Origin of the sequence: Dactylosporangium sp. NPDC049742 (genome assembly GCF_040674675.1) — a bacterium.
Taxonomy (GTDB): Bacteria; Actinomycetota; Actinomycetes; order Mycobacteriales; family Micromonosporaceae; genus Dactylosporangium; species Dactylosporangium maewongense.
The window spans coordinates 229,051-285,766 of record NZ_JBFANF010000002.1 but is presented as its reverse complement, the minus strand read 5'-3'; the positions used below and the strand labels follow the sequence as shown (position 1 = coordinate 285,766).

At 68.5% G+C, this 56,716-nt stretch carries 55 protein-coding genes, 1 tRNA gene and 1 pseudogene (2 of these 57 running past the window's edge); 31 read left to right on the top strand and 26 right to left on the bottom strand.

Annotated features, from left to right (window positions below; all coding sequences use genetic code 11):
• Positions 1-411, top strand: the 3' portion of a protein-coding gene (locus AB0J72_RS04800; RefSeq protein WP_363394441.1) for a hypothetical protein. Its footprint begins 21 nt before the window's first position; 411 of the gene's 432 nt are visible here — the last part of the coding sequence; its start codon lies beyond the left edge, outside the window; the stop codon is at positions 409-411.
• On the opposite strand, the gene AB0J72_RS04795 is transcribed toward AB0J72_RS04800, so the two are convergent.
• Complete coding sequence (locus AB0J72_RS04795) at positions 408-989, bottom strand: hypothetical protein (protein WP_363394439.1); 582 nt, start codon at positions 987-989, stop codon at positions 408-410. The two genes, AB0J72_RS04800 and AB0J72_RS04795, sit on opposite strands and share 4 nt — an antisense overlap.
• 540 nt (positions 990-1,529) lie before the next feature.
• Between AB0J72_RS04795 and AB0J72_RS04790 the strand changes: the two genes are divergently transcribed.
• Positions 1,530-3,806, top strand: a complete 2,277-nt coding sequence (locus AB0J72_RS04790) for a S8 family serine peptidase (protein WP_363394438.1) — start codon at positions 1,530-1,532, stop codon at positions 3,804-3,806.
• Between the two features lie 71 nt (positions 3,807-3,877).
• Here AB0J72_RS04790 and AB0J72_RS04785 read toward each other — a convergent pair whose 3' ends face one another.
• The 4 genes from AB0J72_RS04785 to AB0J72_RS04770 form a co-directional block, all read right to left on the bottom strand.
• On the bottom strand, positions 3,878-4,714 hold the full coding sequence (locus AB0J72_RS04785) for a hypothetical protein (RefSeq protein ID WP_363394436.1): 837 nt from the start codon (positions 4,712-4,714) through the stop codon (positions 3,878-3,880).
• Between the two features lie 181 nt (positions 4,715-4,895).
• On the bottom strand, positions 4,896-6,035 hold the full coding sequence (locus AB0J72_RS04780) for a DUF4365 domain-containing protein (RefSeq protein ID WP_363394434.1): 1,140 nt from the start codon (positions 6,033-6,035) through the stop codon (positions 4,896-4,898).
• Between the two features lie 981 nt (positions 6,036-7,016).
• Positions 7,017-9,098 carry a caspase family protein gene (locus AB0J72_RS04775; RefSeq protein ID WP_363394432.1) on the bottom strand — a complete coding sequence of 694 codons (2,082 nt, stop codon included), beginning with the start codon at positions 9,096-9,098 and terminating at the stop codon, positions 7,017-7,019.
• A complete protein-coding gene (locus AB0J72_RS04770) occupies positions 9,095-9,499 on the bottom strand; it encodes a hypothetical protein (RefSeq protein ID WP_363394430.1) in 405 nt (134 codons plus the stop codon). Before AB0J72_RS04770 ends, AB0J72_RS04775 begins: the two co-directional genes overlap by 4 nt.
• Positions 9,500-10,135: 636 nt before the next feature.
• Here AB0J72_RS04770 and AB0J72_RS04765 point away from each other — a divergent pair.
• Entirely contained in the window at positions 10,136-11,500 is a 1,365-nt protein-coding gene (locus AB0J72_RS04765) for an integrase (RefSeq protein ID WP_363394428.1), read from the top strand.
• A 516-nt stretch (positions 11,501-12,016) separates the two neighbouring features.
• Here the strand turns inward: AB0J72_RS04765 and AB0J72_RS04760 are convergent.
• Both AB0J72_RS04760 and AB0J72_RS04755 read right to left on the bottom strand, forming a co-directional pair.
• Positions 12,017-12,325: a hypothetical protein gene (locus AB0J72_RS04760; protein WP_363394426.1), complete on the bottom strand. Its 309-nt coding sequence runs from the start codon at positions 12,323-12,325 to the stop codon at positions 12,017-12,019.
• A 303-nt stretch (positions 12,326-12,628) separates the two neighbouring features.
• A complete protein-coding gene (locus AB0J72_RS04755) occupies positions 12,629-14,344 on the bottom strand; it encodes a tetratricopeptide repeat protein (RefSeq protein ID WP_363394425.1) in 1,716 nt (571 codons plus the stop codon).
• Positions 14,345-14,457: 113 nt separating this feature from the next.
• Between AB0J72_RS04755 and AB0J72_RS04750 the strand changes: the two are divergent.
• A pseudogene (locus AB0J72_RS04750) lies at positions 14,458-15,581 on the top strand (IS630 family transposase).
• A gap of 1 nt (position 15,582) precedes the next feature.
• On the opposite strand, the gene AB0J72_RS04745 reads toward AB0J72_RS04750, so the two are convergent.
• The 5 genes from AB0J72_RS04745 to AB0J72_RS04725 all read right to left on the bottom strand — a co-directional run bounded on the left by AB0J72_RS04745 (position 15,583) and on the right by AB0J72_RS04725 (position 18,455).
• Entirely contained in the window at positions 15,583-15,906 is a 324-nt protein-coding gene (locus AB0J72_RS04745) for a hypothetical protein (protein ID WP_363394423.1), read from the bottom strand.
• Between the two features lie 41 nt (positions 15,907-15,947).
• Positions 15,948-16,520, bottom strand: coding sequence for an NB-ARC domain-containing protein (locus AB0J72_RS04740; RefSeq protein ID WP_363394421.1), 573 nt, complete (start codon positions 16,518-16,520; stop codon positions 15,948-15,950).
• Positions 16,521-16,648: 128 nt separating this feature from the next.
• Entirely contained in the window at positions 16,649-17,092 is a 444-nt protein-coding gene (locus AB0J72_RS04735) for a hypothetical protein (protein ID WP_363394419.1), read from the bottom strand.
• A 279-nt stretch (positions 17,093-17,371) separates the two neighbouring features.
• Positions 17,372-17,815 (bottom strand): hypothetical protein, encoded by a 444-nt coding sequence (locus tag AB0J72_RS04730; RefSeq protein WP_363394417.1) that lies wholly within the window; start codon positions 17,813-17,815, stop codon positions 17,372-17,374.
• Between the two features lie 211 nt (positions 17,816-18,026).
• Positions 18,027-18,455 carry an HAD-IA family hydrolase gene (locus tag AB0J72_RS04725; RefSeq protein ID WP_363394415.1) on the bottom strand — a complete coding sequence of 143 codons (429 nt, stop codon included), beginning with the start codon at positions 18,453-18,455 and terminating at the stop codon, positions 18,027-18,029.
• 17 nt (positions 18,456-18,472) lie between these two features.
• Here AB0J72_RS04725 and AB0J72_RS04720 point away from each other — a divergent pair, with 17 nt between their 5' ends.
• The gene (locus AB0J72_RS04720; protein WP_363394414.1) at positions 18,473-18,673 is read left to right on the top strand and encodes a hypothetical protein; all 201 of its coding nucleotides are present in this window, start codon (positions 18,473-18,475) and stop codon (positions 18,671-18,673) included.
• A 156-nt stretch (positions 18,674-18,829) separates the two neighbouring features.
• Here AB0J72_RS04720 and AB0J72_RS04715 read toward each other — a convergent pair.
• The 3 genes from AB0J72_RS04715 to AB0J72_RS04705 form a co-directional block, all read right to left on the bottom strand.
• Positions 18,830-18,901, bottom strand: a tRNA-Arg gene (locus AB0J72_RS04715).
• 44 nt (positions 18,902-18,945) lie between these two features.
• The gene (locus tag AB0J72_RS04710; protein WP_363394412.1) at positions 18,946-19,539 is read right to left on the bottom strand and encodes a DUF305 domain-containing protein; all 594 of its coding nucleotides are present in this window, start codon (positions 19,537-19,539) and stop codon (positions 18,946-18,948) included.
• Between the two features lie 37 nt (positions 19,540-19,576).
• A complete protein-coding gene (locus tag AB0J72_RS04705; RefSeq protein WP_363394410.1) occupies positions 19,577-20,518 on the bottom strand; it encodes a DUF3105 domain-containing protein in 942 nt (313 codons plus the stop codon).
• Positions 20,519-20,694: 176 nt separating this feature from the next.
• Here AB0J72_RS04705 and argS point away from each other — a divergent pair, with 176 nt between their 5' ends.
• From argS to thrC, 4 genes are read left to right on the top strand one after another with little or no spacing between them, the layout of a single operon-like run.
• Complete coding sequence (argS, locus tag AB0J72_RS04700) at positions 20,695-22,353, top strand: arginine--tRNA ligase (RefSeq protein WP_363394408.1); 1,659 nt, start codon at positions 20,695-20,697, stop codon at positions 22,351-22,353.
• Between the two features lie 4 nt (positions 22,354-22,357).
• Positions 22,358-23,743, top strand: coding sequence for a diaminopimelate decarboxylase (gene lysA, locus AB0J72_RS04695; RefSeq protein WP_363394406.1), 1,386 nt, complete (start codon positions 22,358-22,360; stop codon positions 23,741-23,743).
• Positions 23,744-23,751: 8 nt separating this feature from the next.
• Positions 23,752-25,023 carry a homoserine dehydrogenase gene (locus AB0J72_RS04690; RefSeq protein ID WP_363394649.1) on the top strand — a complete coding sequence of 424 codons (1,272 nt, stop codon included), beginning with the start codon at positions 23,752-23,754 and terminating at the stop codon, positions 25,021-25,023.
• A 4-nt stretch (positions 25,024-25,027) separates the two neighbouring features.
• Entirely contained in the window at positions 25,028-26,077 is a 1,050-nt protein-coding gene (gene thrC / locus AB0J72_RS04685; RefSeq protein ID WP_363394404.1) for a threonine synthase, read from the top strand.
• 117 nt (positions 26,078-26,194) lie between these two features.
• Here the strand turns inward: thrC and AB0J72_RS04680 are convergent, their stop codons facing one another.
• From AB0J72_RS04680 to AB0J72_RS04660, 5 genes are all read right to left on the bottom strand, one after another.
• Positions 26,195-26,920 (bottom strand): hypothetical protein, encoded by a 726-nt coding sequence (locus AB0J72_RS04680; RefSeq protein ID WP_363394402.1) that lies wholly within the window; start codon positions 26,918-26,920, stop codon positions 26,195-26,197.
• A gap of 75 nt (positions 26,921-26,995) precedes the next feature.
• Positions 26,996-28,507 (bottom strand): hypothetical protein, encoded by a 1,512-nt coding sequence (locus AB0J72_RS04675; RefSeq protein WP_363394400.1) that lies wholly within the window; start codon positions 28,505-28,507, stop codon positions 26,996-26,998.
• A gap of 84 nt (positions 28,508-28,591) precedes the next feature.
• Positions 28,592-28,783 carry a hypothetical protein gene (locus AB0J72_RS04670; RefSeq protein ID WP_363394398.1) on the bottom strand — a complete coding sequence of 64 codons (192 nt, stop codon included), beginning with the start codon at positions 28,781-28,783 and terminating at the stop codon, positions 28,592-28,594.
• Positions 28,784-28,794: 11 nt separating this feature from the next.
• The gene (locus AB0J72_RS04665) at positions 28,795-29,628 is read right to left on the bottom strand and encodes an SPFH domain-containing protein (protein ID WP_363394396.1); all 834 of its coding nucleotides are present in this window, start codon (positions 29,626-29,628) and stop codon (positions 28,795-28,797) included.
• Between the two features lie 30 nt (positions 29,629-29,658).
• Positions 29,659-30,855 carry an MFS transporter gene (locus AB0J72_RS04660; protein ID WP_363394394.1) on the bottom strand — a complete coding sequence of 399 codons (1,197 nt, stop codon included), beginning with the start codon at positions 30,853-30,855 and terminating at the stop codon, positions 29,659-29,661.
• A gap of 47 nt (positions 30,856-30,902) precedes the next feature.
• Between AB0J72_RS04660 and thrB the strand changes: the two genes are divergently transcribed.
• Positions 30,903-31,844 (top strand): homoserine kinase, encoded by a 942-nt coding sequence (thrB, locus tag AB0J72_RS04655; RefSeq protein WP_363394392.1) that lies wholly within the window; start codon positions 30,903-30,905, stop codon positions 31,842-31,844.
• Positions 31,845-32,135: 291 nt separating this feature from the next.
• Positions 32,136-34,295, top strand: a complete 2,160-nt coding sequence (gene rho, locus AB0J72_RS04650) for a transcription termination factor Rho (RefSeq protein WP_363394390.1) — start codon at positions 32,136-32,138, stop codon at positions 34,293-34,295.
• Positions 34,296-34,372: 77 nt separating this feature from the next.
• Here rho and AB0J72_RS04645 read toward each other — a convergent pair whose 3' ends face one another.
• Entirely contained in the window at positions 34,373-35,275 is a 903-nt protein-coding gene (locus AB0J72_RS04645) for an AAA family ATPase (RefSeq protein ID WP_363394388.1), read from the bottom strand.
• Positions 35,275-36,333, bottom strand: coding sequence for an RNA ligase (locus AB0J72_RS04640; RefSeq protein ID WP_363394386.1), 1,059 nt, complete (start codon positions 36,331-36,333; stop codon positions 35,275-35,277). Before AB0J72_RS04640 ends, AB0J72_RS04645 begins: the two co-directional genes overlap by 1 nt.
• A gap of 269 nt (positions 36,334-36,602) precedes the next feature.
• Here AB0J72_RS04640 and rpmE point away from each other — a divergent pair, with 269 nt between their 5' ends.
• The 4 genes from rpmE (at position 36,603) to AB0J72_RS04620 (ending at position 39,245) form a co-directional block, all read left to right on the top strand.
• Positions 36,603-36,824: a 50S ribosomal protein L31 gene (gene rpmE, locus AB0J72_RS04635; protein ID WP_344510332.1), complete on the top strand. Its 222-nt coding sequence runs from the start codon at positions 36,603-36,605 to the stop codon at positions 36,822-36,824.
• A gap of 113 nt (positions 36,825-36,937) precedes the next feature.
• Entirely contained in the window at positions 36,938-38,044 is a 1,107-nt protein-coding gene (prfA, locus tag AB0J72_RS04630; RefSeq protein ID WP_344510460.1) for a peptide chain release factor 1, read from the top strand.
• A gap of 128 nt (positions 38,045-38,172) precedes the next feature.
• On the top strand, positions 38,173-38,379 hold the full coding sequence (locus AB0J72_RS04625; RefSeq protein WP_363394384.1) for a hypothetical protein: 207 nt from the start codon (positions 38,173-38,175) through the stop codon (positions 38,377-38,379).
• 542 nt (positions 38,380-38,921) lie between these two features.
• Positions 38,922-39,245 carry a hypothetical protein gene (locus AB0J72_RS04620; RefSeq protein ID WP_363394382.1) on the top strand — a complete coding sequence of 108 codons (324 nt, stop codon included), beginning with the start codon at positions 38,922-38,924 and terminating at the stop codon, positions 39,243-39,245.
• A gap of 1 nt (position 39,246) precedes the next feature.
• Here the strand turns inward: AB0J72_RS04620 and AB0J72_RS04615 are convergent, their stop codons facing one another.
• Together AB0J72_RS04615 and AB0J72_RS04610 are read right to left on the bottom strand one after the other, a co-directional pair.
• Positions 39,247-40,371: an IS630 family transposase gene (locus tag AB0J72_RS04615; protein ID WP_363394380.1), complete on the bottom strand. Its 1,125-nt coding sequence runs from the start codon at positions 40,369-40,371 to the stop codon at positions 39,247-39,249.
• A gap of 612 nt (positions 40,372-40,983) precedes the next feature.
• Entirely contained in the window at positions 40,984-42,522 is a 1,539-nt protein-coding gene (locus AB0J72_RS04610) for a GGDEF domain-containing protein (RefSeq protein WP_363394378.1), read from the bottom strand.
• 55 nt (positions 42,523-42,577) lie between these two features.
• On the opposite strand from AB0J72_RS04610, the gene prmC reads away from it, so the two are divergent.
• Genes prmC through AB0J72_RS04595 form a run of 3 tightly spaced genes read left to right on the top strand, consistent with a single transcriptional unit; the run spans position 42,578 to position 44,669 of the window.
• Entirely contained in the window at positions 42,578-43,447 is an 870-nt protein-coding gene (gene prmC / locus AB0J72_RS04605; RefSeq protein ID WP_363394647.1) for a peptide chain release factor N(5)-glutamine methyltransferase, read from the top strand.
• Between the two features lie 7 nt (positions 43,448-43,454).
• Positions 43,455-44,093, top strand: coding sequence for an L-threonylcarbamoyladenylate synthase (locus AB0J72_RS04600; RefSeq protein ID WP_344510456.1), 639 nt, complete (start codon positions 43,455-43,457; stop codon positions 44,091-44,093).
• A gap of 6 nt (positions 44,094-44,099) precedes the next feature.
• On the top strand, positions 44,100-44,669 hold the full coding sequence (locus AB0J72_RS04595) for a phosphotyrosine protein phosphatase (protein ID WP_363394376.1): 570 nt from the start codon (positions 44,100-44,102) through the stop codon (positions 44,667-44,669).
• A 62-nt stretch (positions 44,670-44,731) separates the two neighbouring features.
• Here AB0J72_RS04595 and AB0J72_RS04590 read toward each other — a convergent pair whose 3' ends face one another.
• Positions 44,732-46,225, bottom strand: coding sequence for an SDR family oxidoreductase (locus AB0J72_RS04590; protein ID WP_363394375.1), 1,494 nt, complete (start codon positions 46,223-46,225; stop codon positions 44,732-44,734).
• Between the two features lie 44 nt (positions 46,226-46,269).
• Between AB0J72_RS04590 and glyA the strand changes: the two genes are divergently transcribed.
• Entirely contained in the window at positions 46,270-47,520 is a 1,251-nt protein-coding gene (gene glyA, locus AB0J72_RS04585; protein WP_363394373.1) for a serine hydroxymethyltransferase, read from the top strand.
• Positions 47,517-47,915, top strand: coding sequence for a hypothetical protein (locus AB0J72_RS04580; RefSeq protein ID WP_344510320.1), 399 nt, complete (start codon positions 47,517-47,519; stop codon positions 47,913-47,915). The genes glyA and AB0J72_RS04580 overlap by 4 nt, the downstream gene beginning before the upstream one ends.
• A 7-nt stretch (positions 47,916-47,922) precedes the next feature.
• Here the strand turns inward: AB0J72_RS04580 and AB0J72_RS04575 are convergent, their stop codons facing one another.
• On the bottom strand, positions 47,923-48,375 hold the full coding sequence (locus AB0J72_RS04575) for a hypothetical protein (protein ID WP_363394370.1): 453 nt from the start codon (positions 48,373-48,375) through the stop codon (positions 47,923-47,925).
• A gap of 229 nt (positions 48,376-48,604) precedes the next feature.
• Here AB0J72_RS04575 and AB0J72_RS04570 point away from each other — a divergent pair, with 229 nt between their 5' ends.
• The 11 genes from AB0J72_RS04570 to AB0J72_RS04520 all read left to right on the top strand — a co-directional run.
• Complete coding sequence (locus AB0J72_RS04570; protein ID WP_360560358.1) at positions 48,605-48,820, top strand: AtpZ/AtpI family protein; 216 nt, start codon at positions 48,605-48,607, stop codon at positions 48,818-48,820.
• Positions 48,821-48,854: 34 nt separating this feature from the next.
• Entirely contained in the window at positions 48,855-49,628 is a 774-nt protein-coding gene (gene atpB, locus AB0J72_RS04565; RefSeq protein WP_363394368.1) for a F0F1 ATP synthase subunit A, read from the top strand.
• Positions 49,629-49,722: 94 nt separating this feature from the next.
• Positions 49,723-49,947, top strand: coding sequence for an ATP synthase F0 subunit C (gene atpE, locus AB0J72_RS04560; protein WP_033362324.1), 225 nt, complete (start codon positions 49,723-49,725; stop codon positions 49,945-49,947).
• A 43-nt stretch (positions 49,948-49,990) separates the two neighbouring features.
• Positions 49,991-50,539, top strand: a complete 549-nt coding sequence (locus AB0J72_RS04555) for a F0F1 ATP synthase subunit B (protein WP_360560498.1) — start codon at positions 49,991-49,993, stop codon at positions 50,537-50,539.
• Positions 50,539-51,357 carry a F0F1 ATP synthase subunit delta gene (locus AB0J72_RS04550; RefSeq protein WP_363394367.1) on the top strand — a complete coding sequence of 273 codons (819 nt, stop codon included), beginning with the start codon at positions 50,539-50,541 and terminating at the stop codon, positions 51,355-51,357. The genes AB0J72_RS04555 and AB0J72_RS04550 overlap by 1 nt, the downstream gene beginning before the upstream one ends.
• Positions 51,358-51,397: 40 nt before the next feature.
• A complete protein-coding gene (atpA, locus tag AB0J72_RS04545; protein WP_363394365.1) occupies positions 51,398-53,035 on the top strand; it encodes a F0F1 ATP synthase subunit alpha in 1,638 nt (545 codons plus the stop codon).
• Between the two features lie 3 nt (positions 53,036-53,038).
• Entirely contained in the window at positions 53,039-53,965 is a 927-nt protein-coding gene (locus tag AB0J72_RS04540) for a F0F1 ATP synthase subunit gamma (RefSeq protein WP_363394363.1), read from the top strand.
• Entirely contained in the window at positions 53,965-55,392 is a 1,428-nt protein-coding gene (gene atpD / locus AB0J72_RS04535; protein WP_344510307.1) for a F0F1 ATP synthase subunit beta, read from the top strand. The genes AB0J72_RS04540 and atpD overlap by 1 nt, the downstream gene beginning before the upstream one ends.
• 257 nt (positions 55,393-55,649) lie before the next feature.
• Complete coding sequence (locus AB0J72_RS04530; RefSeq protein ID WP_360560367.1) at positions 55,650-55,934, top strand: F0F1 ATP synthase subunit epsilon; 285 nt, start codon at positions 55,650-55,652, stop codon at positions 55,932-55,934.
• Positions 55,935-55,950: 16 nt separating this feature from the next.
• The gene (locus AB0J72_RS04525; protein WP_360560368.1) at positions 55,951-56,406 is read left to right on the top strand and encodes a DUF2550 domain-containing protein; all 456 of its coding nucleotides are present in this window, start codon (positions 55,951-55,953) and stop codon (positions 56,404-56,406) included.
• 91 nt (positions 56,407-56,497) lie between these two features.
• Positions 56,498-56,716, top strand: partial view of a PQQ-binding-like beta-propeller repeat protein gene (locus AB0J72_RS04520; protein WP_363394361.1) — the 5' portion only. It continues 1,335 nt past the right edge of the window; the window shows 219 of its 1,554 coding nt (coding positions 1-219); it begins with the start codon at positions 56,498-56,500; the stop codon falls past the right edge of the window.

Here is a 56,716-nt window from a genome sequence, read left to right as displayed (position 1 = left end):
GACTGGGCCGCCGGCTCGCGGAAGAACTTCGCCGCGATCGCCGAGCTCGTCGGTGCCCCCGCGGGCGAAGCCGAGCGCGACCCGGTCTCCGTCGTGCCGTTGCTGCAGGTGTACGTGAACCGGCTGCCCCTGGCGGAGTTCCAGACCGACGACTGGGTCACCCTGCACGCCGACCTCGTGTCGTTCGTCGCGCGCGTCATGGCGGCCCGGCTCGGCGCGGCCTGGGAGGTCCGGCCCGCCCCGAACGCGCCGCGCGGTTACCGGTACGTGCTGAGCGCCACCGACGCGCAGGGCGCCGTCCACGTCGTCGACCCGTTCCAGGTCGTGGCGATGGAGTTCCGGCAGCCGCGGATCGAGATCGCCCGCATGCTCGCCACCGCCGAGCTCAACCTCGGCGTGCCGGACCGTTAGCCGAAGGTCACCAGGCCCGACAGCATCTCCTTCACGTACCCGCCCGCGGCGTCCGGCTCGCCGCCGGTGAAGACGAACCCGACCGTCAGCTGATCCGCGAACCAGAGGCAGGCCGACGAACCGGCGCCGCTGCTCTTGATGGCCACGCAGTACGCCTGACCGCCGATCAGCCCCGGGTCGACCGGCGACGTCGTCCCGGGCGTGCCCGGGGTGATCGTCAGGGCGCCCTTGACGAACGCCGTGAACAGCTCCTGCGCCGAGTCGAACCGGATGTCCTTGCCGGTCCCGCCCCAGATCGCCGCGGTGACGCCACCGTTGTCGTACTGGGCCGCGAACGGCTCGTCGATGAGGCTGACGGTGCCGGCGGCGCTCAGCTTGTCGGCGAGCTCCTGACTGCTCGCCTTCTTCCACGACCCGACGGTCGCCGGCGCCGTCAGGCGCAGCCGCTTCTCGCCGCCGCCACCGGCCGTGCTCGCCGCGGAGGCGGTCGCGGCCGGCTCGTCGTCGCGCGTGAGCTTGTACGCGACCGTCACCGCCGCGCCGAACAGCAGGACCACGACGACTGCGACGATGCTCACAATCAGCGCCGTACGGTTCTTGGCGGGCGGCGGTGTCCACTGTGGCTGGTGGAATTGCGCCGGTCCGTATTGCGGTTGTGGCTGACCGTACTGGGCCTGCTGCGGTTGACCGTATTGCGGTTGCCCGTAAGGCGTCTGCCCGAATTGCGGCTGCTCGTACACCTGCTGCGGCGGCAACGGAGAAGGTGCGGCCGGCGGGTAGGGAGGCTGCTGGGGCAGGGACTGGGATGGATCGGACATGCTGCGCTCCTAGGCCGGACGTCGGGCGAAGCATACGGTCAGGATCAAACCGCCGTGGGCCCTCGCCGCCTCGGCTAACACGCGGCTAGTCCCTTCGTCCGATCTTCACGACATGAACACCCGAACGGGGTGGCCGAGAACGGGGTCGTCCACTTAGTCTCTCTCTATTCCGATCACCCTTCTGGCGTGAACCGTCGATGTCCGCCGGGTGATCCTCATGGGGAGGGAATAACCATCAACACAAAGGGCATGGAAAGGGCTGCGTATGGACGGCTCGTAAGCCGGCCGCGGCGCTGGGCGATGGTGGGCGTCTCGACGCTCGCCGCCGCGGGTGTCGTGCTCACCACTGGCACGCCGGCATCGGCGGCAGTGGTGAATCCACCCAGGGGTGAGGTTCTCGGAAGCGCGGACCAGAGCCTGCCGGGTGGTTACGTCGTCCTGCTGAAGAGCAAGGCCTTCAGCGGTCTGAACACGACCCAGTCGAAGGCCAACGTCTCCAGCTTGGCCAAGGCACTGTCGTCGCGCCACGGCGGCAAGGTCACCAGCGAGTACAGCCTCACGCTGAAGGGCTACGCGGTCAGCGGTCTCTCCGATGACCAGGCCCAGCGGCTGGCGGCAGACCCGTCGGTGGCGTCCGTCTCGCACGACGTGCTGCAGCACAAGATGGACACCCAGAACAACCCGGTCTGGAACCTCGACCGGATCGACAGTCGCAGCCTGGCGAGGAACTACCAGTACACCTACCCGAACACGGCGTCGTCGGTGACGGCGTACGTGCTCGACAGTGGGCTGTACAAGGAGCACGACGAGTTCGTCGGTCGCGCCTCCTGGGGCAGGAACTTCGTCGACCGGGCGGCACGGCCGATCCCGGGCACGCCGGCGAACACGCCCGAGCACAACGCGCCGGACAACGCCTCCGACTGTGACGGGCACGGCACGCACGTGGCCGGCACGCTCGGCGGCACCACGTACGGTGTGGCCAAGCAGATCAAGCTCGTCTCGGTTCGTGTGCTGGACTGCTACGGCTACGGCTACAACTCCGAGGTCCTCGCCGGCATCGAGTGGGTCACGGCGAACGCGGTCAAGCCGGCCGTGGTCAACATGAGCCTCGGCGCCTCGGTCATCGTTCCGACGGAGGACGAGGCTGTCGCCCGGTCGATCGCGTCCGGGCTGACCTACGCGGTCGCCGCCGGTAACGGCAACGACAGCGAGGATGACCCGCTGCCGCTCAACGCCTGCAACCAGTCGCCGGCTAGGGTCCCCGACGCGCTGACGGTCGGTGCCTCGTTCATCTGGTCCGGCGACGGGCGTGAGTACCCGGTCTGGTGGTCCAACTACGGGCCGTGCGTGGACATCTTCGCGCCCGGCGTCGACATCACGTCGGCGTGGATCTACACACCGAGCTCCACGTACACGCTCCCTGGCACGTCGATGGCGTCTCCGCACGTCGCCGGCGCGGCCGCGCTGATCCTGCAGGCACACCCGAACTACACCCCGTCGCAGGTGCGTCAGGCGCTCGTCCAGAGCGCCACGAACGGTGCGCTGGACATGTGGAACAACTACCCGCCCTACGCTGCGAGCAGCACGGCGAACCGGTTGCTCTACATCCGTCAGAACGACCCGCCGAGGATCGCGTCGAAGCCCGCTGGCATCAACAACCAGCGTTTCGGCACGACCGAGGTCTACGGCCGCACGACGGACAACAAGATCGTGTACGCGTACAAGGCCGGCACCGACTGGTCCGACTGGTCCGACCTGGGTGGCAACACGCAGGGCGACCCGGCCGTGCTGTACAACCCGCGCTTCGGCACCACCGAGGTCTACGCTCGCCTCTCGAACAACCACCTCGCCTACCGTTACTACCAGAACGGCTGGTCGGGCTGGATCGATCTCGAGGGCGACCTGGCGGGTAACCCGGCCATCCTGTACAACCCGCGCTTCGGTACCACCGAGGTGTACGCCCGTTTCGCTGACGGCACCCTGAACTACCGTTACTACTCCAACGGCTGGTCTCAGTGGTTCAGCCTGGGTGGCGACGTCGCCAGCGACCCGGCACTGCTCTACAACCCGAAGTTCGGCACGACTGAGGCGTACGTCCGCACCACGGACAACAAGCTGAAGTACCGGTACTACTCCGCGGGCTGGTCCGACTGGCTCGACCTGGGCGGTACCGTCGCTGGGAACCCGGGTGTCATCTTCAACCCGACGTACGGCACCACCGAGGTCTACACCCGCACGTCGACCAACACGCTCGCCTACCGGTACTACTACAACGGCTGGGCGGACTGGATCGACCTTCAGGGCAGCCTCGCCAGTGACCCGGGCGTGATCTACAACCCGCGCTACGGCACCACTGAGGCGTACGCCGCGACCACTGGCGGCCAGACCCAGTACGTGTACTACTACAAGGGCTGGTCCGGCTGGAACAACATCGGCGGCGCCGCGGTCTCCGCGCCTTCGGTGCTGTTCAACGTGTCGAACCGTTCGACGCAGGTCTACACCCGCTCCGCGGACAACCACGCGAACTTCGCGGAGTACAACAACAGCTGGGCCTCCTGGATCGACGTCTCGGCCTAGCCCACACAGCACCAAAACCGCCCGGCACCCCCGGTGGAAGGGGGGCCGGGCGGTTCCTGTTCACCGGTCACTCACTCCTGCATCGTCGCCCACCGGCAGCCGCGCGATTCCGCTTGCGCCGTCGTGGCGTACTCGACGTTGAAGCGCCGGGTCGCCGGCGCCGCATCACCGGGCCCGTCGCGGAACAGCACCACCAGCCCCCGCAGCGAACCGTCACCGCTGACCCGGATGCACCGCTCGCTGTCCTTCAGGAACTCCAGCGACAACCACCGCGAGATCGCCGAGATCCTCACGCAGCAGACCGGCGGCTCGGGATGCGGAATCGGAGTGGTGGAGTAGTCCTCGACCAGGAACACCCCACCCGGCGTGTCGGCCGAGATGATGAGGTCCTGCCCGATCTGCGTCTGCAGGTCGTAGATCGTGCCGAGCATCGCGTACCCCTTGGCATTCGTGCTCGCCGCAACGAACCGCACCGGCGAATTGAACGGATGCGGCGTGATGGTCCCCGCCGACTGCCGGAAAATGATCTGGTACGCCGGACTGCCGCTGTAGGTCGTCGTGTTGGCGGTGTACGCCCCCAGCGGCAGATAGTGGTTGTTGAGCGCGATGAAGTCCATCCGCGCGCCGGCCTGCTCACTGACCTGCGTCGACCCCGTCTGCGCCAGCCGCACCCCGGCCCGCGTGATGCTCAGGTCCTCGTCACCCCCTTGGTACGGATGCACGAAGACCACATTCCACCGCGGCACCGTCACATTGAAGCTCCACGTCCACGGGCTGAAGGTGTTGTTGGGAACATCCGGAGTCAACGCCAGCGCGGCCTGCGCAGCCGAGGGCACAGCCCCCACGACAAGCAAGGAACACAACCCGGCAAGCACCACCCGCCCCAGCCACCGAACCCTGCCAGCCATCGATCCTCCTCGAAGCCCATGAGCCTCAAGCGGACCACACGCCCCCTCGGCGAGACAGGTCACTCACCGATACAAAAACCGGTCATCCCCGAACCGACCCAAACTCCACGCTGACGCCCCCGGTGTTGGTGGCCGATGCATGTGCCGGAGTCCTCGCCCGGCTCGATGGTCCGATCGCAGATCAGCCCTGCGGTCGATGGGCTAAACGCCAGGCGATCTGAATTTGCTGGTTGATCGGGTCCGTCGGAGCGCCGATCGTGACTCGGTCGATGAGATACATGATGACCAGACGTTTCGCCTCGAGGGACATGTCCCACCAGGTCGCTTCGGATGCCGTCATCGCTTCGTCGACAATGTTCGGATCACCTTCGAGTTCATCGAACTCCTGGGCAAGGGCCGGCTCTGCGATGCGTGAGACATGTACCGCGGCTGCGGACCGGACCAGCAGATCGGGCTCTGCGGTGATGCGCCTGAGAACCTGCCGTTCGACGTAGTTGTCGGCAACCTCGGCCCGGATGCTGGCGTGCTGGCGATCTGGTGCTGGCTTTCGTGCCCAGTTCGTCGCGGCGAAACATGCCGCAATCCACATTGCCTCGGCATGATCAAGAACGGTATCGCCGAGTACAGGTACTTCACCGAGATCTGGATGCCCTTCAAAGCTTTCAAATCGCAGCATTTCGGGTCCGATGTACTCCGGTATCCAGTCGAGGTCGCTGTGCAGCAGCGTTGCGAAACCCTCACCTCGGCACTGCCAAAAGATCAGGTCTTCGCCGTGTTCGTTGACGAAGTGCAGGACGACATCCGACGCACCGAACTCCGCACCGGACATTTCGCTCAGTTGGGTGCGGACCGCGTGGTTGCCTCGGTAGCGATTTACAAACCTGCGGGTCTCGGCGATGAAATCTTCGAGCGAGTCGCCGTCGAGCACGTCGTTTTCGCTGACAAATATGGCCTTGAGCAGGACCAACTTGCGCCGCGCGTTCAGGAGCTGGTCAGTCGCGTTCGCCCAGTACAGGTTGCCCAGGTCGGGATCGTGTACGACGCAGATCACGGGGAGGTTCCCGTCGGCCCAGACTGCCGCATGATCTCCTACTGGCACGCCAAATCCGCCGGCGCGACGCCACGACGTCCCTCCCTTTACCTGGACCTTGATGACGTCACCGGTGACCTCACGATCCTGGGTGAACTGAACATACAGATCTTCGCCAAAATCATTCCGCTGGTCGATGTCTTGGACGATGAGATTCCGGCTCTCCAGCAGCGCCTTCAAGGCGTTGACGGCGGCAGTTTCCGCCCGCCGTCCGCTCGAAACCTTGGGCACGTCGACTCTCCCTGCGTCTCGGAAGTTGCAGAAACACTAGAGCACAAGCCGCCGTTCCCGTGTGCCGGCGGTCATCGCCCGAAGGCTCGGGCAAAATCAATCGGTCGACGACCAAGAAACATCGGCGAGGGCGGCCACCCGCCTACCGAGGGTTGAGAGGGACCATGCCCATCTCGTTGGACCTGTGAATGACCTGCCGGATTGAGTCCTCCTCGACCTGCACGAGGTGAGCGATCACCCTGCACGCTGTTCCCGCCAAGCCGATCCGGTTCCTTGCTGGGCTGTCCATAGCAGCTGCCGACCTTCCTGGTCAGCTTGCCGCCGCACACGCACGAGCTCTGCCACCGGCACAGCCTCAACGCAGACACGCCGCCCAGTCCGGGGCTGAGCGGCGTGTCATCCAACACCGTGAACTTTGTGGTCAGAGCACTTAGACACCTACCGTCCCGCAGACTTCGTCATCAAGGCCAGCAGCCGACAACGCCCGCGGGGAACCACTGACACGCACGGTGCCAAGCCGCCGGAATGACCGCGCACTCAACTGATCCATCGGTGAATTTGGACGGCGCCGAACGGGCTGCTGCTTCACGGAGGAGTGGAACGCGGACGAGCCGCCCTGCGGGATCCGTCAACCGGCTGTGGCATGAGGCGCGGGTTTGGGCTGGCTCCTCCGTCGAGGTCCTGTTGGAGATCTACGCCAAGTGCCTCGACGGGTAGGCGGAGCTGCGCTGGGCCACCGAGCCCCGGAAATCTTGGACGCGTATTGGACGCGACTGGCGGATCATGGCCGTGAAAGGCCCGTGACGGCCGGACATACGAACGAAGCCCTTGACTGCGGAACTGCTGGTCAAGGCTTCGTTTCGCGACCACGTTGACGAGGCGTTCGGCGCTATCAGCCCGCGTAGGGCGCTCCGACGCAAGAGTCCCGGGCGGGAGCCTCCACTCGGGATTCTTGCCTGAACGCGGGATGATGCGCCTCGGTCAGCGTGGAACGGCTGGCGGGCCGTGTTGTGGCGTCTCAGTGCCCCTCTGGCGGATCCTTTTGGACCGACGGAAGTCGAGCACCGCAGCTGCAATGAATGCAGCCAGTGGAATAGAGCACATTAAGTTACCGATTATTGTATTTGCAGCGCTGTCTTTCCAGCCGCCGGTAAAAGTTATCGACAGGCTAACAACTTCTCCAAACGTAAACAACGCAACGAGTATCCATAGCGCAATCTGCCGCGTATGCATCAATGCGACGATCGACTTTTGGCGGCGGGCGATGCGGCTCAAGTCGTTCAGGGTCAGTAATGCTCTCGGCTTCGACCCGTGCGGAACGGGTTCTTCAAGCCAAGCGAAAAGGACGCTCGGGATGCCCGGTAACAGGCCTGCCTGGACTGCGCTTAGCCAGCTGCGGCGAACCCCCTCAGTGAAGCCGGCGACGTAAGTCGGCGTAGGTATCAGTCGACCCTCTGGAAAGTGGGGAGCCACTGCGAGGGATCCGAGGCATCGCGCGACTTTCGGGAACCATTGCGTCAGATGATCGGTCGGAGGTTTCAGGCCTCGGGCGATGAGATCCCACTCTTGCCTCCAAGGCGTGATCCATTGAAAAAGATTGAACTCCGCTTCAATTATGCCCCTCAGTGCATAGAGAGGCAGGATCTTGGCAATCAAGGCGCCGTCATCGCGGCCGCTTTGCGCATCATCTGCCTGAATTGGCCGAAACTCGGTAGGAGTCGACGTCGAAGAGGGGAGAATGCTTCCGGCATCATTTCTAGGGCTACGTACGTTGCGTTCCGGGTCTAGCGCTGGCTCCGGCACCCCACGGGCCCTATTGATGAGTCTGTGGATCTTTGCAATCTCCGCATTCGAGGACCGCTTGAACGACATGGAGTACGGATGCTCTGGACCTGGTCGTCGCGGATTTTCGCGCTTGCCCAAGACTCCGTGTTCCGTGTTGCCTACTAGTGTGAACTGAATGAACCCGTGAATCAGGCCGGTGGCGGGTCGAATGATTATCTCATCGATGTGCTGCACGGGTATACGAACTGAGCCCTTCATTCGCGGCCCAATTCCTTCCTTGGTAACAGTCACCCATTCGCCGTCAAATGCCAATTTCCCGAGAAGTCCCCTGACCTTCGTAACGTCGCGAGGCGTGAGCTGTGCTGGATGTGGGGACTCGCCCGAGAGGGGTGGGTGGTTCGGGGAACTCGGCGAGCGTGTATCGGTCTCAGAATCTGCCCCGGCAGCGTGAAGTTCGTCTCGGCTTGGAGTGCGTGAAGATGTTCGGACTGTCTGCTTGACGTCCGCAACTACGACGCGACCTTCTCCGAAGCCGAGCTTGTTGGGCCGTTGAGTAGATGGTCCTGAAGCTACGCGTTGATAGACATATTCGTACAGCTCGTCGACGGTGATCTTGCCATTCCGGTCGCTGTCGGCGTCGCCGCTCTCAATGCCAGCGACAACCGCCTCCGTAAAGTACGACGGCCTGGGTGGAAGGCCAGACTCGTCGTCGATTTCCTCAAGGCTATATTCAGTCCTGCCAGAAGCGGTAAGAATAGCAATTCCGTTACCTTCGGCGACGTCGGGGACGAGGGAGGCAACGTTCGCCTCTTCGCCCGATCGCGCCCGCATCCCGTGCGGGAATGCGCCGCTGAAGCAGCAATCTAATAATACGACAGTACTTCTGGATCTGCTGGAGGTCATGCGGTCGCGAAGCCACTCGGCAGACAGTGACGTCGAACTGAGAACCTGGCGTTGCGTGTTGGAGAACGCAAAATGGAGATGGCCGCGCATGTCCAGGACGCCATGTCCGGAGAAATAGATCAGGTGAAGGTCGCGAGTATTTGCACTACCGAAGAATTTATCTATTGCGACTTGTGCCTCATATGAGGTCACATCCACATGACTTTCAACGTGATACTTCGATCCTTCAGGATCGCTCAGGGTTCGCGCGAGTGCTTCGATGTCGGCCGAAGGTGAGCGGAGTGCAGAAAGTCCGGGGTCCGCATATTTCGAGCATGCAAGCAGGAGGGCTCGGCGCTGGCGACGACCCTCTGCGTTGGCTGATGAGCCACTCAACTTTGCTCTTCGGTGACTCGTGCAAGATAGGCCGCTACGATCGCATCGCGTTGGGCGGCCGTCATTGCACCCCGCAGGCGATGACCGTCTATCTCGACTTCAATGTCGCTTCGCTGCCGACGGAGCCATGCTGTGATCGTGCCAACCACTTGCGTGAACGCTACAGGAGCGATCGAAATGGCGAGCGCGCCGAAAGTCAGTGTCTCACCTGCTTTGGCGCCAGGAGGAAGTTGAGCTTCCCTCGCCACGTCAATCTCGGCAAGATCGATTTCCAGGAGCGCATCCCTGAGCTGTTGGCCAAGGTCCGCTCGCTCGTCAGTGCTTAGATCTTCGCCATCGACTGCTACCAGTAGGTGCCTTGTTTCGGACATTTCCGCACCTCCATGGGTGATCGCGTCCATGGTCGGAGAGCTTAGCGGTGTCCGTGCAGGCCACGGCTCATCGACTCGGCTGATGACACTCTCGTCTTGGTGGACGAACGCCTCATCACTCATGCGACGTCGGTGTTCGCTTGAGCCGCAACGTGGCGTGGATGTCTGTCGTGATGTGATGGCGACGTGGTAGGCCTGCCGCCCTTCAAAGCTTGGCACTAGGCGAGGTCCACTGTGGCGGGGTGGCTCCAGCTGATCTTGCTGACTTAGTTGCATCATCTCTGCCCTGAAGATGCATCGACGGTGGTGCACTGCATCATCGTCGGGCGCACTGAATTTCCGATTGACTTGTCCTCAAGAAGAGGGCGGGTCAACGGGAGGAGGTGAGGCATCGATGGAACCGCGACGAGGACGGGACGCCTGCCAGTCCCGCACGGCGGCCGGCCGCCACGCCGGCGAGCGGCCGAACATGCGGTCGGCGGCGGGGCCTGGCCGCGTGACACGTAAGCCGCCCAGGTCGCGCAGCTGATCGGCGCGCCTGGGGATCGCAGGTACGCCAACACATTCTCCGTGGTCCACCAGTCGGAGGGTGCCGAACGGCGACCTCCGCGTCCGGCGCGCCGACCTCGACCGCTGGCTCGAATCGCTTGAGGACGTGGCCGCCTGATGAAGACCACATTCGACGTACGGATCTGGGCAATCGACGTCTACAAAGGCACGGAAACCACGACCTACAAGGTCGTCTGGGTGGTCGACGGCCGGCGTAGAAAGGAACCGTTCAAGACTGCGGCGCTCGCCGAAAGTTTCAGGTCCGCGCTCGTCACAGCGGCCCGCAAAGGCGAAGCGTTCGACATCGAGTCCGGCCGCCCGGTGTCCATGCTGAGGAACGACAACACGATGTCCTGGTACGACTTCGCCTGCAAGTTCGTCGACATGAAGTGGCCGCACGTAGCAGCCACCACCCGCCGCACGCACGCGGAGGCCATGACGGCGATCACGCCGGCCCTGTTCACCAGTACCCGTGGCAAGCCCGACGACAAGCTGATCCGGAAGGCGCTCAACCGGTGGGCGTTCAACACGCAGCAACGCGGCGCCGAGGGCAAGCCGCAGGAGGTGACCGACGCCCTGCGATGGATCAGCCGGAACACGCGGCCGGTCTCCACCCTTGCAGACCCGAAGGTGCTCCGACCGCTGCTGAACTCGCTCGCGGTCCGTCTCGACGGTCAGCCAGCCGCACCAAGCGTCGTCAGCCGGCGGAGGAAGATTCTCAACACGAGTGTCGAGTACGCCGTTGAACTCAAGCTTTTGGACGCGAACCCGATTCCTGCCCTGAAGTGGAAACCGCCGAAGGCCGTTCAGGTAGTCGACCGTCGCGCTGTACCGAATCCGGTCCAGGCGCGGACGCTGATCAACGCCGTGCGGTTCAACGTTCCGGGCGGGGCTCGATTGGCAGCGTTCTTCGGATGCCTGTACTTCGCGGGAATGCGACCGGAGGAGGCGGTTGCTCTCAAGCTCGCGAATCTCCACCTGCCGAAGGAGGGTTGGGGCGAATTCGAATTCGGCGAAGCCGAACCGCACGCCGGGAAGGAATGGACCGACAGTGGCGAAAACCGCGATCGGCGGCAACTCAAGCAACGAGAGGTGGGGGAGCGGCGTACCGCGCCGTGCCCACCAGAACTGACCGCGCTCATCCACTGGCACCTGCGGGAGTTCGGGACCGGCGCCGGCGGCCGGCTGTTCGTCGGCGAGCGTAACCGCACCGAGCTGCCGAAGCGCACCATCATCACGACCTGGCGCTTGGCTCGTGAGCACGTCTTCATCCCCGACGTCGTGGAGACGCCTCTGGCGAAGCGCCCCTACGACCTGCGACACGCGGCGGTCTCAACGTGGCTTAACGGTGGCGTCCCGCCCACCGACGTTGCCCTGTGGGCTGGTCAGTCGGTCGAGGTCCTGTTCAGGATCTATGCGGCCTGCCTCGATAAGGGCACGGAGATCCTTCGCCGACGGGTGAGCGCGGCGCTGGGGTACTGACGCCCAGGGGCGCCCCCGCTTGGGGGTGTATTGAGGTGGATCGCCGATCATGGCGGGATTTAGCCGGGGTAGCCCGCAGGGCCGTCGCTTGCGACGCGAAGCGCCCTTGACCTTGGAGGAGCGGCCCGGCGCACTGCGTGCCGCCCTCGCCCGCCGTGTCACATTCCGGCGCCGGCGGTCCCGACTCCGCACCCCGCGCCAGCCGATGGGCATCGGCCTGGTCGCTGGCGAGCGTCCACGCGAGCTGGCGGCCAGGCGCTCAAGCGGCGACACGTGCGGCCCGTTTCGGGCCGCCTTGACGACGTACGGAAAGTTCTCACCCGGACGAGCGGGCGAGTGGTGTCCAGTCTCGGCTGATGCTTGACGCTCGCGTCCCACCTGATGCTTGACGTGCCCATTGGGACGGGCTGGAGCCGCTAACGGTTGGTGATGACGGATGCTCCTTCATCGCGGTATGACCGCGCACGTGATCACGCGCCAAGAGGCTCGCATCGAGTGGCGAAAGGACGGTCCGATCTACTGGCGTACGACGTTCGCCTGGTCGAGTCGCCACTGCGCAGCTTCGCGATGCTGAGGACCGAATAGCGGCCGCCAGTATGGGTCAGTTATCGCGTACTCGATCGTCAACTCGGGACGTCCGGCACGCACCAAGCGTTCGAACCCGGTCTGGATGTCGCCGCTGACGACAAGCTGCCGAGCGGCTTCCACAGCACCGTGGTTGCTGATCATCCTGTGCCATGCGGTTGGGTGGTAGGGCGGCGAAAGCTTGCCGCAGGCATCGATTGCTTCCAGGCACGCTGCCTCGAACTCGTCCTCCAGAGACATGCTGTGAGCCTCGCCGTGCAGCGTCGGCGAGACAATAGGGTGGTCAGCCGAACATGCCGCGCCTACCGGGTAGGAAGATTGCGGTCGGCTCATATCCGATCAAGCGTGACCGCGGCATGAGCGGATGCCGCGGTCACGGCACGGTAGCTCATGATCGGCAGGATGGCGCCGCTCGCGACGGTGAGTTCATCGGGCTTGGCGTTCTGAACACGATGGGCATGGTGGACCCGCAGGCATACAATGGCAGATGGCTAAACCTGCATGGCCAGAAAGGGGCCAATGAATACAGCTGGCACGCCACGATCATGCTCTCCTATCGGGAGCCTCATGTTTAGAACGCAGCGCGTAAGCAATACGGTCCTTTAACTGTACGCTTCCTTCCGCAGCTTCGCCGGTGACACCCCGAGCGAAAGACAGTATCTTCCGCACGTCGGCAGCGCGTGGATCGTCACGCCCTCCGACACTGATCTGGTCGGCTAACAGCTTCTCCAAGGCTTCGATGGGATCATCACTAACTATTGCCAGAATGAGCGCTAGGTTTGCTTTGTTCGTCAGCGTTTCCGGGTGGTTTGCGCCCAGTGCGCGCACCTGGTCGGCGACGAGATCCTTGTACGCTTGGGCAGCCCCGACGAAGTCCCCGACGGAAAATCGCATATTCGCGAGCCTCCCGCGAGTGGCGAGGGTAAGGGGATGGCGAGGGCCGAGGACGCGCAATTGATCCTCAAGCACCTTCGCGAAAGCTTCTGTGGCGCCGGCGCGATCGCCGGCCTTTTCTCGCCAGTATGCGAGGCTCTCGCGGGTAGCTAGGGTGTCGGGGTGGTCAGCGCCGACTACTCTGCGGAAGTCGTCGACTACCTGTTCCAGCGCCGATACCGCGCCAGCCGCGTCCCCTGAGTGCCCTCGCCAGTTGGCGAGACTTTGGCGAGCGACCAGGGTGTGCGGGTGGTCTCGGCCTAGGACGCGCACGCGATCAGCATGAAGCCTCGCGAAGGCGTCAGCTGCCGCGGCAGGATCACCGGCCTCACCGCGAAATCGTTGGATGTTGCTGCGAGCGGTTAAGGTCTCGGGAGTATCCGTGCCGAACAGCCGTACATAATCTGCCCATATTCGTTCGAGAGCCTCAACCGCGCCTGCTGGGTCGCCAGCGACGCCCTGTAGGTAGGCGATATTGCTGCGAGTCGAAAGTGTTTGCTTGTCTGCAGGGCCGAGAATCCGCAGTTGGTCGGCGAGTAGCCTTTCGTAGGCTCTGATCGCTCCGAAGACGTCGCCGGTTTCGCCCTGCCAATGTGCGAGGTTGCCCCGAGTCGCGAGAGTTGCAGAATTCTCGGCTCCGAGAATTCGTTCCTGTTCAGTCAGTAGCTGGGCGAACGCCTCAGCGGCCCCGGCTGCGTTCCCAGAGGAACCGATGCTGGTGATGGCAGTGAAGATCAGCGGGTGCGTCTCCGGTTTAAGCAGGACGTCGCCACCGTGTTGGCGGACTGTTGCCGCGCCTGCGCGGAGCATGTTCACCAGCGCGTTGTCGCTCTCGACATGTTCGAACTGCGGCCACACCTCGACAAGCGCATCGGCGACTGCCCAGACAATATCCTCGATGCGCTCGCCTGCAAGCCCGTCTCGAATCACTCGCTGCACCAGCGCATGCACGATGACGGTGTCAGCGCCTGCTGTGACGACGTTGAGCCGGTGTAGGGTTCGGAGCCCCGAACGCACTCGGTCGGGATCGACGCGTTCGCCGACATCGCGGCCGAATGTCAACCAGTTGAGTGCCGCCGTGCTGGTGAACAGCGAGTTAGGGATGCCTGCGGGATCCAGGACGCTCGCGAGTTCCAGCAGCGGACTGGCCATGCCCAGCGGCCGGGAGCGATCGGCGGCGTCTATGGACAGAGCTAGGGTTGCCGTGATCGTGCGGTGGTAGTCGTCTGGGAGGTCGTGTGGTGACGGCACCAGGTCGTCGAGATGTCTGCGCTTGTCGGCGAACAACCGCCGGTATGTCGAGCAGGCAAGCCTCTCGTCGATCATGAAAGCCGAAGCCTGAGCCAGCGCTAGTGCTCTGACCACAAACGTTCACGGTGTTGGATGACACGCCGCCCGGCGTCCCGGTCGGGCGGTGTGTCTGCGTTCAGGCTGTGGCGGTGGCAGAACCCGTGCGTGTGCGGCGGCTGTCTGACCAGGAAGGTCAGCAGCTGCTGCGAATAACCCGTCGTGGGACCGGCTCGGCGATCAGGTTGCGGCGGGCGATGGTCGTGCTCGCCTCAGCGGGCGGCAACACCGTGCCGGTGATCGCGAGGCTGGTCCAGGCGGACGAGGACTCGGTCCGCCAAGTCATCCACCGGTTCAACGAGATGGGCATGGCCTGCCTGGACCCTCGGTGGGCGGGTGGCCGTCCCCGCCTGATCAGTCCCGGTGACGAAGCGTTCATCGTCGCGACGGCCAACACCCGACCCGAGACCCTCGGCCAGCCGTTCACCCGCTGGAGCCTGCGGAACTCGCCGACTACCTCACCCACAACCCTGGCACCCACCGGGTCCAGATCGGTCGGGAACGACTCCGGCAACTCCTTCGCAAACATGACCTGACGTTCCAGCGGACCAAAACGTGGAAAGAGTCCAACGACCCCGCCAAAGAAGCCAAACTCGCCCGGATGGAGCAGGTCATGACCGAGTTCCCGGACCGGGTCTTCGCCTTCGACGAGTTCGGGCCGCTGATGATCCGCCCGCAGGCCGGCGCGACCTGGGCGCCGGCCGGGCACCCCGACCGGCTGCCCGCGAACTATCACAAGCTGCACGGCGTCAGGCAGTTCCACGGCTGCTACAGCATCGGCGATGACACCCTGTGGGGCATCGTCCACCGGCGGAAGTCCGCGGCGAACACCCTCACCGCGCTCAAATCGATCCGCCGGACCCGCCCGGACCGGGCACCGATCTACATCATTCTGGACAACCTGTCCGCGCACCGCGGCGTGAAAATCCGCGATTGGGCAGCCCGGAACCGGGTCGAACTGTGTTTCACCCCGACCTACTCATCCTGGGCCAACCCGATCGAGGCGCACTTCGGGCCGCTACGGATGTTCACCGTCGCCGGGTCCAACCGGACCAACCACCCCGCCTCAACGAAGGCGATCCACGCCTACCTGCGCTGGCGCAACGCCAACGCCCGCCACCCTGACGTCCTCAAAGCCCAACGCCGCGAACGCGCCCGCATCCGCAGCGAGAAAGGCATCCGCTGGGGTGGACGGCCTCTCGCAGCGGCCGCCTGACCTACCGCGCGGCCCGCAACGCCGCCGCGACCTGGACGACATCCACATCGACGATGACCTCCTCACCGTCCCGCACGCCGCGCTCACTGATCGCCAGACCGATCAAGGCCAGTTCGGCGGCATCGTCACGCAGTTCGTACTCTTCGCGACTCTCCTCGCCGATCCCGCCCAGTTCCTCACGATTCCAGGCGGCGACGGCCAACTCAGCCAGAGACCGAGGCAACCGCACTCTGATCCGACTGACTTGGGGATCGAGACGAGCACCGATCGCCCCCAGCACGGTCCGGTCCTGCTGATACCGCAGGTACTGCTCGCGATCTCCCACGAGCTGAGGCTATCCGGGCCCAAGCCGGTGAACGTTAGTGGTCAGGGCACTAGCGGAAGATTTCCGAGGTCCGCGACGACACCGTCAACGTCGTCGGCGAGATCGGGCTGATCGGCCAGCCGGCTTGTGAGGTAGGCGGCCGATTCATCGGCTGCGAAGACCCCTACCTGTACCAGACGACCGACGGTGCTGACCGCCGATCCGCGTAGGCGAGTGGTTACTACAGCCCGGCCGGTAGGTCGGTTCGGTGGCCAGAGCCCTTCCAGATCTGCAGCATTGCACAAATCGTCGAGCACGACGAGCCATCGGCGATCAGTAGTAGCCAGCCAGGCGTGGAAACGCGCCGCGTCTTGTCCAGTGTTGCTGCCGTCGGCGCCGGGGAGCAGCAGGTCGGCGGCGGCGTGGCCATAACCTGCCAGGATTGATTGCCTCGATGCTGCAGGTATCCAGACTAGGAGGTCCAGTCGGTTCCCGGTCATAAGCTGTTCGGCGAAGCCGATAGCCAGCTGCGTCTTACCGACACCGCCCGGGCCTGACAGCAGCCGCGTGCCGGCCGTATTGCCGCCGAACTGGTCGAACGGGTCGACGGCACGAGGTTGAAAGCAATCGGCCAAGCGGGGCACCATGCCGACACGCAGCGGCCAGGAGACGACGAGCGGAACGTGAAGGGTGAGCGACCCAATGCTCTTGGCCGAAATTCCGTAGTTACGCAGATCGATTGTGCTCCCGGGGGTGGATGACCCTACGCCAGCCCCGGCTGAGCTGGGGGGACAGGAAGCTGACCATAACTGATCGTGACGGGTCCACTAATATTGTTAGCGGCCGTGCCGTAGTTGGTGCTGATGTGCAGGTCGCCGGTCTTTCCACCGACGGTAACGGCGTACCTTCCGGACGCAGCGCCGTTCGGATCTACCAGACCCATGAGGTGCTGTGCAGCGTTTAGAACCTCACTGTCGTTGCCGGCGCTGACCGCCTCGAGGTCGGCCCCGAGTCGTGACATCAATTCATTCGGCTCAAGCACCTCGGCGTCAAGGACTTGCTCGGCATTACGGCGCGAGGAGAGTCTTCGCCGTAGCAAGTCACGTAAAGTGGTGTATGCATCACGGATCGCGGCATCGACGGTCCCACTAAGCCCTGCCGTCGCCCCTCCAGCCAGCGCCGCCACGATCAACTCAATCCCGGTCATACTGTCCTCACTTCGCCGACACAGTCGTGTTCGATTATTACATTGAATGCAAAGAAACTCTGCGCGCCCGACTGGATGACCGTGCTGACACGGGCATGATCGACGAACTCATCTCTGCATGTGAGTGCGCCGGCGCGGGCGCCCATGCGTCACCGACTGTGACCAGGATGATCTAGCAACCAAGGTCGGCTGTCGCACATGTGCTGGGACGAATCCGTCAAACATGTGGCGGGACTAGACACGAGCGGGCGAGTGGCGCTGTAAATTCGCAGGCCACTATCAGCGCCGCGGGCCGCCGACGTCGTCGGGACCGGGCCAGGGATCGTCGACGTTGCCTGGAACGCAGGCGTCTGGAACTTCAACCGTACATATGGGGCCGGGGTCGTCGTCTGTGTTCGGGCTAAGCAGCAGGCCGACGCAACAAAGCACCGCGAAGGCAATAAAACCGATCAAGGCGAGCGGCATCGCCACTGCAACAGTGCCACGAATTAGTCTCTCGTCTGTGATGCGTGAGGGCCTTCTTGCGGCGAGTAGGAGAAGAACTCCAACAGCAGCAGGCAGTAACAGGTACCCGATCGCCTCTTCATCGAACCGCTCCGGATGCGGTATCCAGAGAGTGGCAGCGACAATAGTCATGAGGCAACTCAGGGCTAAGGCCACGTATCCCGTGACAGTCAAAACTCCCTGCATTAGCGAGGAAGACGGAGCGTTAGGAAGGCTCACCGAACAGGATGGTAGGCGGCCGAGCGCCGGAACGGCAAGGGCCGCACTCTGTGCAGACTGGCAAGATCCTGAACGACCCGCGCTGCGTCGGATTTCTCAGAACAGGCAAGGGCGTTTCATGCTGGATCGTTCTGCTCTATGGACGCGCCGGCAGCGAGTACCTCCTCCATCGAGGTGATCACGGCATCGGCTGCCCGAAGGCCGCGACCTTCTACGGGCGGTTGGCGTAGCCGATGACGCGTGCGCCCGCAGCGTGTGCGCCCTCGATGTCGGACAGCGAGTCTCCGACGAGCACGCACCGACCGACGTCGGTAGTAGACGCTGCAGCCGCTTGCCGGATCAGCGCGGGATCTGGCTTCATGCGGGCCGGGTGGGCGTGCGGGCGGCCGATCACTGCGTGCACATGGCTGCGCAGGCCGTGGGCAGTCAGGTAGGCGGTGATGGCGCCCTCGGAGTTGTTACTCACGATCGCGGTCGGCATGCCCGCGCGCCGTGCCCACCAGAACTGACCGCACTCCTGCACTGGCACCTGGGGGAGTTCGGGACCGGCGCCGGCGGCCGGCTGTTCGTCGGCGAGCGTAACCGCAGCAAGCTGCCCAAGCGCACCATCACCACGACCTGGCGCCTGGCTCGCGAGCACGTCTTCACCCCGAGGTCGTGGAAACGCCGCTGGCGAAGCGCCCCTACGACCTACGGCACGCGGCAGTCTCAACGTGGCTCAACGGTGGCGTCCCGCCCACCGACGTCGCCCAATGGGCCGGCCAGTCGGTCGAGATCCTGTTCAGGATCTATGCGGTCTGCCTCGACAAGGGCACGGAGATCCTGCGCCGACGGGTCAGCGCGGCCCTGGGGTACTGACGCCCAGAGGCGCCCCCGCTTGGGGGCGTATTGGGGGTGGACCCCCGATCATGGCGAGATTTAGCCGGTGACAGCCGGACATACGAGCGAAGCCCTTGACCGCGTACACGCTGGTCAAGGGCTTCGTTTCGCTGATCAGAGCCACTTCAAGAAGTGTGCCCCCGGCAGGATTCGAACCTGCGCCCCCGCCTCCGGAGGGCGGTGCTCTATCCCCTGAGCTACGGGGGCCTTGCGGCCTCGCAAAGGATAACAGACCGCCTGTGGCTCCTGAGTCAGGAGGGGAGGGGTTGCGCTCCTAGGTCTTGGAGTTTTTCGGTGAGGGCGGTGATGTCGTACTGCTGGGAGACGCGGATCTTCTCGGCGGCGTCGCGGACCTCGGTGGTGGAGGCCTTCTTCGCGGCGGTTTCCGACATGTGGATGCCGCCCAGGTGGTGGCGGAGCATGAGCTGGCACCAGAGGGTGTCGAAGTCCTTGCCGGTGGAGGACTTGAGCTTCTTGAGCTCGTCGTCGGAGGCCATGCCGGGCATGCGGCCGTCCGGCTGGAGGGCGTTCTTGCCGTCGGGCATCCAGGCCATGGGGGCCTTGTCGCTGTTGGTGGACAGGTTCCACTCGTTGAGCCAGGTCTGCATCTGGCCGATCTGCCACTGCTGGCTGAGGGCCATGTCGTAGCCGAGGGTGCGGATGTCGTCGGTGGAGCCGAGGCGGTACGCGAACATCGCCATCTCGACGGCCTGGGTGTGGTGGAGGCTCATGTCGCGGGCGAAGCCGGCGTCCACGGAGTCGTCGCCGGGGGCGCGCAGCGTCGGGATGAGGAACCCGACGCTGACGCCCACGACGAGGAGGAGAGCGGCGCCGAGCACGCCCATGGTCAGGCGTGCTCGGGCCGAGAGTTGTGCGAACAGGTCAGCCGCCCGAGGTCATGCCGGTGCCGCCGCCGTCTTTGCCCAGGTCGCGCGGGACGGTGCCGGTCTCGGTGATGATGTCGCCCTGGGAGCACGGGGTGCCGGGCTCGAGGCTGGCGTTCTGCCGCAGGGCCTTGATGAACTCGTCGATGCGGCCGTCGCTGGCCTTGTCGACCTGGAGCTGGAAGCCCCACGCCTGCAGGGAGATCGGCTTGGCCTGGCCCTCGTAGGGGCTCATGAGCAGGTAGTCCTTGCCCTTGACCTTCTTGGCCAGGGCCTCGACCTGGTCGGCCGGCAGGTTCGGCTGGTACGTGATCCAGACCGCGCCGTGCTCCAGGGCGTGCAGGGCGTGCTCGGTGGCGATCGGCGCCGCGTAGACGTCGCCGAGGCAGCGCTGCCAGTTCTGGTTGTGGTTGCCGGAGACCGGCGGGTTCGCGATCGACAGGTCGTACTTCTGCGGGCCCCACACGTGGTTCCGCTGCTCGGTGTAGTCCTTGTTGATCTTGAAGTAGTCCTTGATGCCGTCGATCCGGTCGGCGCGCTCGCGGACGGTCAGCCCGTTCTCATTGACCTGGTAGACGGCGAAGCCCACGATGCCGAGGGCCAGCAGGCCGACCACGGAGAAGAGGATGATCGGGCCCCAGGCGGCACCCTGCTTCACCTTCACCGGGGCGACCTTCTTGGCCGCCGGGCGCTTGCCGGCGGGGGCCGTCTTGCGCGGCGGGGCGGACTTGCGTGGGCTCGCCTTCTGCTTGCCGGAAGCCGACGTGGTGGTCGACTCCTTGCCGAGCGAGACCGGCGCGTCCTCCTCCGAAGCGGCGGCGGCCGCCTCGTCGAGGTCGTCCTCGATGGCCTCGTCGCCGCCCTGCTTCGGCTTGGCGCCGGCAACGGGCTTGGTCGACGGCTTGCGGTTGCCGCCGCCGTGCTGGGTGCTCATGCTCATGTCGTCGCCTCGCAACGCTCAGCGTGGTGCTCGCTCATCGGGCCTCGTCTGGTCAACGGTCGGGGGTCGGGCGGGACGCGCGGTCGGTCAATACCGCCGGAGCGGCCGTCCCGCATTGTGACCAGCAGAACGGGCCTCCGCCAAGTACCGGAGTCTACCCCCGATAGCATTTGTCGGTGACTCCCGCTGAACTCGCCGTAGCAGTCCTCGAAGCCGCCAGGGCGGCGCTTACCGAGCGTGACCTCGACGCGTCCGTTCTTCCTGCGACGACCAGCGTGGAACGACCGCGAAACCCGGAGCATGGTGACTATGCGTCGAATATCGCCCTGCAGTTGGGCAAGAAGGTCGGGCTGAGTCCGCGCGACCTTGCCGCCGCCGTCGCGAAAAACTTGCAGGAAACTCCCGGGATCGATGCGGTGGAGATCGCCGGACCGGGGTTTCTCAACATCCGGTTGTCGGCGGCCGCCGCCGGTGAGCTGGCGCGGATCGTGGTGGGGGCGGGCCGCTCGTACGGGCGAGGCGAAACGCTCGCGAAGGAGAAGGTCAATCTCGAGTTCGTGTCGGCGAACCCCACCGGACCGGTCCACCTGGGCCACACCCGCTGGGCCGCGGTCGGCGACGCGCTCGGCAGGATCCTGTCCGCGGCCGGCGCGGACGTGACCCGCGAGCACTACATCAACGACGCGGGCGTGCAGATGGCCAGGTTCGGCGAGTCGGTGCAGGCCGCGGCCAACGGCCAGCCGACGCCGCCCGACGGCTACCCCGGCGAGTACATTCAGGACATCGCACGGCAAATCGTCCGGGAGAATCCGGACATCCTCGACAAGGACCAGGCGGAGCAGGCCGCAGCCTTCCAGCAGGAGGGCTACAAGGCGATGCTCAAGGAGATGCAGGACAGCCTGGAGCGCTTCGGCGTGCACTTCGACGTCTGGTTCTCCGAGAAGACCCTGCACGACGGCGGCGCGGTCGAGCACGCCCTCGACGAGCTGCGCAAGCAGGGGCACATCTTCGAGGCCGACGGCGCCATCTGGCTGCGCACCACGGACTTCGGCGACGACAAGGACCGGGTGCTCATCCGGTCCAACGGCGAGAAGACTTACTTCGCCGCCGACGCGGCGTACTACATCAACAAGCGCGAGCGGGGCTTCGACCGCTGCATCTACATGCTGGGCGCGGACCACCACGGGTACATCGGGCGGCTCAAGGCGATCGCGGCGTGCGCCGGCGACGACCCGGAGCGCAACATCGAGGTGCTGATCGGCCAGCTGGTCAGCCTGCTGCGCGGCGGTGAGCCGGTGCGCCTGAGCAAGCGCGCCGGGACGCTGATCACGCTCGACGAGCTGATCGAGGTCGTGGGCGCCGACGCCGCGCGGTACTCCCTCGCGCGCTCCTCGACCGACTCGCCGCTGACCCTGGACATCGAGGTCATCACGCGGCAGAAGAACGACAATCCGGTCTTCTACGTCCAGTACGTCGGAGCCCGCACCGCCTCCGTCGCCCGCAACGCCGCCGACCTCGGGCTGCACCGGACCGACACGTACGACCCGGCGCTTCTCGTGCACGAGAAGGAGCTCGACCTGCTCAAGGCGCTCGGCGACTTCCCGGCCGTGGTCGCGACCGCGGCCGAGCTGCGGGAGCCGCACCGCGTGGCACGCTATTTGGAGGAGCTTGCGGGCGCCTACCACCGCTTCTACGACAACTGCCGGGTGCTGCCGCAGGGCGACGAGCCGATCACCGAGACCAACCGGGCCCGGTTGTGGCTCAACGACGCGACGCGTCAGGTCATCGTCAACGGGCTCGACCTGCTCGGCGTCTCTGCACCGGAACGGATGTAAGCCAATGCGCGCACATGAGGCCGGAGCGCTGCACGGGGAGCTGGGCTTCAGCGGCCCGTCCTGGCTGCGAACCCCCGACGACGTCAACGCGCTCATCCCGCAGCTCTGGCCCAAAACGGTCAAGCGCGCACAGGACGGCGCAATCGAGGTCGGATCGGTAAATATCCGAAAAATCGCTGACGAGCACGGCACGCCCGCGTACATCTTCGACGAGGCCGACTTCCGCGAACGCTGCCGCAAGTTCAAGGAGGCCTTCGGCGGCGCCGAGGTCTTCTACGCCGGCAAGGCGTTCATCGCCACCCACATCGTCAGGATCCTCGTCGAGGAGGGCCTGTCGCTGGACGTCTGCACCGGCGGCGAGCTCGCCGTGGCGCTCCGGGGCGGAATGCCCCCCGAGCGCATCGGCCTGCACGGCAACAACAAGTCCGTCGCCGAGCTCACCAGGGCCGTCGAGGCCGGCGTCGGCCGCATCATCGTCGACTCGTTCGACGAGATCGAGCGTCTGAGCGCCATCGCGAAAAGCACGAACACCCGGCCGAAGGTGATGGTCCGCGTCACGGTAGGCGTCGAGGCGCACACACACGAATTCATCGCCACCGCCCACGAGGACCAGAAGTTCGGCTTCTCGCTGTCCGGCGGTGCCGCCGCGGCCGCCGTTGACAAGATCCTTTCTGAGAACAGCCTGGACCTGCGGGGACTGCACTCCCACATCGGCTCGCAGATCTTCGACACGTCCGGCTTCGAGGTCTCCGCCCGCCGGCTGCTGTCGCTGCAGGCCCAGATCAACGAGCGGCACGGCATCGAACTCCCCGAGCTGGACCTCGGGGGAGGGTTCGGCATCGCGTACACCACCCAGGACACGCCGGCGGAGCCCGCCGACCTCGCGACGAACCTGATGCGCATCATCAAGCAGGAGTGCGCGGCGCTGCACCTCAGCGTGCCGCACCTGTCGATCGAGCCGGGCCGGGCGATCGTCGGACCGGCGATGTTCACCCTCTACGAGGTCGGCACGGTCAAGGACGTCGACGGGATCCGCACGTACGTGAGCGTCGACGGCGGCATGAGCGACAACATCCGCACCGCGCTCTACGACGCGGCCTACTCCGCGACGGTCGCGGGCCGCGCATCGGCCGAGCCGCCGATTCTCGCCCGCGTGGTGGGAAAACATTGCGAGTCCGGGGACATCATCGTGAAGGATGAGTTCCTGCCGGCCGACGTTCAGGCCGGAGATCTTCTTGCGGTGCCGGGCACAGGGGCCTACTGCCGCAGCATGGCGAGCAACTACAACCACGTCCCCCGTCCACCGGTCGTGGCGGTGGTTGACGGGGCATCGCGGGTGATCGTCCGCCGGGAGACCGAGGACGACCTGCTCAACTTGGACGTGGGGTGACCATGAGTGTGAAGGTGGCGCTGCTTGGCTGCGGGACGGTCGGCGCGGAGGTCGTCCGGCTCCTCCACGAGCACGAGCGGGACCTGACGGCCCGCATCGGCGCGCCGCTGGAGCTCGTCGGGGTCGCCGTGCGGCGCGCCGGCCGGGCCCGCGACCTGCCGATCGACCCGTCGCTGTTCACCACCGACGCGCTCGGCCTGGTGAAGCGCGACGACGTCGACGTGGTCGTCGAGGTCGTCGGCGGCATCGAGCCGGCCCGCACCTGGCTGCTGGAGGCGCTGCACGGCGGCAAGAGCGTCGTGACGGCCAACAAGGCGCTCCTCGGCGAGGACGGCGCGACCCTGCACAAGGCGGCCGCCGAGGCCGGCGCCGACCTGTACTACGAGGCGTCCGTCGCCGGCGCGATCCCGCTGCTGCGCCCGCTGCGCGACTCGCTGCACGGCGACCGCATCACCCGCGTCACCGGCATCGTCAACGGCACCACCAACTTCATCCTGTCCTCCATGGACAGCACCGGTGCCGGCTTCGCCGAGGCCCTCGAGGAGGCGACCGCGCTCGGGTACGCCGAGGCCGACCCGACCGCCGACGTCGAAGGCTTCGACGCCGCCGCGAAGGCCGCGATCCTCGCGTCGATGGCGTTCCACACCCGGGTCACCGCCGCCGACGTGCACCGCGAGGGCATCACCGAGGTCACCGCCGCCGACATGGCCAGCGCGAAGGCGATGGGCTGCACGATCAAGCTGCTGTGCATCGCCACCAAGCTCGACGACGCCGTCTCCGTGCGCGTCCACCCGGCGATGATCCCGCGGACCCACCCCCTCGCCGGCGTCGGCGACGCGTTCAACGCCGTCTTCGTCGAGGCCGAGGCCGCCGGCCAGCTCATGTTCTACGGCCGCGGCGCCGGCGGCGCGCCCACCGCGAGCGCCGTCCTCGGCGATCTGGTGGCCGTGTCGCGCAACCGGCTCGCCGGTACCCACGCCGCCTCCGAAAGCGCGTATGCCGACCTTCCGGTCCGTCCGATCGGCGACGCGCTCACCAGGTATCACATCTCGCTGGACGTCGCGGACAAGGCAGGCGTCCTCGCCGCCGTCGCGGGCGTCTTCGCCAAACACGGGGTCAGCATCGCGACCGTCAACCAGTCGGGCCGCGGCAACCAGGCCGTGCTGGTCATCGTCACGCACGCCGCCGCGGACCGCGCCCTCGCGGCCACCGTCGCCGAGCTGCGGGCCCTGGACATCGTTCGCGCCGTGGCGAGCGTCCTGCGTGTCGAAGGGGAGTAGCGCCATGTGGCGTGGATTGATCGAAGAGTTCCGCGACCGGTTACCGGTCGGACCACAGACTCCGGTGGTGACCCTGCACGAGGGCAACACGCCCCTGCTGCCGGCGCCGGAGCTGTCCGCCCGCACCGGGTGCGACGTGTACCTGAAGGTCGAGGGCGCCAACCCGACCGGCTCGTTCAAGGACCGCGGCATGACCGTCGCCGTCTCGAAGGCCGTCGAGGAGGGCGCGAAGGCGATCATCTGCGCCTCCACCGGCAACACGTCGGCGTCCGCCGCGGCGTACGCCGCCCGCGCCGGCATCACCTGCGCCGTCCTCGTCCCGACCGGCAAGATCGCCCTCGGCAAGCTGGCCCAGGCCCTCGTGCACGGCGCCCGCCTCCTGCAGGTCTCCGGCAACTTCGACGACTGCCTGGCGCTCGCCTCGAAGCTCTCCCTCGACTTCCCGGTCTCCCTGGTCAACTCGGTCAACCCGGACCGCCTCCAGGGCCAGAAGACCGCCGCCTTCGAGATCGTCGCCGGCCTGGGCGACGCCCCGCACATCCACTGCCTGCCCGTCGGCAACGCCGGCAACATCAGCGCGTACTGGATGGGCTACCAGGAGGACTTCGCGGCCGGTAACGCCACCCGCCGCCCGCGCATGTTCGGCTTCCAGGCCTCCGGCGCCGCCCCGATCGTCAACGGCGCCGTCGTCCGCGAGCCGTCGACGATCGCCACCGCGATCCGCATCGGCAACCCCGCCTCCTGGACCAAGGCCGTCGACGCCCGCGACGAGTCCAACGGCGTCATCCAGGCCGTCACCGACCGCGACATCCTGCAGGCCTACCGCCTGCTGGCCCGCTCCGTCGGCGTCTTCGTCGAGCTCGGCAGCGCCGCCTCCGTGGCGGGCCTGCTCCAGGCCAGCGCCCAGGGCCTGGTCGAGCACGGCCAGACGATCGTCTGCACCGTCACCGGCCACGGCCTGAAGGACCCTGAGTGGGCCATCTCGACCGCCCCGGCCCCCACGACGATCCCCGCGGACCCGCTCGCCGCCGCGAAGGCCCTCGACCTGGCCTGAAGCTCCGGCCCACCGTTGCTCCCGTGATCCGGAAGACCTTGTGCACCCAGGGGTACACGAAGTCTTCCGGATCACTGCGCTCCACCGAAGGCAGCGCAATCGGCGGGCCTGCCGCGGTCAGGTCGTGAGCACCGTCGCGATCAGGCCGAGCAGGCCGCCCACGAGCGCGGCGAACGCGATCCGGTCCGACGTGGACCAGGCCGCCCATCCCGAGCGCGGCAGGGTGCCGTCGATCCAGATGACCGTCCGGTTCCGCGCCGCGCGGTGACGCCCGGCCATGTACCCGCCGGCGCCCCCGACGACCACCAGCGCGACCCCGCCAACGCCCCCGCTCACGCTCACCGTGAGGGGCCCGAGCAGCAGGGCGAGTCCGGTCAGCACCGCGACCGCGACGCCCACCACCGTGCTGCCCTTCTCCAGGCACCGCTTGGGCTGCGGCATGCCCTTGGCGTGCAGGAGCATCCGCCGGATCTGTTCGGCGCGGCCGATCGCCCACGCGCTGTCGGCCGCCTCGACGGCGACGACGGCCTCGGCCGCGAGCACGTCGACCTCCGCCCGCCGGTTCACCCCGTCACCGGCCGCGATGTGCAGCGAGTCCAGCCGGCGCGGATCACCGACCTGCAGCGACGCGTCGATCTCCCGCCGCAGCCCGGCCGTCGAGCCCGCGCTCAGCCGGCTGCCCTGCCACATGGCGGTGAGACGGACCGGCCCCCCGACCCCGTCGGTGACGGCATCGATGAGCTTATTGATCTTCGGTTCGTCGAGAACAGGACCGTATATCCTGGTCCCGACGACCATGCTGGCGCCGGGAGTGGCTGCTCCCGGCACCATGGGGGTGGACATAGTCCGCTCCTCCTCGTGGTTGGCAGGGCCCACCGCCCGGATCTTCGCAGGACGCGGTCGGCGGGCCCTGCGTCCTCAGCCGGACGACACCTTGCCGCCCGCGTGATCCTCGGCCGCCATCCGCGCCTCGAGCACGGCGACCCGCCGCTCCAGCGCCCGCAGCGCCTCATCGCGCTCCGCCGCTTGCGCGGCCTTGCCTCCCGCGGTCCCAGCGGCAGGCGGATTCGGAAGCATCACGGAATCGGTCCGTGATCTCGACGCCAGGTACCTCTCGGCTGCGCGGCGCAGAAGCTCCTCGTCGCGGTCCAGCGAAGCGCCGTCGCGGTTCAGCGAAACCAGGACGTCGGCCGCCGTCGCCTGTCCAGGACCAGATGCCGTCGCCATCAGTGCCTCGACTGCCGCTCGACGCACGCCGTCGCGGCCGAGCCAGTCCCGGATGAAGTCGCGGTAGGTGGTGGCCATGCGTTCGCCGCGCGAATCCCCGACACCTGCCGCCGCCGCGAGCGCCTCGGCCGCCCGGCGCCTGACCTGCGGATCGTCGGTAGACGATGCCCGGCAGGCGTTGACGAAGACGATGGCCGTGCCGTCGGTGGGCAGGGACGAGACGTCGTGCAGCATGCGCTGGGCGTCCTCCACGCGGCCGGCGTCGAGCAGGTTCGCCGCCGTGCCATGGCCGGCCACGTGCAGGACCCGGTCGAACAGGACCTCCGCGGGGTCGGCACCCGTCGTGGTCTGCCGGGCGAGCAGCTCGGCCGCCCTGCGGTCCCCGTCGGCTGCCGCCGTGTGCAGCAGTTGCTCCGCCTCGTCGATGCGGTCGTCGTCGAGGAGCCGGAGGGCTAGCGCTGTCACCGCGCGGCCGTTGCCCCGCTCGGCGGCGTCGCGCAGCACTGCCTCGCCCGCTTCGGGGCGGCCGGTCCCGTGCAGCAGCTCGGCCAGGGCCGGCGCCGCCCGCACGCTCCGCATGGCCTCGTCGCCGCGCAGCACTTCCTCGGCCTCGGTGAGCCGTCCGGCGCGGTGGAGCACGTCGGCCAGGTTGACGGCCGCGTCCGCGTCGCCGGCGGTCGCGGCCGTGCGCAGCAGCTGCTCCGCCTCGTCGGCGCGGCCGGTCAGCAGCAGCAGCTCCGCGAGGCCGGTCACGGCGTGCGGCGCCCCCGTGTCGGCCGCCTCGCGCAGCGAACGCTCCGCGTCCTCCAACCGCGCGGGGTCGAGCAGCAGCTGCCGGCGGGCGAGCTCGTCGACGGCCGCCCAGGCCGAGCCGAGCGCGGCCTGGGCCTCAGGGTGTGCCGTCCGCGGGTGCTCGCGCCGCCATTCGGTGACGTCGTCCGCGAACCGGCCGTGCGCGCCCGACCGGGACGTGCCGAGCTCCCCGCCGATGACCTCCCACGACGTGCCGTCCTCGCGCTCGGCGATCACCGCGGCGCGCAGCGCGGCATCGGCCAGCCGTCGCAGCTCCTGGGCCGCGGCCACCCGTTCACCGGGTGCCGGGCCGGCCGTGGCCCGGACCTCAGCCGACGCCCGGTTGCCTGCCCGCTGGACGCCGGCCTTCATGGCGGCCTGAAGCTTCGCCAGTCCTGTCGGCTCGCCCACCGCGCTCACCTCGTCGCAGACGTCATCCAGATCTGGACGTCAATGTACACCAGATCTGGACGTCGTCCGGAACTTTGAACGCGGCTAATCGTCGGTCGGAGTCGGGTCCGGGGGGTCGGGGGAGGGGCGGGGGTTGCGGCCGGTCTGGCGGAGGGCCAGGCGGAGGGCGAACTCGATCTGTGCGTTGACGCTGCGCAGGTCGTCGGCGGCCCAGCGGGCGACCGCGTCGTAGACCTGGGGGTCGAGGCGCAGGAGGAGCTTCTTGCGTTCGGGCACGGCCCAGGTCCTCAGCTGTACAGCGAGCCGGTGTTCACGACCGGCTGGACGTTGCGGTCGCCGCAGAGGACGACGAGCAGGTTGGCCACCATCTGGGCCTTGCGCTCCTCGTCCAGCTCGACGACCTCCAGCTCGCGCAGGCGGTCCAGGGCGCTCTGCACCATGCCGACCGCGCCCTCGACGATTTTGAAGCGGGCGCCGACGATGGCGCTGGCCTGCTGGCGGGCGAGCATGGCCTGGGCGATCTCCGGGGCGTAAGCCAGGTGGGTGATGCGCGACTCGAGCACCTCGACGCCGGCGAGGGCGGCCCGCTCGCTCAGCTCGACCGTGAGCTCCTCGCTGACCGCGGTGCCCTCGCGGAGGCTGGTGCGGCCGTCGTCGTGCGTCTCGTACGGGTAGCTCGTCGCCAGATGCCGGACGGCGGCCTCGGCCTGGACGGCGACGTACGAGATGTGGTCGTCGACGCCGAAGGACGCCTTGAACGTGTCGACGACGCGCCAGACGACGACGGCGGCGATCTCGACGGGGTTGCCGTCGGCGTCGGAGACCTTCAGGCGGGCGGTCTCGAAGTTGCGCACCCGGAGCGAGACGCTGCGCTTCGAGCTCAGCGGGACGGTCCAGTGGAAGCCGGCGGTGTGGATCGTGCCGACGTAGCGGCCGAAGAACTGCACGACCCGCGACTGGTTCGGGTTGACGACGGTGAAGCCCGTCATGAGCAGCACCGCGGCCGTGGCCGCGACGGCGACGAGCACGCCGGTGTGGTCGACCGCGGCCGCCGCGCCGACCGCGGCGACCAGTACGAGCAGGATCAGGAACCCGGACACGCGGAACGCACGTCGCTCCATGACAGCCTCCCAGCTATCGAAGTGATATCACTACGATACCGCAAAGCGGAGCCGCCTGGTGACCACCGTCCAGCCGGCCGCGTAGATGAGCGTCACAGCGCCGCAGATCGCGGCGAGCAGGCGAGGGTCGGCCCGGTCGATGAACGCGCCGACGATCAGCTGCGACGCCGCGACCGACAGCAGGGCGAGCATGACGTCGGTGGCGAAGATGCGGCCCCGCAGCGCGTCGGGGATCTCGGCCTGCAGCGCGAAGTTGGACATCGTCCAGTTGCCGCCGCCGGCCAGGTGGGCGAGGCTGACGCAGGCGAGGACCAGCGCGAACCACGGTGCGGCACCGACGGCGAGATACATCAGCCCGAAGAGCGACATCGACACCGCCATGCCCGGCAGCAGCCACGAGGGGTGGCTGAGCACCCGCCGCAGCACGAACGGGCCGACGAGCGCGCCGAGGCCGCGCGCCGCGAAGAGCAGCCCGACGCCCGTCGAGCCGAACCCGTGCGCCGCGGCGAGCAGCGGGAAGGTGGTCAGCACGCCGTTGCCGAGGCCGGCCGCCGCCTTGACCGTCACCAGCGAGGCCACCCGCGGGTGTTTGCGGATGTACCGCAGCGCCTCCCCGATCTCCGGCTTCGCCGTCGCGACGGTGACCTGCAGCGGCCGGCGTACGCGGACGATCTGGACGGCCGACAGGAAGCACAGGGCGCTGGAGAGGGCGAAGCACCAGTACGGGCCGACGACGGCCGACGCGATGCCGCCCAGCGACGCGCCGACGACGAGCGTGGTGCCCCAGGCGGCGCCGGACAGCGCGTTGGCGGTGGGCAGGTCTTCGGCGTCGACGACGTTGGGCAGGGCCGCCGAGGCGGCCGGGACGAAGAACGCCTTCGCCACCGCGATGACGCCGATGAACAGCACCGCCAGCCATGCCGCCGCCGCGGTGCGCACCAGCAGCAGCGCGAGCGTGGCGACGGCCATCGCGATCTCCGCGGCGATGAGGATCCTGCGGCGGTCGAACCGGTCGGCGATGACTCCCGCGTACGGCTGCAGCAGCGCGATCACGCCGACGTCGGCGGCCAGCACGAGCGCGCCCCACAGCCCGGAGCCGGTCAGCTGCAGCAGCAGGGTGAGCAGCGGGATCTGCACGAACCAGTCGGCGCCGAGGCCGATCAGGTCTGCCGTGAACAGGCGGCGGAAGTCGCGGTTGCGGACCAGGATCGACAATGTGGGCGGCACCGGCCCACCCTAGGGGGTGCCGCGACGGGCGTGATCTCATTATTGGTATGGCCCTGCTGTCCACTCCGGTCACCGTCCGCGTGCCCGCGACGAGCGCGAACCTGGGACCCGGCTTCGACGCGCTCGGGTTGGCCCTGTCGCTGCACGACGAGGTCGAGGCGCGGGTGACCGGCCACGGGGTGACCGTCGAGGTGATCGGCGAGGGCGCCGGCGAGCTGCCCGGCGACGAGACGCACCTGGTCGTGCGGGCCATGCGGCGCGTGTTCGACGAGCTGGGGGAGCGGCCGGCCGGGCTGGCGCTGCGCTGCGTCAACCGCATCCCGCAGGCCCGCGGCATGGGCTCGTCGTCGGCCGCGATCGTGGCCGGGGTGGTCCTCGCCCGGGCGCTGGTCAGCGACGGCGCCGAGCGGCTCGACGAGCAGGGCCTGCTGCGCATCGCCGCCGAGCTCGAAGGGCACCCGGACAACGTGGCGCCGTGCCTGCTGGGCGGTGTGACGATCGCCTGGACCGAGGATGCCGGTGCCGCCGCCGTACGGGTGGATCCCGCCGCGCCGGTCCGCCCGTTCGTATTCGTGCCGGAGTCGCGGGGGCTGACCGAGGTGGCGCGGGCCGCGCTGCCGGCGACCGTGCCGCACGCCGACGCCGCGCTCAACGCCGGACGGGCCGCGCTGCTCGTTCATGCGATCACCGTCGATCCGTCGCACCTGTTCGCGGCCACGGAAGACCGGCTGCACCAGGGATATCGGGCGCCGTCCATGCCCGGCAGTGCGGATCTGGTCGCGTCGCTGCGGGCCGAGGGCGTCGCGGCCGTCATCTCGGGCGCGGGGCCGAGCGTCCTGGCGCTGACCGGCGACGACTGGACGCCTTCCGCGGTGCCGGGCTGGCGGGTATTGCCGCTCGATGTCGATCTGGTGGGTGCCCTCGTCGGGGTTGACCTGGTGTGGGGTACGCTGGAACACGCCGATCGGGACCCTGTTGCCGCTGGCTAGGCGAGTTGTTTACTCTCTAGTCCTACAGCAGCCGCTCCGTGCGGCGATCTCATGCGGGGCGGCGTGCTCCGATTTCCGTGGCACCCCTTTGCGCACGCCCGGCCGCCAACCCGCGTCTCCAGTGATCGCGCGCGCACGGCTGGGCCAGGCCGCAGATGGTGGCGCCCGGCTCACCGCACAGCGCTGCAACACCTCCCGCACCGCTGCCAGGCAGCGAGGTGGGAGCCCCCGGGCCGCCCGGCCACCGTGTCTCGTCTCCGGGCATCCCGGCCTAACGAGGGAAGGAATCCATTGAGCGACACCACCGACGTCACGTCGGATGTCTCGAGCGACCGCGCCGCGGTCGAGACCGACGGCGCCGAGGCTGGGGCGACGCGTCGGCGCCGCTCTGGCACCGGGCTGTCCGGCATGCTGCTGCCCGAACTGCAGAGCCTTGCCGCCTCGTTGGGCATCTCCGGCACCGCGCGGATGCGCAAGGGTGAGCTGGTAACGGCCATCCAGGAGCGTCAGTCCGGCGAGTCCCGCCCGGCGCCCGCCGCCGCGGCGGCCGCCGAGGCCGCTCCCGCCGTCACCGGTCGGGTCCGCGCCGGGACGCGTGCCGAGGCACGCGTCGCCGAGCCCTCGGAGCAGGACTGGCCGTCCGCCACCCAGGGCGCGGCCGAGGCACCCGTCACGCGTTCCCCTCGCCGGGCCACCCGGGCCGCCGGCCCGCCGGAGCCGCGCGCGGCTGCGGCCGCCGCCACCGAGGCCCCCGCGGCCGCCGCCGAGCAGGCCCCGGCCGCGGTGGAGAAGGCCGCCGAGCCGGCTGCCGAGACCACCGAGCGTCCGGCCCGCACCCGTTCGCGCGCCGCCGCCTCTGCCCCGGCCGCCGAGCGCGCTGAGCGCACGGAGCGCACGGAGCGGGCCGACCGCACCGAGCGGGCCGAGCGTGGCGACCGGACCGAGCGCGCCGAGCGCACGGACCGCGCCGAGCGGGCCGAGCGGACGGAGCGGAGCGAGCGCGGCGACCGGACCGAGCGGGGTGAGCGGACCGAGCGCGGCGAGCGCACCGAGCGGGCCGAGCGCAACGAGCGCACCGAGCGCGGTGACCGCAACAGCGGCGCCGACCGCAGCGGTGGCGAGCGCGGCGACCGCGCCGCCGGCGACCGCAACCAGCGCGGCAGCTTCAACGACGAGGACGGCGACGACGACGGCACCGGCCGCCGCGGCCGCCGCAGCCGCTTCCGGGACCGCCGCCGCGGCCGTGACCGCGACGGCGAGGTGCAGCCGACCGGCGCCGCGGGCGCCCGCGGTGGCAACGAGCCGCAGGTCAGCGACGACGACGTGCTCGTGCCGGTCGCCGGCATCCTCGACGTGCTCGACAACTACGCGTTCGTGCGGACCACCGGCTACCTGTCCGGCTCCAACGATGTGTATGTCGCGATGTCGCAGGTCAAGCGCTACGGGCTGCGCCGCGGCGACGCCGTGACCGGTGCCGTGCGCCAGCCCCGCGACGGCGAGCAGCGGCGCGACAAGTACAACCCGCTCGTGCGCCTCGACACGGTCAACGGGATGGACCCGGAGGAGGCCAAGCGCCGCCCCGAGTTCTACAAGCTGACCCCGCTCTACCCGCAGGACCGCCTGCGGCTGGAGACCGAGCCGCACATCCTCACCACCCGCGTCATCGACCTCGTCATGCCGATCGGCAAGGGTCAGCGGGCGCTCATCGTGTCGCCGCCGAAGGCCGGCAAGACGATGGTGCTGCAGTCGATCGCCAACGCGATCACCCGCAACAACCCGGAGTGCCACCTGATGGTGGTCCTGGTCGACGAGCGGCCCGAAGAGGTCACCGACATGCAGCGGTCGGTGAAGGGCGAGGTCATCGCCTCGACGTTCGACCGGCCGCCGACGGACCACGCCACGGTCGCCGAGCTGTCGATCGAGCGGGCGAAGCGCCTCGTCGAGCTGGGCCACGACGTCGTCGTGCTGCTCGACTCGATCACCCGGCTCGGCCGCGCGTACAACAACGCGTCGCCGGCGAGCGGCCGCATCCTGTCCGGTGGTATCGACTCGACGGCGCTCTACCCGCCGAAGCGGTTCCTCGGCGCGGCCCGCAACATCGAGAACGGCGGCTCGCTGACGATCATCGCCACCGCGCTGGTGGAGACCGGCTCGACCGGTGACACGGTCATCTTCGAGGAGTTCAAGGGCACGGGCAACGCCGAGCTCAAGCTCGACCGGAAGATCGCCGACCGGCGCATCTTCCCGGCGATCGACATCGACCCGTCCGGCACCCGCAAGGAAGAGATCCTGCTGGCGCCCGACGAGCTCGCGATCGTCATCAAGCTGCGCAAGGTGCTGCACGCGCTCGACTCGCAGGAGGCGCTCAACCTGCTGCTGGACCGGCTGAAGAAGACCCGGACCAACGTCGAGTTCCTCATGCAGATCGCCCAGACCACACCGGGCGAGTAAAGCGACCATTCGAAAGCCCCCGTGGACGTGATCCACGGGGGCTTTCGGGTACCCGTACACAAGCCGGAAGCGCTGAACTAGAAGTTGCCCTCCGCGACCTGGAAGACGGTCAGGCCCAGGGCCCGCCACATCCGGACCACCTGCTGACGGTCGTCGAAGACGCCGACCACGTGATACCGGCTGCGGATCTCCTTGTCGAAGATCTCCTGCTTCACGATGCTGTCGCGGCGCTGGTCGCCGGTGACGCGCATGAACAGGCCCGCGTACGGGACGCCGACGTGCTCGTCCAGCCACGCCGCCGTGTCGTCGCGGCAGTCGTCGGTGCGGCCGCTGCAGTACACGATCTCGTGCCCCGCCGCGTGCATCGCCCGGACCGCCGCGATCACGGGCGCGTTGGGCAGGTCGGTGCGGACCCGGCTGATGTCGTACGGGCTGCGGTCGGCGATCAGCGCGACCGTGCCGTCGATGTCGACCAGCACCACCCGTGGCGCGTCCGGCGGCGGCTCGTACGTCACACCGGCGTCGGTGTCGAGCACCGGCAGCGGCAAGGGCAGGGCGCGGCCCGCCAGGTACCGCTGATGCATGGACCGGATCGCCTCCTCACCGACGTGACCGGGGCCCTCGCGCAAGGCGTCGCGCCGGACGCACTCGTCGACGGGCACGTCGGTGAAGTCGCGCACGGTGAAGGCCGCGCCGTGCTTCGCCGCCAGCTCCGCCAGCTCGCGCACGACCCGGGACCGCAGGTTGGTGTCGTCGCACACGACGTCGGCGCCGCCGAGCAGCAGCGCGTCGATCGCGGCGTGGTGCGCCCGCGTGACCTCCTTCTCGGCCCGGCCGCGCAGCGCGTCGTCGGCGACCCGGCCGCCGTGCATCATCGTGCGGAGGTCGTCGCGGTTCACGCGGACCAGCCCGGCCTGGGCACGGGCCCAGGTGGTCTTGCCCGAGGCGGGCAGCCCCCGGGTGATGGTCAGCGACGCCATCAGCTCTCCTCCGTCACCATGGGCCGGACCCGCTGCCAGAGCAGGCCCCGGTAGTCCTTGTCGTCGAGGCGCAGGAACAGGCAGCTGCGCGCCGGGTGCTTCGCGACCGCGAGCGCGAACTCCTTGCGCCCCCAGCCGTCGGGCAGCGTAGCGACGGTCGCCTCGTACGCCGACTCGACCTCGGCCGCGAGCGCCGCCGCCTCCTCGCGCAGCCCGCCGGCGATCCTCGTCGCCCACGCGTGGAACTCGTCGGGCAGCGGCTCCAGCAGCGCGTCGAGCGTGCCGGCGCCGGCGGCCTCCCACACGACCCGGGCGTTGAGCCCGGTCACGATGCGGTGCAGCCGCACGTACTCCGAATACTTGATCTTCAGTCTGGTGTCGGTGCCGGTGAAGTGCACGACGAGGCCCTCGCGATTGTCGCGCGGCGGCGCGGCGAGCGCGTCGGCGAGCGTCGCGTGGTCGAACGTGTCGACGACCGGGCCCGGCCAGCCGGGCACCGCCTCCGGGCCGTGGCTGCGGCCCGTGGCGATCTCGACCGCGCCGAGGAGCACGAGGTCGTCGAGGCCGGCGTAGTCGAGCACGATCCGGTTCGACGGGTAGATGATCTCCACCAGCACTGTGAGGCCCTCCGGCGGCGTGAAGCGGCCGGCGTACCGCTCGCGGAACAGCGCCGTCGCGTGCCGCGCCTGCTCCGAGTCGAACGAGCCGCGGGTCGCGAACGCCCAGCCGTCCGGCGTCGGGTACATGATGCCCAGCGAGCCGTCGGCCTTGTCGGTGACGCGCACCGGACCGTCGAAGTCCATCTCGGGCACGCCCGGCTGGCCGTGGTTGAAGAACTTCGTGAACGGCCGCGCGAGCACCATGCCGGTCTCGGCGTGCGCGACGAGGCCCCGGCACGCGAGCGTGGCCGCGTTCCAGACGTTCTCGTACTGCGCCTTCTCGGTGTAGTTGTGGATCAGCAGGGGCAGCGAGGGGTGGCGCTGCGTGCGCACGAAGCCGCCGCCGGCCATCTCGGCCAGCAGCGCCGGGTCACACAGTGCGTCGATGTGAAGGCTCATAGCACGGGTCAGGGTAGGTGAGCCGTGCTCGCCTTATTCGCGTGTACTTGGGTGCAGCGCGGTTACCATGCTTCGCTTCGGCGGCGCTTGGTGCTGCCCGGCCCGGTTCATGCGTGCCGCGTGCGGCGGGAATGCCGGCGGGGGGAGTGGCGTTACAGACACCGGTTGAGGTGCCGTGACCCGGTCATGGCAGACTTGACCGACGGCCAGACCAGGTTCCGGTTCACGCCATACGGCGACCCGGCGACCACGACGAAAGGACGGCGGCCATGAAGCCGGACATCCACCCGCAGTATGCGACCACCGAGGTCACCTGTTCCTGCGGCAATGCTTTCACCACCCGCAGCACCGCCAAGGGCGGCACGATCCACGTGGAGACGTGCTCCGTCTGCCACCCGTTCTACACGGGCAAGCAGCGTGTGCTCGACACCGCCGGCCGGGTCGCGAAGTTCCAGCAGAAGTACGCGAAGGTCCAGGCCAAGAAGGCCTAGCTGCGCCTCCGGCGCCCGTACCACCTCCGTCTGGCACGGGGGTCGGTGCGGGCGCCGACTTCGTCCTTGGCCGATTTTCCCCCTCGTGGGGTTCTCTTGTGGGGCGCGAGACAATGAGCACCGACACCTCTTCAGGGCAGCGACTGCAGGCGCTTCTCGCCGAATACCAGGAGCTCGAGCAGAAGCTCGCCGACCCGAGCATCCACGCCGACCAGGGCCTGGCCCGCAAGACCGGCCGGCGCTTCGCCGAGCTGTCGCCGATCGCGAAGACCTCCGGCGAGCTCGACGCGGCCCGCGAGGACCTCGCGGCGGCCCGCGAGCTGGCCGCCGAGGACCCGGCGTTCGGCGGCGAGGCCGACGAGCTGGAAGCGCGCATCCCGCACATCGAGGAGCGCCTGGCCGAGCTGCTCGCCCCGCGCGACCCCAACGACGCCAAGGACATCATCCTGGAGGTCAAGGCCGGCGAGGGCGGCGAGGAGTCCGCCCTGTTCGCCGGCGACCTGCTGCGGATGTACATGCGCTACGCCGAGCGCCACGGCTGGCAGACCGAGGTCCTCGACTCGCAGGAGTCCGACCTGGGCGGCTTCAAGGACGTCGCCGTGTCCATCAAGACCCGCGGCATCCCCGAGGCCGGCAACGGCGTCTGGTCCAGGCTGAAGTGGGAGGGCGGCGTCCACCGCGTCCAGCGCGTGCCGGCCACCGAGTCGCAGGGCCGCATCCACACCAGCGCCGCCGGCGTCCTCGTGACCCCCGAGATCGAGGAGGCGGGCGAGATCGAGGTCGACGCCAACGACCTGCGCATCGACGTCTTCCGCTCCTCGGGCCCCGGCGGCCAGAGCGTCAACACCACCGACTCGGCCGTCCGCATCACCCACCTGCCGACCGGCATCGTCGTCTCCTGCCAGAACGAGCGCTCCCAGCTGCAGAACAAGGACCGCGCGATGCGCATGCTCAAGGTCAAGCTGGCCGCCCTCGCCGAGGAGCAGGCCGCCGCCGCGGCAGGCGACGCCCGCCGCTCCCAGGTGCGCACCGTCGACCGCTCCGAGCGCATCCGCACCTACAACTACCCGCAGAACCGCATCTCCGACCACCGCATCGGTTACACGGCGTACAACCTGGACCTGGCCATGGCCGGCGACCTCGACGGCGTCCTGGACGCCCTGGCCGACGCCGACCGCAAGGCCCGCCTCGCGGGTGACGACCAGCTCAGCCGAGGGTGATGCGGGTCTAACGCAGACGTCACACAGCGGAAACGGTGCAGGGGCAGCCTGGAGTCAGGTAGCGTTTCGAGCCGGATGACCTTACCGATCGTGATCACGCTGCCGAGCCGAGCCTCCGGAGGGACGCCATGCCATCGTCGCCCGTCGACCTATCTGCAGCCCCACGCGTAGTGGTCGGCACCGCCGCCGACCTGATCTACAAGGTGGGTCTGTCGATGCTGGGCGCCGACCGCATGCCCACCGCCAAGGCCAACGCCTGGGCCGCCGTCTGCGCCGACCAGGAGCGCGCCCGCATCCGCGAGGAAAACGCCCGCATCCTGCACGCCGTCCGCTGACCCGCTCCTAGCTCTCTTCCTCACGCCGCAACCCCCTCCCAATTCCGAAATATCCGGCACAGGGGGAACTGTCGGCACTCCGACACTGCCACTCCTCCATGATCCGGTAGAGATCGTGTAGCCAGGGGTGCACAAGGTCTTCCGGATCATGGGCAATCGCTCCGGTACCGCCCGATCCAGCAAGCGATGTTCGTCACTACCTCATGATCCCGTGCGGTTCTGGTAGCCAGGGCTACCGAAACCATTCGGGATCACGGGGAGGGTCGGCCCCGGACCGGGCTTCGCGGACCGGGGACTCGCATGGGGTCGGGCTCGCCGCCGGATAATTCGGATTTGCGTCGGGTCGTGGCGGTGCTGAGCGCAACCCGGCAGTCAGGCGCTCGCCACTCGTGATCCCGTGCGGTTCTGGTAGCCAGGACTGCCGCCCTGATTCGGGACCGCCCGGAGTTTCCGTGATCCAGTAGAGGTTGTGTAGTGCCCTGACCACTAACGTTGACCGGCTTGGGGTCGTCGGCTCGGTAGGGCCGGAGTAGCCTCGCCTCGTGGAAGATCGCGAACAGTACCTGCGATATCAGCAGGATCGGACGGTGCTGGCGGCGATCGGGGCTTGTCTTGATCGCCAGGTGGGTCGGATCAGCGTGCGGTTGCCTCGGTCTCTGGCCGAGTCGGCCGTCGCCGCCTGGAATCGCGAAGAACTGGGCGGGATCGGCGAGGAGAGTCGCGAGGAGTTCGAACTGCGTGACGATGCCGCCGGACTGGCCTTGATCGGTCTGGCGATCAGTGAGCGCGGCGTTGGCGACGGTGAGGAGGTCGTTGTCGACCTGGATGTTGTCGAGGTCGCGGCGGCGTTGCGGTCCGTGCGATAGGTCAGGCCGCGGCAGCGAGAGAGCGTCCACCCCAGCGGATGCCTTTCTCACTGCGGATGCGGGCGCGTTCGCGGCGTTGTGCGGCTAGGACGTCGGGGTGGCGGGTGTTGGCGTTGCGCCAGCGCAGGTAGGCGTGGATGGCCTTGGTCGAGGCCGGGTGGTTGGCGCGGTTTGAGCCGGCGACGGTGAACATGCGCAGCGGCCCGAAGTGGGCCTCGATCGGGTTGGCCCAGGACGAGTAGGTCGGGGTGAAGCAGAGCTCGACCTTGTGCCGGGCCGCCCACTGGCGGATCGCCGCGCCGCGGTGGGCGGAAAGATTGTCCAGGATGACGTAGATCGGTGCGCCGTCCGGCCGGGCGGCGCGGATCGACTTGAGCGCGGCCAGGGTGTTCGTGGCGGACTTGCGGCGGCGCACGACACCCCAGAGGGTGTCGTCGCCGACCGAGTAGCAGCCGTGGAACTGCCGCACCCCGTGCAGCTTGTGGTAGTTCGCCGGGAGCCGGTCCGGATGTCCTGCCGGTGCCCAGCCCGCCCCGCCGTGCGGGCGGATCGTGAGCGGGCCGAACTCGTCGAACGCGAACACCCGATCCGGGGCCTCGGTCATGACCTGCTCGATACGGGCGAGTTTGGCTTCCTTGGCGGGGTCGTTGGACTCCTTCCACGTCTTCGTGCGCTGGAACGTCAGGTCATGCTTGCGCAGCAGCTGTCGGAGCCGTTCCCGACCGACCCGCACCCGGCGAGGGCCGCGGTTGTGGGCGAGGTAGTCGGCGAGTTTCCGCAGGCTCCAGCGGGTGAACGGCTGGTCGAGCGCTTCGGGACGCGTGTTGGCCGTCGCGACGATGAACGCTTCGTCGTCTTCACTGATCAGGCGGGGACGGCCACCCGCCCACTGAGGGTTGAGGCTGGCCATGCCCAACTCGTTGAACCGGTGAATGACCTGCCGGACCGAGTCCTCATCGGCCTGGACCAGCCGCGCGATCACCGGCACGCTGTTGCCGCCGGCCGACGCGAGGACGACCATCGCCCGGCGCAGCCGGATCGCGGAGCCGGTACCTCGTCTGGTTATCCGCAGCAACTGCTGACCCTCCTGGTCAGACAGCCGCCGCACCCGCACAGGTTCTGCCACCCCGACAGCCTGACCGCGACAACGCCGACCGGCCCGCAGGCCGGGCGGCGTGTCATCAAACACCGCGAACGTTCGTGGTCACGGCACTAGTCAGAGGTGCACAAGGTCTTCCGGATCATGGGGGATGGGTCCGGCACCGCCTGGTCCAGCAAGCGATGTTTGTCACTGCTCCATGATCCCGTGCGGTTCTGGTGGCCAAGGCTGCCGAAACCGTTCGGGACCGCCCGGAGTTTCCGTGATCCGGTAGAGGTTGTGTAGTCAGGGGTGCACAAGGTCTTCTGGATCATGGGGATAGGTCCGGTACTGCCCGGTCGAGCGAGCGATGTTTGTCACTGCCTCGTGATCCCGTGCGGTTCTGGTAGGCCTGGCTACCAAAAAGCATTCGGGATCATGAGGAAACACCCCATCCAGTCACCGCGGAGGGCGACCACCTGATGCGGCGCGCATGCGGCGCTTGGTCTGCCTCGCGTCTCGGCGGGGGCAGTGCGTCGCGGAGCGGCGCATTGGGGCCGCGGGTGAGAATCTCCGCCGGGACCCGCCGCGACAGCGGTGGGGCGGAAGCACAGCATCCCCGCTGGGACCCGGCGCGGCAGCGGTGGGGGGAATTACAGTTCAGCTGGCGGCGCGGGGGCGGGGGGTTTTGGCGCGCAGCATGGCGTGGTCGGCGGCTTCGAAGGCTTCGGCGACCGACTCGAAGTCCTCGCCCGACAGGCCGGCCCAGCCGATGGTGACGCCGACGGGGGTGCCTGGGACGAGGGCGTGCCAGTCCTCGGCGGCGACGGCGGCGACGATGCGGCGCTGGATCTCGCGGGCCTCGGCGGCCGAGGTGGTGGGCAGGACGACGACGAACTCGTCGCCGCCGTAGCGGGCCACGAAGTCGCCCTTGCGCATGACGCGGTTGAGCACGCCGGCGACGCGTTGCAGGACGAGGTCGCCGGAGAGGTGGCCGTGGCGGGTGTTCACCTGCTTGAAGCCGTCCAGGTCGCAGACGCCCAGGACGGCGTGGCCGCCGGCGGAGACGAGCTTGGTGACGTGCTCCTCGAGGTAGCGGCGGTTGGGCAGGCCGGTGAGGGGGTCGGTCTGGGCCTCGCCGCGGTGGAAGTCGACGCGGCGGACCAGGTCCTCGTGGTCCAGGAGCGCGGCGATACCTTCCACGAAGAGGTCGCGGAGCCGGTCGGGTTGCACGTTGGCGACGTGGAAGGCGTGGCGGTCGGCGTGGTACGCCGAGCGGTAGTCGCCGGTGCCCAGATGGGCCAGGGCGCGGAGGCGGTGCTGCTCGGCGGCGCCCAGGGACTCGTCGCTGACGTGGGCGGTCTCCAGGCGGGCGACGGCCTCGATCGGGCGGCGCTCGGCGATGGCCTTGCAGACGGCGCCGAGGGTGCGCAGGTCGCGGGCGCGGGTGGACATGCCGGCGGACTCCAGCAGCGGCCACGGGTCGACGTCGGTGACGAGGCCCTGGATGCCGAGGGTGCCCAGGCGCAGGACCGCGTAGCCGAGCGCGCCGCGGGCGATGGGGCGCAGCTTGTCGAGGTCGTTGTCCTTGTGCTTGCGCTCGAGGTCGCTCACGACGTCGCGCAGTATGCGCTGGCAGCCCTCGCTGTCGCCGCGGTGGTCCAGCTCGACGGCGTGCAGGAGGCGGATCTGCGGGGTGGCGAAGTCGGTGTTGGCGGTGGCGACCCCGACCTCGGCGGCGACCTCGCGGGCCTTCTCCATGGCGGCGTTCGCGTGCTCGTGGAAGCCGGTGTACGAGTAGGCCATCGCCAGGTTGTGCCAGCCCCACGCGGTGGTCTCGTCGGTGAGCTCGACGGCGCCGAGGGCCCGCGAGCCGTGCACGAGCGCGCGGACGCAGCGGTCCAGCGAGCCCGCGCGGAGGGCGACGATCGCGGCGAGGGCCTGCAATTCACCGTACTGCGCGGGGTCCTGCACCTGGCGGGCGGCGGCGAGGCCGGCGTCGAGGGCGGCCGGGTAGTCCTCGGCGCGGCCCATGTTGATCAGGGCGATGAGCCGCAGGGTGAGCGCCTCGACGCGGTCGTGCGGGGGCTGGTCGCCGGCCAGGATGCGGTCGATGACCGTCATCGCCTCGCCGAGGTGGTCGTCGAAGATCAGGCGCCGGGCGCGGGTCAGCTCCGACGTGCGGTCTGCCACCGCCATCGGACCCTCCTTTCGCGCGCCCCATGATTATGGGGTGCACAGCACCGAAGATGACATGCCGGACGGCGAAACCGCCACGCTTTCCGTGGTGATCGCGGCCGCCACCCGCGCGTTGGACCTCGCGGGGGTGGCGTCGCCGCGGGTCGACGCTGAGCTGATCGCCTCCCACGTGCTGGGAATCCCCAGGTCGCGGCTGCTGACCGCGCCCTTGCCGGACGCGGGGCAACGGGCGCGGATCAGCGACCTCGTCGGCCGGCGAAGCGCGCGGGTTCCGTTGCAGCACCTGACCGGGACGGCGCCGTTCTACGGGCACGAGCTCGCGGTCGGCGAAGGCGTCTTCATCCCACGGTTCGAGACCGAGCTGCTCGTGGAGTGGGCGCAGAAGGCGCGGCGGCAGTTCGTACAGACGCGGAAAACGACAATCGTGGACCTCTGCGGCGGGTCGGGCGCCATCGCCATCGCGATGCGGGACGCGGGCGCCGACGTGTGGTGCGTCGAGCGGAGCCCGGCCGCGCTGCGGTGGCTGCGGCGCAACGTGGCGAGCCTGGCGCCGGACGTCCACGTGGTCGAGGGCGACGTGACCGACCCGGCCGTCCTGCGCGAGCTCGACGGCACGGCCGACCTGGTGCTGAGCAACCCGCCCTACGTCCCGGAAGGCGCGCCGGTCGATGTGGAGGTCGCGGTGCACGACCCGCACGACGCCGTGTTCGCGGGCGGCGACGGCCTGGCGCTCATGCCGGGGCTCGTCGAGCGGGCGGCCGGGCTGCTGCGGCCCGGCGGGCGGCTGGGGATCGAGCACGACGACAGCCACGGCGAGTCGCTGCCGGCGCTGATCCGCGCGACCGGGCGCTTCGACGAGGTGACGGACCACCGCGATCTCGCCGGACGCCCGCGCTTCGTCACCGCCCGGCGGGTGGCAGACTAGCCGCGTGATGCTCTACGACTGCAGCCAGCTTGCCGAGCGCGACCGCGGGATCGCCGCCGCGATCGAGGCGGTGGGCCGCGGCGACCTGGTCGTCATGCCGACCGACACGGTTTACGGCATCGGCGCCGACGCGTTCAAGTCCTGGTCGGTCACCGCGCTCAACAACGCCAAGGGCAGCTCGGCGCCGGTGCCGGTGCTCGTCGGCTCCCGGCACACCCTCGACGGGCTCGTCTTCGGGCTGCCGCAGGCGGCGCGCGACCTCGTCGACGCGTTCTGGCCGGGCGCGCTCACGATCGTCGTGGAGCACGCGCCGAGCCTGCAGTGGGACCTCGGCGGCGGCGACGGCACGGTCGCGGTGCGCATGCCGCTGCACCCGATCGCGCTGGAGGTGCTGCGCGAGACCGGACCGATGGCGGTCTCGTCGGCCAACAAGCAGGGCCAGCCGGCGGCGGAGACCGCGGCCGAGGCCCGCGACCAGCTGGGCTATTCGGTGAGCGTCTACCTGGAGGGCGGCCCGTGCCCGGAGCCGGTCGCCAGCACGATCATCTCGGTGACCAACAGCGAGCACCGGGTGCTGCGGGCCGGCGCGATCCCGATCGAGAAGCTGCGCGAGGTCGTGCCGACCCTGATCGGCCTGGAGGACTGAGGCCGCATGGCGCCGTTCAGCGTCCTGTGCGTGTGCATGGGCAACATCTGCCGGTCGCCGATGGCCGAGCGGCTGCTCGTCGCCGACCTCGCCGCCCTCGGCGCGCCGCCTGACCTGGTCTATGTCCACGGCGCGGGCACCGGCGGATGGCACGCGGGGGAGCCGATGGACCCGCAGGCGGCCCGGCAGGTGCTCGCCCGGGGCGGCGACACCGTGGGCTTCCGCGCCCGCAAGCTGCTGGCCGAGCACGTCGACGCCTCGGATCTGGTACTGACCGCGACCGCCGAACAGGTCGACTTCGTGGTGTCCCTGCGACCGGACGCGGCGAGCCGGACGTTCGTGTGGGGGCAGTTCGCGCGCCTGCTGCCGGCGGTGGCGGCGGACCTGCCCGCGACCGCCGACGTGTACGACCGGGGCGTGGCGCTCGTCGACCTGGTGGACAAGGCCCGCGACGAGGTGCGTGACGAGGACGACCTGGCCGATCCGTGGGGCCGCCCCGACGACTTCTTCGGCATCGTCGCCGACCAGGTCCAGGCGCTGACCCGCCCCCTCGCGGCGGCGCTGCTCAACCGCTGACCGCGGGCCGGCGAACGGCGGCGCTGCTCAACCGCTGACCGCGCGCCGACGCACGGCGCTGGTCAGCCGCTGACGTCCGCGGTTTCGGTCAAGGGCAGGCGCTCGGCCGAGCGGGCGATGTTGCGGGCCATGCCGCCGAAGATGACCGCGTGGAAGGGCGCGACGGCGAGCCAGTACAGGTGGCCGGCCAGTCCGCGCGGGAGGAAGACGGCGCGCTGCTCGTACACCAGCCGCCCCCGCTGATCGAGGGCCACGCGCATCTCGAGCCAGGCCTGCCCGGGAAGCTTCATCTCGGCGCGCAGCCGCAGCAGCTCGCCCGGCACGATCTCCTCGACGCGCCAGAAGTCCAGCGCCTCGCCGACGTAGAGGCGGTGCGGGTCACGCCGGCCGCGGCGCAGCCCGACCCCGCCGACGAGCCGGTCCAGCCAGCCGCGGACCGACCAGGCGAGCGGGAAGGAGTGCCAGCCGTTCTGCCCGCCGATCGCCTCGATGACGCGCCACAGCTGGTCCGGCGAGGCGGCGACGGCCCGGCTGCGCTCGTCGCGGTACACCGTGCCGCCCGACCACGCGGGATCCGACGGCAGCGGGTCGCTCGGCGCGCCCGGGATCGCCGCGTTGGCCCAGCGGGTCTCCACGTCCGCGTCGCGGATCCTGCGCAGCGCGAGCCGGACGGCGAGGTCGAAGCCGGTGAGCCCGTCGTGCGGGTCGGGCACGAACGCGGCGATGTCGTGCTCGTGGCAGACCGCCTCGTGGATGAGGCTGCCGACGAGCGGGCGGGCGATCCGGTTGGGCACCGGCGTGACCAGGCCGACCCAGTGCGACGACAGCCACGGGGTGAGAACCCGGACCGGCAGCACGGCCCGCGGCGGGAGGCCGGCGACGACGGCGTACCGGCGCATCATCTCGGCGTAGGTGAGCACGTCCGGCCCGCCGATGTCGAACGCCCGGTTGAGCGGCACGGGGAAGACGGTCGCGGCGGCGACGAGGTAGCGCAGGACGTCGCGGATCGCGATCGGCTGGATCCGGTTGTGCACCCAGCGGGGGGTGATCATGACGGGCAGCCGCTCGGTGAGGTACCGCAGCATCTCGAACGACGCCGAGCCGGAGCCGATGATGACGGCCGCGCGCAGCACGACGGTCGGCACGCCGCTGCGCAGGAAGATGTCGGCGACCTCGCCGCGCGAGCGCAGGTGCGGCGAGGCGGCCCCCTCGCTCGGCACCGGCCCGCCCAGGTAGACGATCCGCTGCACGCCGGCGTCGACCGCGGCGACGGCGAGGTTGAGCGCGCTGAGCCGGTCGACGTCCTCGAACGACGCCTGCCCGAGCGCGTGGACCAGGTAGTAGACGACGTCGACGTCGCGCATGGCGTCGGTGAGGCGCTCGTCCTGCTCCTCCACGAGGTCGCCCTGCACGATCTCGACGCGGCCGGCCCACGGCACGTCCCGCAGCCGCCGCGGGTCGCGGGTCAGGCAGCGGACCTCGTGGCCCGCGGCGAGGAGACGGGGGACCAGCCGGCCGCCGACATACCCGGTCGCGCCGGTCACGAGGCATCGCATGACTTCATGCTTACCCTGCGCTCATGCCCCCTAGACTCGTTTTCATGGGCGACACCTACTGGGGGCCGGACTTCGACGCGCTCCGCGAGACGGACCCGCAGATCGCCGACGTCGTCCTCGACGAGCTGCAACGCCTGCGCGGCGGCCTGCAGCTCATCGCGAGCGAGAATTTCACCTCGCCCGCGGTCCTGGCCGCGCTGGGTTCGACGCTGACCAACAAGTACGCGGAGGGCTACCCGGGCCGCCGCTACTACGGTGGCTGCGCGGCCGTCGACCGGGCCGAGGAGCTCGCGATCGAGCGGGCCAAGGCGCTGTTCGGCGCCGAGCACGCCAACGTCCAGCCGCACAGCGGCGCGAGCGCCAACCTCGCGGCGTACGCGGCGCTGCTCATGCCGGGCGACACCGTCCTGGCGATGGAGCTGCCGCACGGTGGGCACCTCACCCACGGCAGCAAGGTCAACTTCTCCGGCAAGTGGTTCAACACGGTCGGGTACCCGGTGCGCCGCGAGGACGAGCTGATCGACTACGACGAGGTGCGCGACCTCGCCCTCAGCCACCGTCCCGCGATGATCATCTGCGGCGCCACCGCCTACCCGCGGCTGATCGACTTCGCCCGCTTCCGCGCGATCGCCGACGAGGTCGGCGCCTACCTGATGGTCGACGCGGCGCACTTCATCGGCCTCGTCGCCGGCAAGGCGATCCCGTCGCCGGTCGAGCACGCCGACGTGGTCAGCTGCACGACGCACAAGGTGCTGCGCGGCCCGCGCGGCGGCATGCTGCTGTGCCGGGAGTCCCTCGCGCAGCGCATCGACAAGGCGGTCTTCCCGTTCACGCAGGGCGGGCCGCTCATGCACGCGGTCGCGGCGAAGGCGGTCGCGCTGCACGAGGCGGCGCAGCCGGCGTTCGCGGACTACGCGGCCCAGGTCGTGCGCAACGCGCGGGCGCTCGCCGCCGGGCTCGAGGCGCAGGGGATGCGGCCGGTGTCCGGCGGCACCGACACCCACCTGGCCCTCATCGACCTGCGCGGGCTCGGGATCACCGGGCGCGACGCCGAGGAGCGCTGCGACGCCGCGGGGATCACCCTGAACAAGAACGCCATCCCGTACGACCCGGAGAAGCCGATGACGGCCTCCGGGGTGCGGGTCGGCACGCCGTCGGTGACGACGCAGGGGATGGGCGAGCCGGAGATGGCCCAGATCGCCGAGCTGATCGGCGGCGCGATCCGCGGCGAGCAGGTCGGCGACCGGGTGACCGAGCTGGTCGGGCGGTTCCCGGCGTATCCTGCTCCACTGTGAGGAAGCGACTGCAGCACCTGCCGACCGCGTTGATCGCGATGGGCGGCCTGCTCGTGGCCGCCGCGCCCCTCGCCTGGTGGCGTGACGGCGGCACCGGCGCGCTCGGCGCCCTCGCCGGTGTGGCGCTCGTCATGCTGAGCTACACCGTGTCGAGCCTGATCATCGCGGTGACCGACCTGCGGGCCCGGCACCTGCTGATGCCGGTGGCGCTCGGCACGTACATCCTGAAGTTCGCGATCATCGGCGTCGTCATGTGGATCGTCGCGGAGACCGGCTGGGGCGGCCTGCCGTGGCTGGGCGCGCTGGTGATCGCCGGCACGCTGATCTGGGTCGCCGCCCAGGCGGTCTGGGTGTGGCGGGCGAAGATCCCCTACGTGGAGATCGAGCCGTCCTAGCGCGCCGTCAGCAGGGGTTGCGGCGCTCGCCGCTGGCATTCGACAGCCCGGAGTTGCGCCGGTTGTCGTACACGTTGGCCTCCACGTGGGTGCGGAAGGTGCCAGCCGCGCAGGCGGTGTCGACCTGCCGGGTCCTGGCCGCCGCGGAGTGCTCGCGGGTCGTGTAGGCCGCGTTGCTGACGAACGTGTCCTGCGCCACCGTGACCCAGGTGCCGCCGTCGTTGCGCTGCAGGCGGACGGTGACGGTCAGCCCGTCGGGGCCGGGGGAGTCGCAGCGGAACTGCGCGGCGGCGACGATCCTGCCGTCCTTCTCCGCGGGTCGCTGCGGTGAAACCGAACACACGACCCGCTGGTCGCCGCCGCTCGACGCCGTCCGCGACCTGTCGCCGGGGCCGGTCTTGGTGATCACGATGGCGGTCAGAATGACGAAAAACGCGATGACGGCGTTGCGCAAGGTCATCACCCCCATACGCATTGTTATCCTTGACCTTCAGCTAACCCCCTGGGAGTGACCGTGCGCAACATTCACTCACGCATCAGTCGTGTAGTTGACGTTCGCCTGGCGTTCGGCGTAGTAACGTTGACGGCCGTCGGTTGATGGCACCCGGCCCCCAGAGCAACCCCCGCGCGACGAGCACGCGGGGGTCGATGCACGGGTGCTCCCGGCAGGCTGATATGGTCACCGCGTCATGGCCGGTAACCAGACACCCAAGCAGTCCGGATCGAGTGGTGCCAACGAAGGTTGGGCCGCCGTCGGATACCTCATCTCGGGCATCGCCGTGTGGGGCTTCGTCGGCTGGCTGATCGACGAGTGGCTCAACGCCGGAGGAATCGTCACGGCGATCGGGTGTGTGCTCGGCGCCGCTGGTGGCATCTACCTGGTCGTCAAGCGCCTCGGCGCCTGACGGACCGGTTGTATTGATAAACGAGAGGGACGTGGTGAGCGGTCTGGTTCTGGCGGAGACGCCTTTCCCGCCCAGCGTGGAAGACATCTTCCCTCCCCACCTGTTCGGTGTGGAGTGGCTGACGAAGTTCAGCCTGTTCCTGTGGCTGGCCGTGGCCCTGGTGCTCATCTACTTCCTGGTCTCCTACCGCGACCCCAAGATCGTCCCGACCAAGAAGCAGTGGCTCGCCGAGTCGATCTACGGCTTCGTCCGGGAAGGCGTCGCGAAGGACGTCATCGGCCACGAGGGGCTGCGTTTCGCGCCATACCTCGCGTCGCTGTTCGTCTTCATCCTGGTCGGCAACATCTTCTCGATCATCCCGTTCATCCAGGTCTCGCCGATGGCGCACATCGCGTTCCCGGCCGGCCTGGCGATCTGCACGTATGTGCTGTACCTGTACCAGGGCTTCAAGAAGCACGGTTTCGCCGGCTACATCAAGCACGCCGTCTACCTGCCCGCCCCGTGGTACATGCAGTTCCTGCTGATCCCGATCGAGTTCCTGCAGGCCTTCATCCTCCAGCCGGTCACGCTCGCCCTGCGACTCTTCGCCAACATGTTCGCCGGGCACATGCTGCTGCTGGTCTTCACGCTCGGCGGCTTCGCGCTGCTCAACGCGGAGAGCTTCTTCCTCAAGCCGATCTCGCTCGTGTCGTGGGCGATGACCATCGGCCTCACCTTCTTCGAGCTGCTGATCGCGGCGCTGCAGGCATATGTCTTCACGCTGCTGACCGCCAACTACCTGGCCGGCGTTCTCGCCGACGAGCACTGAGCGCATCCCACGCTTCGAATTCGAAAGCGAAAACGCACCACCTTTTTCAGTTGTCCCGCGTGACCGTCACGCGAGATCTCAGGAGGAATTCCAAATGGACCACCTGGCAGCAGTCAACGGCAGCCTCAGCGCCATCGGCTACGGCCTCGCCGCCATCGGCCCCGGCATCGGTGTCGGCATCGTCTTCGCGTCGTACATCCAGGCGACCGCCCGTCAGCCCGAGTCGGCCGGCCTGACCCGTACGTACATGTTCCTCGGCTTCGCCGTGGTCGAGGCGCTCGCCCTCCTCGGCATCGCCTTCGGCTTCGTCTTCAAGTAAGCCACCCGCCTCCACCAACATTTAGAGCGGGAGGTTTCCCATGCTGCAGTTCCTGGCTGAAGAGGGAGCTGGACACAACCCGATCATCCCGATCTGGCAGGAGATCGTCGTCGGCCTGATCGCCTTCGGCATCCTGTGCTTCGTGCTGATGAAGTTCGTCTTCCCGCGCATGGAGGAGACCTTCCGCGCACGGGTCGACGCGATCGAGGGTGGCATCAAGCGCGCCGAGGAGGCGCAGGCCGAGGCCAACCGGCTGCTGGAGCAGTACAAGCAGCAGCTCGCCGAGGCCCGCACCGAGGCGGCCAGCATCCGTGACGAGGCGCGCGCCGACGCCACGGGCATCCGTGAGGACATCCTCGCGAAGGCCCGCGAGGAGAGCGACCGCATCATCGCGGCCGGCCGCGAGGCCCTGCAGACCGAGCGGCAGACCATCGTCCGTCAGCTGCGCGCCGAGATCGGCTCGCTCGCGGTCGACCTCGCCGGCCGGATCGTCGGGGAGTCGCTGGAGGAGGAGGCCCGCCGCCGTGGCACGGTCGAGCGGTTCCTCGACGAGATCGGTGACAGTCCTGCCGGCACCGCAGGGCGGCGTTGATGGACACCATCAACCGGGAGTCCTACGGAGCCGCCGCCGACAAGCTCGCCGCATTCGCGGCGAGCGCTGACGTTCAGCGGATCGGTGCCGTCGGCGAGGAGATCCTCGCCGTGGCCGGTCTGCTCGGGCGTGAGCGGCCGCTGCGCCGGGCCCTGGCCGACCCGGGTCGCGCCGGTGAGGACCACGCCGCCCTCCTTCGCTCGGTCCTTTCGGGCAAGGTCAGCGACGAGGCGCTCGACATCCTCGCGACTCTGGTCACGGGCCGTTGGTCCGGCCCCGGTGCGCTCCTGGACGGCGTCGAGCTGCTCGGGGTCACCACGCTGCTGTCCGGCGCCGACCGCGTCGGTGAGCTCGGCGACGTCGAGGACGAGCTGTTCCGGTTCGGGCAGGTCGTCTCCGGCGACTCCCGTCTCGCCGCGGCGCTCGCCGACGCCTCGTCGCCGCTGGAGGCGCGGGTCCAGCTGGTCAAGGACCTGCTCGGTGGCAAGGCCAAGCCGACGACGGCGCGGCTGACGGAGCTGGCGGTCATCGGGTTCGGTGGCCGGGGCTTCGAGAGCTCGCTGACCCGCCTCATCGAGCTGGCCGCGAAGCAGCGCGACCACTCGGTGGCCTACGTCACGACCGCGGCCCCCCTGACCGAGGCTGACGAGCAGCGCCTGGCCGGTCGTCTCGCTGAGCTGTACGGTCGAGAGGTCTCCCTCAAGATCGACGTTGATCCACGCATCATCGGTGGTGTGCGGGTCAAGGTCGGTTCGGACCTGTACGACGGCACGGTGTCGCGGCGTCTCGCCGAGGCCAAGACGGCACTCGCCAACTAATCCCCGAAGCTTGATTCACTTCCAGATAGAAGGTTGAGGAATGGCCGAGCTGACCATCTCCTCGGACGACATTCGGGGCGCACTCGAGCGCTACGTGTCGTCCGTTGATTCACGGATCTCCCGCGAGGAGGTCGGCGTCGTCTCGTACGCCGGCGACGGTATCGCCCAGGTCGAGGGTCTGCCCTCGACGATGGCCAACGAGCTGCTCGAGTTCGAGGACGGCACGCTCGGCGTCTCGCTCAACCTTGATGTGCGCGAGATCGGTGTCGTCGTCCTCGGCAACTTCGAGCGCATCGAAGAGGGTCAGCAGGTCAAGCGGACCGGCCGGGTGCTCTCGGTCCCGGTCGGCGACGCCTTCCTGGGCCGCGTGGTCAACCCGCTCGGCGAGCCGATCGACGACCGCGGCGAGATCGCCAACGAGGGCCTCCGCGAGCTGGAGCTCCAGGCGCCCAACGTCATGGCCCGCCAGCCAGTCAAGGAGCCCCTGCAGACCGGCATCAAGGCGATCGACGCCATGACCGCCATCGGCCGGGGCCAGCGCCAGCTGATCATCGGTGACCGTAAGACCGGCAAGACCACGGTCGCGCTCGACACGATCATCAACCAGCGCGACAACTGGAAGTCCGGCGACCCGAAGAAGCAGGTCCGCTGCATCTACGTCGCCATCGGCCAGAAGGCCTCGACGATCGCCGCCACCCGCGGTGTCCTCGAGGAGCAGGGCGCGATGGAGTACACGACCATCGTCGCCTCCCCGGCGGACGACCCGGCCGGCTTCAAGTACCTCGCCCCCTACACCGGCTCGGCCATCGGCCAGCACTGGATGTACGGCGGCAAGCACGTCCTGATCGTCTTCGACGACCTGACGAAGCAGGCCGAGGCCTACCGCGCCGTTTCGCTGCTGCTGCGCCGCCCGCCGGGCCGCGAGGCCTACCCGGGTGACGTCTTCTACTTGCACTCCCGGCTCCTGGAGCGCTGCGCGAAGCTGTCCGACGAGCTCGGCGGCGGCTCGATGACCGGTCTGCCGATCATCGAGACCAAGGCCAACGACATCTCGGCGTACATCCCGACCAACGTCATCTCGATCACCGACGGTCAGGTCTTCCTCGAGTCCGACCTGTTCAACCAGGGTGTGCGCCCCGCCATCAACGTCGGCACCTCGGTGTCCCGCGTCGGCGGCTCGGCCCAGGTCAAGGGCATGAAGGACGTCGCCGGCCGCCTGCGGCTGGACCTCGCGCAGTACCGCGAGCTGGAGGCCTTCTCGGCGTTCGCGTCCGACCTGGACAAGGCGTCGCGGGCCCAGCTGGACAAGGGCGCCCGCCTGGTCGAGCTGCTCAAGCAGCCGCAGTTCTCCCCGTTCGCGGTCGAGGACCAGATCGTCTCGGTGTGGGCCGGCACCACCGGCAAGCTCGACGACGTGCCGGTCGGCGAGATCCGCCGCTTCGAGGGCGAGTTCCTGCAGTACCTCCGCAGCAACCGCAAGGAGCTCATCGCCGCCATCGCGGAGTCGAAGAAGCTGCCGCAGGAGACGATCGACGGCCTGACCGACGCGATCGCCCACTTCAAGAAGACGTTCACGGCCAAGGGTTCCGAGGCGCCGCTCAACGAGGCCCCGGCCAAGGCGCTGCAGGGTGAGCAGGATCGCGAGACCGTCACCCGCCAGGTCCGGAAGTCGGGCTGAGCCATGGCCGGTCAGGTACAGGCACTGCGCCGGAGGATCCGCACGGTCAAGTCGACCAAGAAGATCACCAAGGCGCAGGAGCTCGTCGCCACGAGCCGCATCGGTAAGGCGCAGGAGCGGGTCGCCGCGTCGCTGCCCTACGCCGAGGCGATCACGGGCGTGCTGACGGCACTGGCGACCAACACCAACGTCGACCACCCGCTGCTGGTGCCGCGCACCCCGGTCCGCCGGGCCGGGGTGCTGCTGGTCACCAGCGACCGGGGGCTCTGCGGCGGCTACAACGCCAACGCGATCCGTCAGGCCGAGCAGCTCATCGCCCGCTTGCGCGCCGACGGCAAGCAGGTCGCGCTCTACGTCTCCGGGCGCAAGGGCGTGGCGTACTACCGGTTCCGCGGTCGCGAGATCGCGGGCAGCTGGACGGGCTTCTCCGAACTGCCGCGCTTCGAGAACGCGCGGGAGATCGGCGAGACCCTGATCCAGGCCTTCGTCAACGGCGCCGACGACACGGTGGACGGCCCCGGCCCGGACGGCATCTACGGTGTCGACGAGCTGTACATGGTCCACACCCAGTTCCGCTCGCTCATGACGCAGACCCCCGTCGCGCGCATCGTCGCTCCGATGGAGGTCGAGGAGCAGCAGGTCTCCGGGCCGTTGCCGGCGTACGAGTTCGAGCCGGAGGCCGAGGAGCTGCTTGAGGCGCTCCTGCCGAAGTACATCAACACGCGGATCTTCGCGGCGTTGCTGGACTCGGCGGCGAGTGAGTCGGCGGCCCGCCGGCGGGCGATGAAGAGCGCCTCAGACAATGCCGACGACCTGCTGAAGCGGTACACGCGCGAGATGAACTCCGCGCGGCAGGCGGCGATCACCCAGGAGATCAGTGAGATCGTCGGCGGCGCCAACGCGCTGGCGGCGGCGGGAAGTGATGTGTGATGACTGCACCAGCCAAGACCGCGGTCGGCCGCGTCGTCCGGGTCATCGGCCCGGTCGTCGACGCCGAGTTCCCGCGCGACGCCATGCCCGCGATCTACAACGCGCTGCACGTCGAGGTGACCCTCTCCGAGGGCACCAAGAAGCTGACGCTCGAGGTCGCCCAGCACCTGGGTGACAACCAGGTCCGCGCCATCTCCATGCAGCCGACGGACGGTCTCGTCCGCGGCGCCGAGGTGCACGACACCGGCTCCGGCATCTCGGTGCCGGTCGGCGACATCACCAAGGGCCACGTGTTCAACGCCCTCGGCGAGGTGCTCAACGCCGACGAGTCGAAGCTCGAGATCAACGAGCGCTGGGAGATCCACCGCAAGGCTCCCGCGTTCGCCGAGCTCGAGCCGAAGACCGAGATGCTGGAGACCGGCATCAAGGTCCTCGACCTGCTCGCGCCGTACGTGCGCGGTGGCAAGATCGGCCTGTTCGGTGGTGCCGGCGTCGGCAAGACCGTTCTGATCCAGGAGATGATCATCCGGGTCGCCCGGAACTTCGGTGGCACCTCGGTGTTCGCCGGCGTCGGCGAGCGCACCCGTGAGGGCAACGACCTCATCCTGGAGATGGACGAGGGTGGCGTGCTCGACAAGACCGCCCTGGTCTTCGGCCAGATGGACGAGCCGCCCGGCACGCGTCTGCGGGTCGCCCTGTCCGCGCTGACCATGGCGGAGTACTTCCGTGACGTGCAGAACCAGGAGGTGCTGCTCTTCATCGACAACATCTTCCGGTTCACGCAGGCCGGCTCGGAGGTCTCGACGCTGCTCGGCCGTATGCCGAGCGCCGTCGGCTACCAGCCGACCCTGGCCGACGAGATGGGTCTGCTGCAGGAGCGCATCACCTCTGTGCGGGGCAAGGCCATCACCTCGCTCCAGGCGATCTACGTGCCCGCCGACGACTACACCGACCCGGCGCCGGCCACCACGTTCGCCCACCTGGACGCGACGACCAACCTCGAGCGGTCGATCTCGGACAAGGGCATCTACCCGGCCGTCGACCCGCTGGCGTCCTCCTCGCGCATTCTCGCGCCGGAGTACGTCGGCATCGAGCACTACACGGTCGCCCGCGAGGTGCAGCGGATCCTGCAGAAGTACAAGGACCTGCAGGACATCATCGCCATCCTCGGTATGGACGAGCTGTCCGAAGAGGACAAGGTCACGGTCGGCCGTGCCCGGCGCATCGAGCGGTTCCTGTCGCAGAACACCTACGCGGCGGAGCAGTTCACCAACGTCCCCGGTTCGACCGTCCCGCTCAAGGAGACGATCGAGTCGTTCAAGAAGATCTCCGAGGGTGAGTACGACCACTTCCCCGAGCAGGCCTTCTTCATGTGTGGCGGTCTTGAGGACCTCGAGCGCAACGCGCACGAGCTCATGAAGGACTGACATAGCCGTACGGCAAAAGGGCGCCTCCCGGTTAGGGGGGCGCCCTTTGTCTACTTAGTTTTCAGCAAAACGCCAACACGATGGCGTGACATACGTCACGCTCTGAAGTGTTGAGTGGCCATCTGCAGCGCGATTGCGGATCGTCGCTCCACCGGCATTTCAGGAGTTGTGCCAACGTGGCGAGGCCCACTGCTCGCCGCGTCGGATCATTGACTACACTCGGCAAAACCGAATCGCGCACACGAGGAGTAACTAGCGTGGCGAGGCAGCTGCACGTCGAGCTCGTAGCCGTCGAGGAAAAAGTCTGGTCCGGTGACGCCGACATGGTCATGGCGCGCACGACGGAGGGCGAGCTCGGTGTGCTTCCCGGTCACGCGCCGCTGCTCGGTCAGCTGGCCGAGCCGGGCCAGGTGCGCATCAAGCACTCCGGTGGGCAGGAGATCGCCTTCGACGTCTCGGGCGGGTTCCTCTCCGTCACGGCGACCGGGGTGACGGTGCTGGCCGAGAGCTGCACCCCCGCCTCCGCGCAAGCCGCGCACTGACCGGCGGGCGGCGGTGGTGAGGATCGTCGAGGGAATCGGCATCGGGGTCCTCATCCTGCTCGCCGCTCTGGCGCTGCTCTTCCTGCGCCGCGTGGTCATCGCCCGGCAGGGCGGCACGATCGAGCTGGGTGTCCGGCTGAGCACCATGGTGCCCGGCCGGGGCTGGTCCGCGGGCTTGGCCCGCTTCGCCGGCGACGAGCTGAAGTGGTATCGCATCTTCAGTTTCTGGCCCGGCCCGCGCCGGGTGCTCTCCCGGCGTGGGCTCTCCGTCGACCGCCGTCGCACCCCTGACCCGGCCGAGCTGCTGGTGCTTCCGCCGGACTGGGTGATCGTGCGGTGCGTCAGCCGGCAGTCGCCGGTCGAGATCGCGATGGCCGAGCGGGCGCTGACCGGGTTCCTGTCCTGGGTAGAGGCGGCGCCTCCGGGTGAGTCGACCCCGGAGACCCGGCCGTACAGGTATCGCACAAACTAAGCAGAAATTGACGTTTCTCTTTCTCCTGGTGGAGACTGACGCCGTCTGAGAGCGCTCTCCCAGTGGCCGTCACCCCTAGGAGAACCACGTTATGTCCAGATTGCTCGCTGCCGTGGTGATTTCCGCGGCAGTACTGTTCGCGGTGCCCGCGCCCGCCTCTGCGGCCGCGACCTGCGGCACCACCAACATCGCGCTCAACCGGCCCGCCACCGCATCGTCGTCGGAGAACGGCAGCCTGCTGCCGGCGAAGGCGTTCGACGGCAATCCCGCCACCCGCTGGTCGAGCGCCTTCAGCGACCCGCAGTGGCTC

Excerpts from the sequence above, each read along its gene's own strand:
- AB0J72_RS04790 (WP_363394438.1), top strand. The coding sequence starts at position 1,530 with ATGGTGGGCGTCTCGACGCTCGCCGCCGCGGGTGTCGTGCTCACCACT.
- AB0J72_RS04785 (WP_363394436.1), bottom strand. The coding sequence starts at position 4,714 with ATGGCTGGCAGGGTTCGGTGGCTGGGGCGGGTGGTGCTTGCCGGGTTG.
- AB0J72_RS04770 (WP_363394430.1), bottom strand. The coding sequence starts at position 9,499 with ATGGACGCGATCACCCATGGAGGTGCGGAAATGTCCGAAACAAGGCAC.
- AB0J72_RS04765 (WP_363394428.1), top strand. The coding sequence starts at position 10,136 with ATGAAGACCACATTCGACGTACGGATCTGGGCAATCGACGTCTACAAA.
- AB0J72_RS04760 (WP_363394426.1), bottom strand. The coding sequence starts at position 12,325 with ATGTCTCTGGAGGACGAGTTCGAGGCAGCGTGCCTGGAAGCAATCGAT.
- AB0J72_RS04755 (WP_363394425.1), bottom strand. The coding sequence starts at position 14,344 with ATGATCGACGAGAGGCTTGCCTGCTCGACATACCGGCGGTTGTTCGCC.
- AB0J72_RS04735 (WP_363394419.1), bottom strand. The coding sequence starts at position 17,092 with ATGACCGGGATTGAGTTGATCGTGGCGGCGCTGGCTGGAGGGGCGACG.
- AB0J72_RS04710 (WP_363394412.1), bottom strand. The coding sequence starts at position 19,539 with ATGGGCGTGCTCGGCGCCGCTCTCCTCCTCGTCGTGGGCGTCAGCGTC.
- AB0J72_RS04705 (WP_363394410.1), bottom strand. The coding sequence starts at position 20,518 with ATGAGCATGAGCACCCAGCACGGCGGCGGCAACCGCAAGCCGTCGACC.
- lysA (WP_363394406.1), top strand. The coding sequence starts at position 22,358 with ATGCGCGCACATGAGGCCGGAGCGCTGCACGGGGAGCTGGGCTTCAGC.
- thrC (WP_363394404.1), top strand. The coding sequence starts at position 25,028 with ATGTGGCGTGGATTGATCGAAGAGTTCCGCGACCGGTTACCGGTCGGA.
- AB0J72_RS04680 (WP_363394402.1), bottom strand. The coding sequence starts at position 26,920 with ATGTCCACCCCCATGGTGCCGGGAGCAGCCACTCCCGGCGCCAGCATG.
- AB0J72_RS04665 (WP_363394396.1), bottom strand. The coding sequence starts at position 29,628 with ATGGAGCGACGTGCGTTCCGCGTGTCCGGGTTCCTGATCCTGCTCGTA.
- thrB (WP_363394392.1), top strand. The coding sequence starts at position 30,903 with ATGGCCCTGCTGTCCACTCCGGTCACCGTCCGCGTGCCCGCGACGAGC.
- AB0J72_RS04645 (WP_363394388.1), bottom strand. The coding sequence starts at position 35,275 with ATGGCGTCGCTGACCATCACCCGGGGGCTGCCCGCCTCGGGCAAGACC.
- AB0J72_RS04640 (WP_363394386.1), bottom strand. The coding sequence starts at position 36,333 with ATGAGCCTTCACATCGACGCACTGTGTGACCCGGCGCTGCTGGCCGAG.
- rpmE (WP_344510332.1), top strand. The coding sequence starts at position 36,603 with ATGAAGCCGGACATCCACCCGCAGTATGCGACCACCGAGGTCACCTGT.
- prfA (WP_344510460.1), top strand. The coding sequence starts at position 36,938 with ATGAGCACCGACACCTCTTCAGGGCAGCGACTGCAGGCGCTTCTCGCC.
- AB0J72_RS04625 (WP_363394384.1), top strand. The coding sequence starts at position 38,173 with ATGCCATCGTCGCCCGTCGACCTATCTGCAGCCCCACGCGTAGTGGTC.
- AB0J72_RS04610 (WP_363394378.1), bottom strand. The coding sequence starts at position 42,522 with ATGGCGGTGGCAGACCGCACGTCGGAGCTGACCCGCGCCCGGCGCCTG.
- prmC (WP_363394647.1), top strand. The coding sequence starts at position 42,578 with ATGCCGGACGGCGAAACCGCCACGCTTTCCGTGGTGATCGCGGCCGCC.
- AB0J72_RS04600 (WP_344510456.1), top strand. The coding sequence starts at position 43,455 with ATGCTCTACGACTGCAGCCAGCTTGCCGAGCGCGACCGCGGGATCGCC.
- AB0J72_RS04595 (WP_363394376.1), top strand. The coding sequence starts at position 44,100 with ATGGCGCCGTTCAGCGTCCTGTGCGTGTGCATGGGCAACATCTGCCGG.
- AB0J72_RS04590 (WP_363394375.1), bottom strand. The coding sequence starts at position 46,225 with ATGCGATGCCTCGTGACCGGCGCGACCGGGTATGTCGGCGGCCGGCTG.
- glyA (WP_363394373.1), top strand. The coding sequence starts at position 46,270 with ATGGGCGACACCTACTGGGGGCCGGACTTCGACGCGCTCCGCGAGACG.
- AB0J72_RS04575 (WP_363394370.1), bottom strand. The coding sequence starts at position 48,375 with ATGACCTTGCGCAACGCCGTCATCGCGTTTTTCGTCATTCTGACCGCC.
- AB0J72_RS04570 (WP_360560358.1), top strand. The coding sequence starts at position 48,605 with ATGGCCGGTAACCAGACACCCAAGCAGTCCGGATCGAGTGGTGCCAAC.
- atpE (WP_033362324.1), top strand. The coding sequence starts at position 49,723 with ATGGACCACCTGGCAGCAGTCAACGGCAGCCTCAGCGCCATCGGCTAC.
- AB0J72_RS04550 (WP_363394367.1), top strand. The coding sequence starts at position 50,539 with ATGGACACCATCAACCGGGAGTCCTACGGAGCCGCCGCCGACAAGCTC.
- atpA (WP_363394365.1), top strand. The coding sequence starts at position 51,398 with ATGGCCGAGCTGACCATCTCCTCGGACGACATTCGGGGCGCACTCGAG.
- AB0J72_RS04540 (WP_363394363.1), top strand. The coding sequence starts at position 53,039 with ATGGCCGGTCAGGTACAGGCACTGCGCCGGAGGATCCGCACGGTCAAG.
- atpD (WP_344510307.1), top strand. The coding sequence starts at position 53,965 with ATGACTGCACCAGCCAAGACCGCGGTCGGCCGCGTCGTCCGGGTCATC.